The organism is Agrobacterium larrymoorei (assembly GCF_013322225.1).
GTDB classification, from domain to species: Bacteria; Pseudomonadota; Alphaproteobacteria; order Rhizobiales; family Rhizobiaceae; genus Agrobacterium; species Agrobacterium larrymoorei_A.
Window position 1 is genome coordinate 113,793 of record NZ_JAAMFB010000005.1, and the last position, 56,557, is coordinate 170,349.

Consider the following 56,557-nt stretch of genomic DNA (forward strand, 5'->3'; position numbering starts at 1 on the left):
TCGGGAGTGATACACTCGATGTCTTCGATGCCGCGTGCTTTCAGCCATTGCGCCGCTTCCCGCCAGGAAGAGCAGCCGCGTGTGGAGGAGACATCTACGGGTATCTTTTTTGCCATGTTTGCCGGTTTCTTCGGGCGGAGCATGGTTTTCTTGGGGGGCATAAATCACCGGGTCTGTGTTTCAATTGGCACTATCATAGTCAGACTTTGACAATTGGCGAGGGGGGAATGCGCATTGACAAGCAGCCTGACTTAGAAAAGAGGAAGTGGGCCAAACTTAGGGAAATTCCATGACGGAAAAATGCGACGTGGTGATTTTGGGTGCCGGTGCCGCTGGCATGATGTGCGCCATTCGTGCCGGTCAGCGCGGTCGCTCCGTTATCGTTCTGGACCACGCAAAGTCACCGGGCGAGAAAATCCGGATTTCCGGCGGTGGGCGCTGCAACTTCACCAACATCCATGCCGGGCCGAAGAATTACCTCTCGCAAAACCCGCATTTCGCCAAGTCCGCGCTTGCAAGATACACCCCACGCGATTTCATCGACCTTGTGGAAAAGCATAGGATTGCCTGGCACGAAAAGACGCTTGGCCAGCTTTTCTGCGATGACAGCGCCAAGGATATCATCCGCATGTTATTGGCGGAAATGCAGGCCGTTGGTGCGAGGCTCCGGCTTCAGACCGAGATATCGGCTGTCGAACCCGTAGCGACGGGCGGATACCGCGTCAGCACCTCTCAAGGCGTAATCGAAGCGACGAGCCTTGTTCTCGCAACAGGCGGCAAATCCATTCCCAAGATGGGCTCTACCGGCTTTTCCTATCGCATTGCCGAGCAATTCGGCCTGCCGTTGGTGGAGCCACGTCCGGGCCTCGTGCCGCTGACACTCGATCCAGCGCAATTGGAAAAGCTCTCCGCCCTTTCCGGCGTCGCGGTGCCTGCGGATGTCTCGCACGGCAAAACGAGTTTTCGCGAAGCGCTTCTCTTCACTCATCGAGGTCTAAGCGGCCCGTCGATCCTGCAAATCTCGTCCTACTGGCGGGAAGGGGAGGCGATCCGCCTCAAGCTGGAACCGGAGATGGATATTGCCGAAAAGCTGAAAATGGCGAAGAAGGCCAACGGGAAACAATCCGCCCAGACAGCGCTCGCAGACATTCTGCCGAAAAGGCTCGCGCAATATCTTGTCGAGCAATCCGGCATCTCCACGCACCTTGCGGACCTTTCCGACAAGGCGCTCACATCGCTTGCCGCCAGCGCCCAGGACTGGCAGATCAAGCCTTCCGGCTCGGAAGGCTATCGCACCGCCGAGGTGACATTGGGTGGTGTCGATACAACCTATCTGGATTCGAAAACCATGCAGGCGAAATCCGTCCCAGGCCTTTATTTCATAGGCGAATGCGTAGACGTGACGGGCTGGCTTGGCGGCTATAATTTCCAGTGGGCATGGGCATCGGGCGTTGCCGCCGGAGAATCTGTGTAGAACCGCGAGGTTTTAACACCTTGTTAAGAGCCGGGAGTCATGCTGACTTTTATGCCAGCACAGCATTTGCTGTACATGACGTCTCGCTGGACGCCGGAACCCGGCATTGAACGGTTATGTTTTTCGTTTGGAAGCCGCTCATGATCATGTCCAGAAATCGCGCCCGCGCCATCGCAGTTGCCCGCACCCGAGATGACAACCTCGTTTTCGCTTTCCGCCTGAGCCTGATCGCAGCTGGCGCGATTGCCACCTTGCTGACCGTCGCTCTCTAGGCTTTCATCTAGTCGTTCCTAAAATGAAACCGGACGGTTGCCCGTCCGGTATTGCGCATTACGCCGCAGCCTTACTCTGCGCCACGATCACCGGGATCATCAGATCGCCCCAGTTTCCGTCGCCGCCGTGGTGGCGGGCGGAGCGGACGAGTTCGACGGAGATGCCTGCTTCCACGGCGTTCATGACGGCCTGGTTGAGGCGGTGCAGATCGTTGGCCAGCATGCGAATGGCAGCTTGCTGGCTTTCAGTCATGGCAGAGGATTGTTCTTCTGCCCGTTCTCTAACTCTCGAAATCGATGCCATTGTCTTTTCCTCCGATTGACTGGTTACTCTGCGGCCGGGCGGAACTGGTCGTGCTCGGTCGATTCCTTCATGGCGGTGGTTGATGAGGCGCCTCCGGAGATTGCGACGGATACCGCGTCGAAATAGCCGGTGCCGACTTCCCTCTGATGCTTGGTTGCGGTGTAGCCATTGATTTCGGCTGCGAATTCCGCTTCCTGAAGCTCCGAATAGGCTGCCATCTGACGATCCTTGTAGTCGCGTGCCAGTTCGAACATGCCGTAATTCAACTGGTGGAAACCGGCAAGGGTGATGAACTGGAACTTGTAGCCCATGGCTCCCAGCTCGCGCTGGAACTTGGCAATCGTCGAATCGTCCAGATTTTTCTTCCAGTTGAAGGACGGTGAGCAATTATAGGCAAGCTTCTTGCCCGGATGCACCTTGTGCACGCCTTCTGCGAATTTGCGCGCCTGCTCCAGATCCGGCTTCGATGTCTCGCACCAGATAAGATCGCAATAAGGGGCGTAAGCATTGGCGCGGGCGATGCAGGGTTCGAGGCCGTTCTTGACCTGATAGAAACCTTCCACGGTGCGACCGGCATCATAATCGACAAAGGGGCGGTCACGCTCATCGATGTCCGAAGTCAGAAGCTTGGCCGCTTCCGCATCGGTACGGGCAATAACGAGCGTTGGCGTGCCCATGACGTCGGCTGCCAGCCGCGCTGCCGTCAGGTTGCGGATATGGGCCGCTGTCGGGATCAGAACCTTGCCGCCCAGATGGCCGCACTTCTTCTCCGATGCCAGCTGGTCCTCATAGTGAACGCCCGCCGCGCCTGCCTCAATAAAGGCTTTCATGATTTCGAAGGCGTTCAGCGGTCCACCAAAACCTGCTTCTGCATCGGCAACGATAGGCGCGAACCATGTCTCGACGGAAAGGCCCTTGCCTTCTGCTGTTTCGATCTGGTCTGCACGCTGAAGCGTCTTGTTGATACGCTTTGCCAGTTCCGGTGCGGCATTGGCCGGATAAAGCGACTGGTCTGGATACATGGCGGACGCCGTGTTGGCATCTGCCGCAACCTGCCAGCCAGAAAGATAGATGGCCTTCAATCCAGCACGAACCATCTGCATGGCCTGGTTGCCGGAAAGTGCGCCGAGCGCGTTGATGAAGCTTTCCTCGTTGATTAACTTCCAGAGACGATTGGCACCCATTTCGGCCAGCGAATGTCGGATTTCGATGGAGCCGCGAAGCTTCAGCACATCATCGGTGCTGTAGGTGCGTTCTATGCCATCGAAGCGGCCTTGAGGTGCAGCAGGAACCAGTTTGTAAAAATCAGTCACATCTCTCTCCCATGTTCATTTCTCTAAATCGTTTATCGCTACCCAATCCACGATTTGATGTGACTGAATTTACATTTATTGGCTGATAGTCGCTAGATAAAAAGGAAAATCAGTGACTTGAAATGGGTTATGCTGTATCGTCTTTGACAGGGTGGCTTTGTAAAAATGTCAATTTTGTAAATCCCACAGATTGTACGTGCTTTGTCAAAAAGAGAGGTGGCATGGCGGAAAACAAGATATTTGCGGGACCGAGGGTCCGTCGTGTGCGCAACAGTCTTGCCCTGACCCAGACGGCGATGGCGGAGGCGCTTGCCATATCTCCATCCTATCTCAACCTCATCGAGCGTAATCAGAGGCCGTTGACGGTTCAACTGCTCTTGAAGCTCGCTTCCGTCTACAAGGTTGATCTGGACGATCTGCAGGGAGAGAGCGGCGGCACGGCAAGCCAGCTCCGAGAAGTTTTCGCCGATCCGCTTCTGGCGGGCGAGATTCCGTCTGCGCAGGAACTGGTGGAGGTTGCGGAGGCCGCACCCAACGCTGCGGGCGGTGTCGTCAAGCTCTATCGCGCTTACCGCGAACAGGCCAAGCGGCTGAGCGATCTATCCGATCTTCTGGCGCGGGAAGGCCACCAGACCACGCTGTCCGATGCGCGACTGCCCATCGATGAAGTCCGGCAGGTCTTTGAAGCGAGACCCGCCCATTTCGCCGGTCTCGATTCCGCCGCGGAAATCTTCCATGCCTCGCTATCAGCGGGAGATGCCCTTGCCGGGACGCTGAAGTCCTGGCTGCAAAAGAACCACGGCATCGTCGTGCGAAGCCTGCCGGTTCATGCCATGCCGAACTTGCGGCGGCGATATGATCGTCACTCCATGCGGCTGTTCCTCTCCGAGCGTCTGTCCCCGCATGATCAGCTGCGCGAACTGGCGATGGAGGTTTCGCTTCTGGTTTTGACAGCGGAAGTCTCTGCCGAGCTTGAGGCTCTCGCTCTTTCGGGAGAGGAGGCGAAGCGCCTTGCCCGGTTCGAGCTTGCGCGATATGCCGCCCACGCGTTGATGATGCCGTATGGGGCCTTTCTCTCCGCCGCGCAGAGAGCGCGCTACGATATCGATGTGCTACGCGCCCGCTTCAACGTCTCCTACGAGCAGGCGGCAAACCGCCTCGTCACGCTGGCGAAGCCGGGTGGGATGGCGGTTCCCTTCTTCCTGATGGAAGCCGACAATGCCGGAAACCGGTTTCGTAAATCCGGTGCGCAAGGGTTTCCGCAGGCGCGCTTTGGTGGCCTCTGTCCGAAGCTGAACATTCACGCTGCCTTCGCCCAGCCGGGGCAGGTGCTGGTGGAAAGTGCCGAAATGCCCGATGGCGCGGCCTATCTGACCATATCGCGCACATTGGAAGGGCCGCAGGTGGCGTTTGGAGAGCGGGTGCGCCGCACCGCGCTGATGCTGGCCTGCGAAGCGCATTTCGCCAAGGATTTGGTTTATGGAGATGCCGTTGGGCCGAAGATCAATGCCGTTGCAATCGGCATTTCCTGCCGCCTTTGCGAAAGGCAGGGATGCCTCTCCCGCGCTGAGGCGCCTTTGACCCGGCCTTTGGGGCTGGACGAGATGGTAACCGGCCTCAGTGTGTTCGATTTCCAGTGAGTTGCCGAACACAATTGTTTGAAACTCCGCTGCAAAACATTTCCCGCTTGCGACAAGAAGTTTTCCTTCTTAGTCTCCTCATAAAACAAGGGGTTCGCGCAGATTTCCCACCCTGCGCTCAAATCAGGAGAGATCATGAGATATCGTTCGCTTCGTTTCAGCCTGGCATTTGCTGCGGCTGCACTGGCTGCCGGTACTGCGTTTGCGCAGGAAAAGGTCGTTCACGTCTATAACTGGTCCGATTATATCGACGAGTCCGTCCTTGCCGACTTTACCAAGGAAACCGGCATCAAAGTCGTCTACGACGTGTTCGACAGCAATGAAGTGGTGGAAACCAAGCTTCTTGCGGGTAACTCCGGCTATGACGTCGTGGTCCCGACGGCGCCGTTCCTCGCGCGCCAGATTCAGGCGGGCGTGTTCCAGAAGCTGGACAAGTCCAAGCTGCCGAACCTTAAGAACATGTGGCCGGAAGTCACCGAGCGTCTGGCCAAATACGATCCCGGCAATGAATATGCCGTCAACTACATGTGGGGCACCACCGGCATCGGTTACAACGTCGCCAAGGTCAAAGCTGCTCTGGGTGACGTGAAGATCGATAGCTGGGACATTCTCTTCAAACCGGAAAATGCCGAGAAGCTGAAGTCCTGCGGCATCAATATTCTCGACGCTTCGGACGAGACATTCGCGATCGCCATGAACTACATCGGCAAGAATCCTGACAGCAAGGAAACCGCCGATCTGGAAGCGGGCGGTGACGTCTACAAAGCCATTCGTCCTTCGGTAAAAACATTCAACTCGTCGGCCTACATCGATGAGCTTGCCAATGGCGACAGCTGCATCTCGATCGGCTGGTCGGGCGATATTCTTCAAGCCAAGACCCGTGCCGAAGAAGCCAAGAACGGCGTCGAGGTGAACTACGTCATCCCGAAGGAAGGCACCTATATGTGGTTCGACAACCTTGCGATCCCTGCGGACGCAAAGAATGTCGATGAAGCCCATGCTTTTATCAACTATCTGATGAAGCCGGACGTCATCGCCAAGGCGTCCGATTACGTTCAGTACGCCAACGGCAATCTCGCTTCACAGCCATTGATGGATGAGGCTGTTTCCAAGAACCCGGCGGTTTATCCGGACGAGGCGACGATGAAGAAGCTCTTCACCATTTCGCCTTACGGACCGAAGGAACAGCGTGTTTTGAACCGTGTCTGGACCCAGATAAAAACCGGTAGCTGACCGGTGTGAAACGAGGGGCAGGCGGTAACACCTGCCCCTTTTTCGTTCGGCATTCTTCGCAAGCAAACAGGGCAGGTCATGGCGAAATCACTGGGTCCGGTAAAACGTAAGTTCTCTCCTTGGACCGATCCCTCTGCGGTTCCCTTTATCCGCTTCGAAAATGTCACCAAGAAATTCGGCGATTTCACCGCTGTCGATAATCTGATGCTGGACATTTATGAGCGCGAGTTCTTCTCGCTGCTAGGTCCTTCCGGCTGCGGCAAAACGACCCTCATGCGCATGCTGGCCGGCTTCGAAGAGCCGACAGAAGGCCGCATTCTCCTGCAAGGCAAGGATATTTCAGGTGTACCGCCCTACAAACGGCCCACCAACATGATGTTTCAGTCCTACGCGCTGTTCCCGCATATGTCGGTGGAGAAAAACATCGCTTTCGGTCTCGAACAGGACAATCTTCCGAAAGCCGATATTGCCACCCGCGTCGAGGAAATGCTGCGTCTGGTGAAGCTTACCGAGTTTGCCAAGCGCAAGCCGAGCCAGCTTTCCGGCGGTCAGCGTCAACGCGTGGCGCTTGCCCGCTCGCTGGCGAAACGCCCCAAGGTTTTGCTGTTGGACGAACCGCTCGGCGCGCTGGACAAGAAGCTGCGCGAGGAAACCCAGTTCGAACTCATGGACCTTCAGCAGACGCTGGGCCTGACCTTCCTCATCGTCACCCACGATCAGGAGGAAGCAATGACGGTCTCTGATCGTATCGCGGTGATGGATAAGGGCATTGTGGTTCAGGTGGCGACGCCTGCGGAAATCTACGAAGCCCCGAACAGCCGCTACGTGGCGGATTTCATCGGCGACATCAACATATTCGAGGCAACCATCAAGGAAAAAACGCCAGCAGAGGGTAAGCCTGCAGGCATCGTGCTGGATTGCGGAGGGCTCACTGTTACGGTCGAGCAGGATTGCGCGGCAAGCGTTGGAAGCCAGGTCGCATTTGCGATCCGCCCGGAAAAAGTGCGTATCTCGCTCGATCCGCCCGCCGATCCATCGATGAATGTGGCTCATGGCGAGGTCTGGGATATCGGTTATCTTGGGGATTTCTCGGTCTTTATCGTCAAGCTGGATGATGGCCGCATCATGCGCGCAGCACAGGCAAACGTTTCGCGTCTCGTAGACCGCCCGATCACCTTCGGCGATATGGTTTGGTTGAACTGGAAAGCCGATTCCGGTCTGGTTCTGACCCGATAAGGAGAGTGACACATGGCGATCTCGTCTCCTGAAAACCGCCAGAGCCCGACCCGGTGGCTGGTCGTGGCAGTGCCCTATCTGTGGCTGCTGCTGTTTTTCGCTGCGCCCTTCTTCATCATCCTGAAAATTTCGCTGTCGGATACGGCCATCGCCATGCCGCCTTATGTGCCGGTGTTCGAGGGTTTCAGCCGTATCGGCGAATTCTTTTCGCAACTGGATTTCGAGAATTATCTCTTCCTGACGGAAGACCCGCTTTACATCGAAGCATACCTCTCGTCGCTGCGCATCGCCTTCATTTCGACAGTGCTGCTGCTTTTGATCGGCTACCCCATGGCGCTTGCCATGGCGCGGGCACCGAGCACCATTCGCCCGACGCTGGTGATGCTGGTTATTCTCCCGTTCTGGACCTCGTTCCTGATCCGCGTCTATGCCTGGATCGGCATCCTCAAGCCCGAAGGTCTGCTGACCGTGCTGTTCCAAACGATAGGTCTTCTCGGACCGGACCAGCAGGTGAATATCTTCCGCACAGAGGTCTCCGTCTTCATCGGCATGGTCTATTCCTACCTGCCCTTCATGGTGCTGCCGCTTTATGCCGCTTTGGAAAAGCTGGATAATACGCTTCTGGAAGCCGCTGCCGATCTCGGCTGCACGCCATGGAAAGCCTTCTGGAAAATCACATTCCCGCTGTCGCTTCCGGGCGTCATCGCGGGTTCGATGATCTGCTTCATTCCGATCACGGGTGAATTCGTCATTCCCGATTTGCTGGGCGGCGCGCAGACGTTGATGATTGGCAAGACCTTGTGGACGGAGTTCTTCGGCAACCGGGACTGGCCGCTGGCCTCTGCCGTCGCGGTACTATTGCTGCTGCTGCTTGTGGTGCCTATCGCCATCTTTCAGAACCAGCAGAAGAAGGTGGGGTGAGGCCATGAAACGCGGTAAATTCGACACCACCGTTCTGACGCTGGGCTTTGCCTTTCTCTACATTCCCATCATCATTCTGGTGGTCTACTCATTCAATGCGTCCAAGCTGGTAACGGTTTGGGGAGGTTTTTCCCTGCAATGGTACCAGTCGATGTGGTCCAATCAGGGACTAATGGATGCGGCATGGATCACGGTGCGCGTCGCGATCCTCAGTGCCACCATCGGTACCATCCTCGGCACGCTCGCCGCACTATCGCTGACCCGTTTCATGCGCTTTCCGGGCCGCATGCTGTTTTCCGGCATGATCTATGCGCCGCTCGTCATGCCGGAAGTCATCACGGGACTTTCCCTGCTGCTGCTGTTCGTTTCCATCGGTGTGGATCGCGGTTTCTGGACGGTGGTCATCGCACACACCACTTTCACCATGTGCTACGTCGCCATAGTCGTGCAGTCGCGGCTGCTCACCTTCGATCGCAGCCTGGAGGAGGCGGCGCTCGATCTCGGGTGCCCGCCGGTCAAGACCTTCTTCCGCATTACGTTACCGCTCATTCTGCCCGCAGTGGTCGCGGGTTGGATGCTAGCCTTTTCGCTGTCGCTGGACGATCTGGTCATTGCCAGCTTCACGACCGGACCGGGGGCCACGACCTTGCCGATCAAGATCTATTCGCAGGTGCGGCTCGGCGTGACACCCGAGATCAACGCCATCTGCACGATCCTGATTGCACTGGTGACGGTCGGCGTCATCTGCGCCTCCATCGCCTCGAAACGCACCGAGCTTCAGCGCATGCGCGACGAGCAGGCCGCCGCCAAGGGCTGAGCTGTTCATCGCAGGATGACGGTGGACCAGACTAGGATTTATTGCCCCTGAATGGTCGAACTGGGTGTTAACCTGTTGTTAAATCCAGTTCTTCAAATGTATTCCCAACGTGGGTTCATCCAATGAGAGGATGACTTGGGCCGGTGGCTCCAAAAAGACATGATGTATTTTAGTTCTTAACTCTCGTTGATAAGCACAATTTCAAAGGCAGCGTTAGCTGCCTTTTTTTTCGTGGTCGAGCGACCGGGATACGAGAACCACCGGAACAAGTCCGGCGGCGATGATGATCAGCGCGGGGAGTGCGGCATCCTGCACGCGCGAGCGTGATGCGCTTTCGTAAACCAACGTCGCCAGCGTGTTGAAGCTGAAGGGTCGCAGCATGATCGTGGCCGGTAGCTCTTTCAGCGACTCGATGAAGACGAGAAGCGATGCGGTGATCACGGCTGGACGAATGTTCGGCAGCAATACGCTGGTTAGGGTTTGAAAGCGTGTTCGCCCAAGCGTTCTCGAAGCCATATCCAGATGGGGCGAAAGCTTCTGGAAGGCTGCGTCGACGGAACCTTCCGCAAGGGTCATGAAGCGCACGCTGTGGGCATAGATGACGGCAATTGCCGTTCCGGTCAGCAGCAGCCCCGTCGAATAATTCAGATGTGCGCGGAAGAACCCGTCCAGCGCATTGTCGAAACCTGCAAGCGGTAACAGTACGCCGATTGCCAGCACCGTGCCGGGAATTCCGTATCCCAGCGAGGCGAGCCGGATCGCGGTGCGCATGGCCGGGGACGGGTTTGTGCGCTGCACGTATGCGAACAGAAATCCACCGAACAGGGTCAGCAGCGCAACGGTCAAGGAAATCTCGAGACTGTGACCGACCGCTTTCAGCAGTCTTGGGTCGGTAATCGCACCAAGGCGTTTGGCGGCGTAGGAACCGAGAACGAGAACGGGAATGGCAAAGCCTGACAGGACTGGCAGGCCGCAAAACCCTGTCGCCAGCAGTCCACGCCATCCGGGCAAGCGTGTTCTGGTAATACTCTGCGCCATAGACGTGGCTTTGGTAGAGCCGAAGCGCTGCTGGCTGCGCGCCTTGCGCTCCGTCATGATCAGGCAGGCGACGACGATGACGAGGATCGCCGCGATCTGTGTTGCACCGGCAAGATTGCCGCGATTGAGCCAGGTCTCGTAGATGGTGAAGGTCAGTGTGTGAACGCCAAGATATTCCACTGCACCGATATCGTTCAGCGTCTCCATCAGCACCAGCGCAAGTCCGATGATGATGGCAGGACGGGCCATGGGCAGTTGCACCGACGTAAAGATGCGCCATGGGCCTGCGCCAAGTGTCCTTGCCGCCTCCGCAGCGAAACGGCCTTGCAAGCCGAAAGCGGCACGTGCCGAAAGGTAGACATAAGGGTAGAGCACCGAGCCAAGCACCAGCACCGCTCCGCCCAGCGAGCGGATATCCGGGAACCAGTAATCGCGTATGCTCTGATATCCGAAGAGCGCGCGCAGACCACTTTGTACCGGCCCCGTGAAGTCAAGAAACTCACCGAAGGCATAAGCCGCGAGATAAGAGGGGATGGCAAGCGGCAGCACCAGCGCGAAAGAGAGCAGACGGCGGCCGGGAAACTCGAACGCGCTTACAAGCCATGCAGTAGCCACCCCGAAAAACACTGCCATCGCACCTGTCATCACAAGCAGCAAAAGCGTCTGCCCGCCGGAGCGTGGCAGGACGTTGACCAGCAGATGCTGCCAGCCGCTTGTCCCGCCCGTCGCTGCAATCACGAAGATAGCGATCAGCGGCATCGAAATCAGCGCGCAGAACAGGACCGCCACAAGGGAAAGCCGCGAAATGGTAGGCTTTCTCAGAACGGAGGCGGTAAGGGAATGGCTGGATGGCTGCACTGCGAGAATCCTCCGTGGCCCGCGCGGCAGGCCACGTTGGTATTGCTAATCCCGCAAGGGGTCAGTTCGCAAGGACGCGTTGCGACGGAAAGCTGATTTCCACCAATGTTCCTTCGTTCGGTGTGGAGGTGATGGCGAAGTTGGCACGGTTTGCGTCGACCATCGCCTTTGTCAGCGGCAGCCCAAGACCCGTGCCATCGCCGCGCACCCGGCTGCTGGACGCGGAAACCTGCCGGAACGGCTTCATCGCCTGCTCAAGCTCAGAGCGGGTCATGCCGATGCCTGTATCGCGGATGCGAAGCGTCACACTGCCGTTCGGTTCATAGGCCGTTGAAACCACGATCTGACCGCCAGACGGCGTGAACTTGATGGCGTTGGACAGGATGTTGAGCATGATCTGCTTGATCGAGCGAAGATCGGCAACGATCTGCGGTACGGATTGCGATAGCGCCGTACGGATGATGACGCGCTGATTGTTCGCCTGCGGCTGTACGATGGAGACGGCTTCCGCGATGGTTTCGTTCAAGGCGACCGCCTTGAAATCCACATCCATCTGCCCCGCTTCGATCTTGGAAATGTCGAGCAGGTCGTTGACGATATCCAGCACATGGCGACCGGAGCGCACGATATCGTTCGAATATTCGATATAGCGCGGGTTTCCGACCGGGCCGAAACGCTCGGTCGCCATCATGTCTGCAAAGCCGATGATTGCATTCAGCGGCGTGCGGATTTCGTGGCTGACGCGGGCGAGGAAATCCGTCTTGTGGGCATTCGCCGTTTCCGCCGCCCGCTTGGCATTGCGCAAGTCCTCTTCGGTACGCTTCCACTGGGTAATATCGCGTATGACGGCGCAATATCCATTGGTGGATTTCAGCCTGCCGATGGTCATGAACAGCGGCAGGAAGCCACCGGATGCCTCGCGACCGATCACCTCGCGACCATCGTTCAGCACACTGGCGACGCCGTTATTGGCAAGACCGGAGAGGTAGTCCAGCACGGCACGCTGGCTTTCATGCGCAAAAAGCGTGACGAACGGCTTGTTGGCGATTTCGCGATTGTCATAGTTGAACAGAGCGCTGGCAGAACGGTTCAGCGACCGGATCGTTCCATCCTCACCCAGCAGAACCACACCGTCTGTCGCGGTTTCGAGAATGGAATGCAGTTCTTCGATCTCGCCTCTCATCTGCGAAACACCAGCATCGTCTGTTGATGTCTCTACATCTTCGCTGGCAGCTATATTCGCTTCGGTCGGGATCAGTGACAGCATCAGCGCACTGGTGTCTTCCCAATGCACGGACTGAAGCTTTGCGCGCACAGGCACCAGATCGTTCTCGGCAGTCACGGCAATCATTCCGCCAGTGCGGTCCGTGGCAGCTTCCAGTTCGTCGCGTTGCAGCAGGGCGTCGAGCCCGCCCACCTCTTCCAGATCCTGTGTGCTGACATAGCCCGTCAGGCGAAGGAATTCCGGGTTGGCATGGATCAGCCTGTCGCCACTGTGGATCAGCAGCGCCACGGGCATCTGGTCGATGGTCTCAGCTGTCAGATTGGCGGAAAAACGCGCGCCGGGTGTTTTTAAGGTCGGACCATGCTCGGGGGTCGCTTCCTCAGCGCCATCATCCAGATCGCCGGTCTCGCGATTAGCGGCGGTCAGATGGGTGAAGGCTACCAGCTCATCGCCACGGGTATAGTCGGCAAAGGCGTCTTCATCGATGTCCCCCGTTGTATCGACGCTCAGCTCTGCCTCAGACACTGTCTCGGCTTCCAACTCCGTTGCGGTGGCGTTCGTAACAGGCTCTGCCGTCGCGCCAGAATTTTTCAAGAATGGCTCTACGGCAGTATCCGTCGTGTCTTCTGTAGCATCGTCTTCAACGAAGGGTTCTGTCGCTGCCTCGGTTTCTACAGGTGCTGTGATCCCATCCGTCACCTTCGTTTCGGAAGATGTTGCGCTCTCTTCAGCCGCCTTGGGCGTCTCCCCGGAGGTATCCGCAGGCTTCAGCGCGCGTCCGATTTCCTGAAACGCCGCCTGTTCGCTGGCGCTCAGCCCATCGCGATTTCGAGCGCGATGTTCATCGAACTGCACGACCTTGTCGGAGTATCGACGTCCGGGCGTTTCGGTAATCTTCAGAGCCGGAACCTCGTGCTCTGGCGGTTCATAGCTGCGCGTCGGCTCCTGCTTGCCTGGCTTGGCCTCATCCGGGGTGTGGATATCCGCGGCGTCTAGCAGCTCTTCCTGCGCGTGCGTGGTGAGTTGCTCTTCGTCGTCGGGCAGCGAAAACAGCATTGTTTCGTCTTCGGCACGCTGCACTTCGGAAAGCTCTTGAACCTCTTCCGAAATCTTTCCGCCGCCGCTCAAAGCCAGACCGACGGCGTTCGGGTCTTCCACGGCATCCGCAATCCGCACGATACCGAAACCACGAAAACCATCGAATTCACGGGTTCGGGTATAGGTCGGAAGGGCAGCAAGATCGATCGGCACCACCAGCGACGTGCCTTCGACCGGCCAGAAAATGGTCTTGCCCGACCACGTATCGCGACGATTCAGGAGCTCGGTGATCTTTCCGTCCGGATCGAGATTGAACAGAGCGGCCAGATCGGCAAAGCTCATGCCTTCGACCGCTGCCGCCTTGGGTCCGACCGCCCCGGCAAACTCATGGGAAATGGAACTGAAGTGTCCGGTCGAATCGATCTTCCAGACAAAACGGGAGGCACGACCGTTGGGGTTGAATACGAAGTCTATGGCTTCGACCGAAGACGTCTGGTCAGTCTCGGGTTCGGGCGGAGACTGGTCTGCCGCAGATGCAAAAGGCTGTGTCTCGAGCGGCAGTTCCGGCTCTTCATCCTCAGGTGCGTCTGCTTCCAATGCAGCGGCAGGTTCAGCTTCACCCGTAAACGGCGTTGCATCTTCTTCCACCGCAGCAGCAGCCTCGTCCTCTGGCTGAGATTCCTCTTCCATCTCTGCGATGGGTTGGCTCATTGCAGGTTGGATATGTGAGGTTTCCGTGCTCCCGGCAGTATCGAGCTCTGCATCGATCTCGTCCGGCTCCGCAACTTCCTCGATCTCGGCGACGGCATCGAGCACGCTGGCATATTTCTGTTCGGAAGAGGTCGAAGAAGGCTCGACGATCTCATCGGCTGGCGCAACAACTGCCTGCCGTTCCGCAACAGGCTCCGCGAAATCGTGAGATGGGTCGAGCGTGCCGAGCACGGTTTCGACCACGAAGAGGAGATTGAGCGCAGGATTTTGCGAGAGCTGCCCGGTTGCTGCCGGGAGATACCCTTTGCCCGCGGGAACGGGGCGCTTCACCAGTTTTCCGGGGTGCCGCGACGCCATAGAAACCAGCGTTCTCGTCGTTTGCGGGGTGATGCCGAGAACCGCAAAACCGTCCGAGGCGGCGATGATCTCGCTGTTTCCGTCCAGCACGGCCATGTGAATATCGGCGTCGTCGAAGCCTTCGATCATCCGCTGCGCGCGCGCCTTGAGCGACAAGGCGCTCTGGTCCAGCGCGGCGGAAAACAGAACGGCTGGCTGACCTGACTCCGCTTCGATCACTTCCGCTATGGCTGGCACGGCGATGCTTCTGAAGCCGGAAAGAACGCGAATAGTGAACGACTGGCGATCGCCGGGATGTTGCAGGCGTGATGCAGCACCGGCGAGCTGGCGGAAGGTAACGTCCTGACGCGAAGGGCCGCGCTCCAGAAAATCATAGATCAACGGTGTGCCGAACAACGCAGCTCCGCGCCCGTTCGCCCACAACGCCGCCGTCAGGTCCATGGAAAATAGCGCCATGGCTTCGCCGCCTGCGAACTTTTCCCGCACGCGCTCATGCACTGCAATGTCGATAAACGGATATTGAACGGCGGGCATGTCGGAACCTATTCTGGCACTTCCTGACCTTCGCTGCCGTAGGGCCTCCTCATGAGGCGCAACAGCCTGCATCGGCTTGACGTTAACAGAATCTTAAATAACTTCACAGGGCGTCCGCGTCCATATTCCCTCACCGGAATTGCCAAACACAGTTAACATGGAAACCCCACGCCCTGAGATGCAATCTTGACGGCGACCAGGACGTTTTGCAATTGCCGGGGCTGCTGTCGTCTGCGCCATCCACTGCTTTGATGGGGTCGTTCTTTCAAGCGGCTAAAACAGACTTGCTTTCCAGAGGTTTTTTGGCAAAAATTGCCGAAGGACTTGCAAAAGGGAAAAACTCCCCGTATGTGAGCCCCCGTGACGCCGAAACGTCGCTTGTGCGGTTGTAGCTCAGTTGGTTAGAGCGCAGGTTTGTGGCACCTGAGGTCGGTGGTTCGACCCCACTCAACCGTACCATTCTCTTCTCCCCGTAAGTCATATCAGTCACTAGACTGACGGGGAGAAGAGAAGCTTTGCTTCATTTCCAAGCCTTTCTGGATGACAAGACACTGCTTATGTCCGCTGGCATGCGCTGTGACCTCGATTTCCGTTACCCCAAAAATCGGTTGGCTAAAATGCGACGGACTGGTATGGTCTGCCCAACGTAACCTTTATGGACGCCAGCGGCATGCCTTCGGGCTTTTGCGCGGCGGAATGGATAAGACAGTGATCGACCCCGGCAGCGGCGCTAAGCCGCCGGAATCAGGGGCGTCGGCGGCAGAAAAAGGGAAAGCGAAGCGTTCCCGTCGTGGCAAGGGCAAACGAGGTGGCAGCAACCGCCCCGCTTCTGCTTCGCCACAGCTTCATGTCGCCGATTCCCAGGTGGATTCCAATCCCTCAGGCAATCTCGAGCCCGGCTCGGAGCAGCGCAAGCGAAAGCGCCGCAGGCGCTCGCGTGGTCAAGGTGGCGGGCAACAGCAGCCCGCAGTTGCGGCCGCCGCGGCTATTGTTGATAATCCGAAACAGGGTCCCGCTCCGCGACCGGACCATTTGCCTGCGGGCAAAAGGAAGGCGAGAAACCGCAAGCGCGGTGGCCATCGCGATCCTCAGGGTCGGCCGCTGGTTCCAAGCCATGCGCCGAGACCCGCCGCCAGGCAGAACGGTTCTTCGACATCCACATCCGTCGGTGGCGATCAGCAAAGCACATTTCAGGCAAAATATCCTTCGGCTCGAGACGCGTTCGATGGCAGTACGGATATGTACGCCGCGCTCGATCTTGGTACGAACAACTGCCGCCTGTTGATCGCGCAGCCGACACGGCCCGGTCAGTTCCGGGTGGTGGATGCTTTCTCGCGCATCGTGCGGTTGGGGGAGGGACTGGTATCGACCGGTCGCCTGTCCGACGACGCCATGGATCGTGCCATCGAGGCGCTCCGCATCTGCGCGTCGAAACTCTCGGGCCGCCCAATCCGTCGCATGCGTCTGATCGCAACCGAGGCCTGCCGTGCTGCTACCAATGGCGAGGAGTTTCTCGACCGTGTGACGCGCGAAACCGGACTCCAGCTGGAAATCATCAGCCGGGAAACGGAAGCGCGCCTTGCCGTATCGGGCTGCTCGTCGCTGGTCGGGCGGGAAACGCGTTCGGTGGTACTGTTCGATATCGGCGGCGGCTCCTCGGAGATCGCGGTCATTCGCGTTGGCGAAAACCGTTCGAACCGTTTGGCCAACCACATCACACACTGGACGTCCCTGCCGGTCGGCGTCGTCACGTTGTCGGAACGTCACGGCGGTAAAGACGTGACGCCGGAAATCTTCGCGGCCATGGTCGACGAGGTAGAGGGGCTGCTGAATGCGTTTCACTGCCCACCGATAAACGGCCATGTTCCCAATGAGGATTTTCACCTCATCGGAACATCCGGTACGGTCACGACGCTTGCAGGCGTGCATCTCGATTTGCCCCGCTATGATCGTCGCAAGGTCGACGGACTGTGGTTGTCGGATGCGGAAGTGACCGCAATGCAAAGCAAGCTGCTGGCCTGGGATTTCGCGGGTAGGGCGGCAAACGCCTGCATCGGGCCGGACCGTGCGGATCTTGTTCTGGCGGGTTGCGCCATTCTCGAAGCGATCCGCAGGCGCTGGCCCGCGCGACGCATGCGCGTGGCGGATAGGGGGCTTCGCGAGGGCCTGCTGACGGATATGATGGCTGACGATGGCGCATGGCGTCGCAACAAGATACGCCGTGCCCAGACGCATGGCAGGGTAGAGCGGAAGGGTTGATATGAGCAAGGCGCCCACAAGTACGAACCGTACAGGACGCAAGATCGGCCAGAAGGTGAAGAAGACGAAGCTGAAGGCTTCGTCGCGCCGCTGGCTGGAGCGTCATATCAACGATCCTTATGTGCAGCGCGCCAAGCTGGAAGGCTATCGTGCCCGGGCGGCATTTAAGCTTCTCGAAATCAACGACAAGCATCAGATCCTGAAGGATGCCCGCCGCATCATCGACCTTGGTGCAGCACCGGGCAGCTGGTCCCAGATCGCCGCCAAGGTTACGGATTCGACCGAAGACGATATCCGCGTCGCGGCTATCGATTTCCTCGAGCTTGATCCGATTCCCGGCGTTAAAATCCTGCAACTGGACTTTCTCGATCCGACAGCGCCTGACAAGCTGATGGAAGCGGTCGGCGGCACGCCGGATCTCGTGCTGTCCGATATGGCGGCGCCGACCACCGGCCACCAGAAGACCGACCATATTCGCACCATGCATCTGTGCGAAGTTGCGGCGGATTTCGCCGTGCAGGTTCTGGCGGAGGGCGGGCATTTCCTGGCCAAAACCTTCCAGGGCGGCACGGAAAAGACACTGCTGGATATGCTCAAGCAGAACTTCAAGCAGGTCATCCATATCAAGCCTGCTTCGTCACGTTCGGAATCGGTGGAGATGTTCCTGCTCGCCAAGCACTTCAAGGGTCGTAAAAAAGAGATCGCTGTCGAAGCAGAAGAATAGCTATCTCTACTCCGCCGCCTGGGACGCCTCGTCATCGGCGATCTTGCGTCGATGTCCCGACACGGCGGCGCCGGCGCTGCGATCCATGGCGATGAGTGGCAGAATTGCCAGCAGCGACACGCCCGCCACGATCATGAAGGCTGTATGGAAGTCCGAAAGCTGAAGATGCTCGCCCGAAAAGTAGCTGCTGACCTCAAGGATGGAGGCTGCAAATGCGACGCCGAGCGCAAGGCTGATCTGTTGTAGCACGGACGCCATCGAAGTTGCCTGGCTCGCCTGCCTGTCGTCTATGTCTGAATAGCTGAGCGCATTTGTTCCCGTGAAGAAGAATGAACGCGCAAACCCTGCCGTGACAAGAAAGATCATGATCACCGCATAGGGCGTATTCGGCGTGAAGAAGCCGTTGGCGAAGGTGGTGAATGCACCTACGATGCCCGCACCGATCAATATGCTTTTGAACCCGGTTGCGGCAAAGACGCGTCTGGCAAAAAATTTCGTGGTGATCGCACCTATCGCACCTGCAAAGGTGATCATGCCCGACTGAAAAGGGTTGAGCCCAAAGCCTATCTGCAACATCAGCGGCATGAGGAAGGGTATTGCGCCCGTCGAAATACGGAAGATCGTGCCGCCGATGGAGGCAGCCCTGAACGTCGCGTTTCGAAATATCCTGAAATCAAGTATGGGCGCTGGATGGAGCTTGGCGTGTCGAATGTAACAAAGGCCGCTGATAATGCCGAGGATCGTTGAGGTGATACCGACAACGGGCGGAAGGGCAGGCAAGCTGACGACGGAGAGACCGAAGACGACCCCTGAGGCTGCGACGCCTGAAAGCACGAAGCCGACCGTATCCAGCCGCGGCGGATTGGTCGTTTCGATCTCCGGCAGGTTGATGGTCGCAAGCCATATGCCGATCAAACCGATCGGCACGTTGATCAGGAAAATCCAGTGCCATGAGAAGTAGGTGGTGATGAAGCCGCCGATGGGCGGACCGGTCAGCGGGCCGACGAGCCCGGGGATCGTCAGCAGGGCCATGGCGGAAACGAGATCGCTGCGCTTCGTCGTCCGCAGCAGCACCAGACGCCCGACAGGCGTCATCATCGCGCCGCCCATTCCCTGAAAAAAGCGCGAGACCACGAACTCCACCACCGAAGCGGAAAAGGCGCAGCAGATGGAGCCGACGACGAAAATGGCGATGGCGAAACGGAAGATTTTCTTTGCGCCGAACTTGTCCGCCATCCAGCCGCTTATGGGAATGAAGATCGCCAGAGCCACCATGTAGGAGGTCAGCGCCAGTTTCAGCGTAATCGGCCCGACATTCAGATCTTTCGCGATTGCGGGCAAGGATGTGGCGATAACGGTGGAGTCCATCTGCTCCATGAAAAGGGCCACAGCCAGTATGAGCGGAATGATGCGGTTCATGAAAACTTTGCGGCTGCGCGCTTTTGCCGGAAGGGAACCTGTTTTACCTACGCCTGCCGGCACGGATTGCCAACTAAACTTTTGGCAATATTCTAAATTAGGTAGGCTCCCGAAGGAGCAGGTTAGATTCGGCCCGTGAGATCACGTCTGTGTGAGGCCGCTTTTCCAAGTCTTTCCAATGCTATGCTGATGATATTGATTTCAACATCGATCCATCAACGTTGGAGAGTTTCATGACCAGTTTCTTTCGCACCAACAGACGCGGCCTGTTTGCCACCGCAGGCATTGGCGCACTTGCCGCCCCCTTCGTATTGCGGGGAACGGCGTTCGCCCAACAGGCGCAACCGCAGACATCCATGGAGGTCGACCACGTCATGCCACCGGAAACCAACCGCTTCAAGCTCGGCAATTTCGAGGTCCTTGTCGTCAAGGATGGCGCAAGACCGTCGGGCAAGCCGCAGGAAACCTTCGGCACCAACCAGAGCGCCGAAGCTGTCGGCGAGCTTCTGGAGCAGAATTTCCTTCCGAAAGAGGAGTTCGTCAACAGCTTCTCGCCAGCTCTCATCAACACGGGAACGGACCTCGTGCTGTTCGATACGGGCTTTGGCGAAGGCGGTCGCGAAGCTGGCAACGGGCGACTTATCGAAGGGCTTGCTGCCGCAGGTTATACGCCGGACGACGTGACCGTGGTTGTGCTGACCCATATGCATGGCGACCATATTGGCGGCCTGATGGAGAAGGGCAAGCCAGCATTCTCCAAGGCGCGTTATGTCATGGGACAGGCGGAATACGACTTCTGGACGGATGAGAAGCGCGTCGGTACACCGGCAGAAAACGGCCACAAGGGCGTGCTGGCGAGTGTGAAGCCTTTGGCCGAGAAAACAACTTTCATCGGCGATGGCGCGGAAGTCGTTCCCGGCATCACCGCTATGGCCGCCTTTGGACACTCCCCCGGGCACATGATCTTCCGTGCTGAATCGGAAGGCAAGGAACTGGTTCTCACGGCCGATACGGCGAACCATTACGTCCTTTCGCTGCAAAGACCGGAATGGGAAGTGCGTTTCGACATGGACAAAGCCGCCGCCGCCGCAAGCCGCAAAAAGGTGTTCGACATGATCGCCACCGACCGCGTCGCTTTCCTCGGTTATCACATGCCGTTCCCGTCTGTTGGATATGCGGAGAAGCTCGATACCGGCTACCGCTTCGTGCCGAAGTCCTATCAATTCGATATCTGATACTGCTGTATCGCGACAACACATCAAAACCCGGAAGGCTTTTCCGGGTTTTTTCTATTCCCTTCCTGTCATAACCGTGTTACCAGCCCTCGCCAACTTCCAAGCAATCCTTTGCAGGGCCGCCGGGGTGAACTTTCGTTCCGGGTGGGCCATGCATTTTCAAATTAAAGGAATTTGGCCATGGCTCGCATCATTGAAACTCCCACCGGTCTCGACGCTCTGACGTTCGACGATGTGCTTCTCCAGCCAGGGCACTCCGAAGTCATGCCCGGCCAGACGAACATCGCAACACGCATTGCCCGCGATATCGAGCTGAACCTGCCAATTCTTTCGTCTGCCATGGACACTGTGACCGAAGGCCGCCTGGCGATTGCCATGGCGCAGGCTGGTGGCATCGGCGTCATTCACCGCAACCTCACGCCCATCGAGCAGGCTGAGGAAGTTCGCCAGGTCAAGAAATTCGAAAGCGGCATGGTCGTCAACCCTGTGACAATCGGCCCCGACGCAACGCTTGCAGAAGCACAGGCGCTGATGAAGGCGCATGGTATTTCCGGCATTCCGGTCGTTGAAAACGGCGGCGCTGGTGGTCACAAGTCGGGCCGTCTGGTGGGCATTCTCACCAACCGCGACGTTCGCTTCGCTTCCGATCCGGCCCAGAAGATTTACGAGCTGATGACGCGCGAAAACCTCATCACCGTCAAGGAAAGCAGCGTCGATCAGCAGGAAGCACGCCGCCTTCTGCACAAGCATCGCATCGAAAAGCTGCTCGTCGTCGATGGCAAGGGCAATTGCGTCGGCCTCATCACCGTCAAGGACATGGAAAAGTCGCAGCTCAACCCGAATGCCACGAAGGATGCACAGGGCCGCCTTCGCGCCGCTGCCGCAATCAGCGTTGGCGCCGACGCCATCGAGCGTGCCGAGCGCCTGATCGAAGCCGGCGTCGATCTTTTGGTGGTCGATACGGCGCATGGTCATTCACAGCGTGTTCTCGATGCCGTAACGCACGTCAAGAAGATGTCGAACTCGGTTCGCATCATAGCCGGTAACGTGGCGACCGCTGATGGCACCAAGGCACTGATCGATGCGGGCGCGGATGGCGTCAAGGTCGGTATCGGCCCGGGTTCGATCTGCACCACGCGTATCGTCGCAGGTGTGGGCGTTCCGCAGCTGGCAGCCATCATGTCAGCCGTACAAGCAGCGCAGGAAGCCGATATTCCGGTTATCGCCGATGGCGGTATCAAGTTCTCCGGCGATTTGGCGAAGGCGATTGCTGCTGGTGCATCCGCCGTCATGATCGGCTCGCTGCTGGCCGGTACGGATGAAAGCCCCGGCGAAGTGTTCCTCTATCAGGGCCGTTCCTTCAAGGCGTATCGCGGCATGGGTTCCGTCGGGGCCATGGCACGCGGCTCGGCAGACCGTTACTTCCAGGCGGAAGTGCGCGATACGCTGAAGCTGGTGCCGGAAGGCATCGAGGGTCAGGTTCCCTACAAGGGTCCGGTATCCGGCGTCCTCCACCAGCTCGCAGGCGGCCTGAAGGCTGCGATGGGCTATGTTGGCGGCGCGACCATCAAGGATTTCCAGGAGCGTGCGACGTTCGTGCGCATTTCCGGCGCGGGCCTGCGTGAAAGCCACGCTCATGACGTGACGATCACACGCGAAAGCCCGAATTACCCCGGCGCGGTTTGATCTTTCGCTTCGGGTCGATAAGGTAATGACGATTTCACGCTCTCCGAACCCCCGTTCGGGGAGCGTCTTGTTTGTTGAATAAGGAGAATGCCATGTCACCGACGACCGCCATGTTCTGGCCCATGATTGCCCACGCTTTTTTGGTCTTCGGTCTCTATGTCCTGCTTTTTCTACGTCGCAAGAAATTCACCTTCAGCAACGCGGACACTTTCAAACAGTTTCGCGATTCGGGTGAGGAGGCCGTTCAGAGCCAGCTGGTGAACAAGAACATTGCCAACCAGTTTGAAATTCCGGTTCTGTTTCATGCGGCCTGCCTGCTGCTGTACATCACCGATGCGGACAACATCGTCACGATCATCCTCGGTTGGATATTCGTGTTCTCCCGCTTTCTGCAATCCTATGCACACGTTACCAGCAAGAGCCTGCGCTATCGCGCCCCGGCATTTGCCGCAGGATTCGCGGCTCTGGTTTTGATGTGGGCATGGCTGGCCATCTGGCTGGCGCTGGAATAATCGCGTCTACCCTTCACGTAAAAGTGTGCCAGTTGGCAGTTTCCTGCGCAGCCATTTGTCGTCTTCAGCCGTTACGTCTTGTTTTTATCTCTGGAGGAGGAAAGCAATGGCGGACAAAACGGAAATCACGCAGGCCATGATCGATGCGTATGACGAGTATACGCACTTGAGCCTCGATAGACGGAAATTCATGGAAAAGCTGACGCTGCTGGCAGGTTCGGGTGCTGCAGCGGCTGCCATTGCGCCGCTTTTGGCGGCAAACGGCGCGCAGGCGGCAATGGTGCCTGCAACGGATGAGCGCCTGTCAACGCAAGACGTGACCTATCCCGGTGGCAGCGGCGACATGAAGGGCTATCTGGCCGTGCCGAAAAACGCATCGGCCTCGCTCGGATCCGTCATCGTCATTCACGAAAACAGAGGCCTCAACGACCATATCAAGGATGTGGCCCGCCGCGTTGCGCTGGAGGGTTTTGTCGCGCTCGCTCCTGATTTCCTATCGCCGCAGGGCGGAACGCCTTCGGACGAAGACAAGGCGCGGGAAATGTTTACCGGCATGGACATGGCGGCCACGGTTGCCAATGCGGAAGCAAGCCGGATCTGGCTGAGCAAGCGCGATGGTGCGAATGGCAAGGTCGGTGCGGTCGGCTTCTGCTGGGGCGGCGGCCTCGTCAACCGGCTGGCAACCAGGTCGGAAGGCTTGAACGCAGGCGTCGCCTACTACGGCGCACAGCCACCAGCCGCCGATGTCGCAGCAATAAAGGCGCCTTTGCTTCTCCACTATGCTGGGCTCGATGAGCGGATCAATGCGGGCATCGCGGATTATCGCAAGGCACTGGAAGCAGACGGCAAGACGTTTGAGATTTTCGTCTATGACGGTGTGAACCACGCCTTCAACAACGATACTTCCAGCGCGCGTTACGATAAAGCAGCTGCCGATCTTGCATGGGGCCGGACGATCGATTTCTTCCGCAAATATCTCGCGTAGCTAGCGCCGTTTGGCGCAATTGGCGATGGCTTGCGCCAGCGCCTCGATATCGGCTTTGCGGGCGCTCGATTTGCGCCAAACGAGGCCGATCTCGCGGGCAGGAGCCGGGTCCGCAAAGGGAACGATGCGCAGGTTGTTGCGGGTCGTTTCTGTCGAGATGGCAATTTCCGGGATAAGCGTCATGCCCATGTCGTGCGAAACCATCTGCAGCAACGTCGTCATGGACGTTGCGCCGTAGTTCACAAGACTGCGCTTGCCTGCCGTGCCGCAAACGGCAAGTGCCTGATCGCGCAGGCAATGGCCTTCCTCCAGCAACAACAAACGGTCCATATCGACCTGGCCCTCGTCGACTGGCGAGATGAGAATGTCATCATCATTTCTGGCTGTGGCCATAAAAAAACGGTCGGTGAAGAGGTGGCAGGCTTCAAGTCCCTCGCCATCCACCGGAATGGCGGCGATGACGGCATCGAGTTTCCGCGCGATGAGATCGGAGACGAGGCGATCCGTAACCGCCTCCTTGAGTTCTATTTCGATCAGGGGATGTTGGGAACGCAGGTGCGGCACCAGCTGCGGAACGAGATAGGGCGCGATTGTGGGGATTATGCCTATGCGCACCAGACCTTCCAGCGCACGTCCGCTTTTGCGCGCTGTCTCCTCCAGCCGTTCCACTTCAAGCAGAATGGCTCTCGCATGGCGCAGCACCTCTTCGCCCTTCGGCGTGATGGTGATACCGCCACGACCGCGTTCCACCAACTTCACGTTCAGATGCTCTTCCATCTCCATGATCTGTACGGAAAGCGCAGGCTGGCTGATATTCGCCTCCGCCGCCGCCCTGCCGAAGTGCTGGGTGCGGGCCAAGGCATCGAAGTATCGCATTTGCCGGAGAGTGATCATGATAGGATTTTCCTATCAATCATCCCCCAAATAGCAAGCGGAATTTATCACCAGCCGGGTGCCATATAGCCGGTCTTTGTGCGTGGCATGTTTGCGAAGACCTTGATCTGCGCATCGAGCTCATCCGGCGGGGAAGCGAGCGAAATATTGTCCAGACATGCGGTGATGTGGTCGGTGATCGCGTTCATCAGGGAGGGAGAAAGGCCCGGACGCTTCATGAGGCCGATCTGAACGGGGGGCAGGGGCGGAAATCCGTCTGCGCCGGTCAGGACCCGCATGCCGGTGCGCAGGGTCGATTCCGGCAAGACCGAAACCGCCATGCCCGCCAGCACGGCGGCGGCGATGACGGTGGAAGACCAGCTCGTGAACAGCACCTGATATTCGCGGCCATCGGCATCCAGCGCGGAGGCAGCCTGCTGCCGCCACTGGCAATCCCTTCGTCCGACGGCAAGCGGCACGGGCACGTCGTCGCGCAGTGGATGATTGGCCGATGCCACCCAGCAAAGAGGTTCCGTTCGCACGATATCGGAGGCGCGCGCGCGCGGGTTGTGGGTTACCAGCGCAATGTCCAGCTCTCCGCGCGTCAATTTTTCCGCAAGGCTGACGGAAGGCTCGCAGACGATATAGAGCTCGACATTCGGGTGGGTCTTGGCGAAACGCCCGATGATTTCCGGCATGTAGCGGTCGGCATAGTCGTCCGGCGTCCCGATCCGCAATGTCCCTTCCAGGCGGTTGTCATCGAAGGCGGCCACGGCCTCACTGTTGAGGCGGATGATGCGGCGGGCATAATGCATCAGCTTTTCACCTTCCGCAGTCAGCCTGTTGCCACGGCCATCCTTGGCGAAGAGCTGCTTTCCAAGACGTTCCTCCAGCCTGCGCATCTGCATGGAAACGGCCGATTGCGTCTTGAAAACCCGGTCGGCAGCCTTGGTAAAGCTGCCCGTGTCGACGATGGCGATGAAGGTATGAAGCTGATCGATGTCGAGTGGTGCGGTCATGGCACGTCATCCATAAGAGCTATTGATAACTCACATTAGAAACATTCGTTGGACTGATCAATCCTGTTGCGACATTTTGACGCTCGAAACAACCGATCAACCACGATTTTCCGCTAAGCGCCGGATGGCAGGACGCGGTTGTCACAAACGTCATCGGGTCTTTGTGTAAAATGCAAAGGCCAACTCTTCTCGTGCCTTATCGAAGGGATAGTGTCATGCGCACGGCAGAACGGAAAATGGAATTGCAGTTGACAGCGCCGGGTGCAGCGACGTGGAAACGCGTATCCGCATCGGGTATCGAGCTTCTTGCCGGATTGCTGCGAAATGTCCGCCACCGTATCGCTGCGAACAAACTTGACGAGATGGATGACTGGCAACTGGCGGATATCGGCCTGTTGCGAACCGATGTGACGGATGCCTTCGAGACGAGCCTTCTTGAAGACCCGACGCTCCATCTGGCGCGCTCCGCGCAGATGCGGGCTCGCAGCCGGTTCATCGGTTTACGAAAGAACTGATTGCAGGCTTAGCTACGTACTTTTTGAAATACCCAGTTTCCCCGCAGGGTGATTGCCAATAACCCTGCCCTTTGCCCGGTGAACGGCCCCAAGCCGCACCGGGCTTTTTTATGGGCTCTTAATACTGATATTCTTCGAAGACCGGCAGAACCGACTGGTTCCAGCGACCGTGATAGAGAGACAGCATATCCTCCGCCAAGGTAGACTTTTTCGCCAGAACCTCTTGGAGCGGGGAGAGGAACACGCTTTCGTCCTGACCATCACCATTGAGGCGTGCACGGCGCTGCAAACCGGTGCGCGAAATGGCGACGACTTCACGGGCGATGTCGAGCAGAGGCTGGCCAGCAACGGAGGCCTTGAGGCCCTGTACCGGTACAGCATCGCGCAGCGCAAGAACGTCTTCGAACGTCCAGCCCGAGGTCATGGCGTCTGCCGCCGTCAGTGCTTCGTCATCGTAAAGCAGGCCGACCCAGAATGCGGGAAGCGCACAGATGCGACGCCATGGACCGCCGTCCGCGCCACGCATCTCCAGAAAACGCTTGAGCCGGACATCGGGGAAGAGCGTAGAAAGATGGTTCGTCCAGTCGCCGAGGTTCGGCTGCCAGTCGGCGATCTCGCCCTTCAACGCGCCGCCCATGAACTGGCGGAAGGTGATGTTGGTACAGTCTCGGTATTTGCCGTCGCGTACGATGAAGTACATTGGCACATCCAGCGCCCACTCGACATAATCCTTGAAACCGAAATCGGCATCGAAGGTGAACGGCAGGACGCCGGAGCGATTGTTATCGGTATCGCGCCAGATATCGCCACGCCAGGAAAGCAGCCCATTCGGCTTGCCTTCGGTAAAGGGCGAGGAGGCGAACAGAGCTGTTACCAGCGATTGCAGCTTCATCGACACGCGCATCTTGCGGCGCATATCCGCTTCCGAAGAGAAGTCGAGATTCACCTGGATCGTGCAGGTGCGATACATCATGTCCAGACCTTGGGTGCCGACCTTGGGCATGTAGTTGGTCATGATGGCGTATCGGGACTTCGGCATCTTCGGTGTTTCATCGAGGCGCCAGAGCGGGCTTCCGCCGACGCCGAGGAAGCGGATGCCCATCGGCTCCGCGATCTCACGCAACACCGCCAAGTGCTGGTTCGATTCCTTGCAGGTTTCGTGCAGGTTTTCGAGAGGTGCGCCGGAAAGCTCGAACTGGCCACCTGGTTCGATCGAAATCGCTCCCATGCCGGAAGGTTCGCCAAGGCCGATGATGTTGTCGCCGTCCATGATCGGCTCCCAGCCCAGCTTCTGCTGCATCCCGGTCAACAGCGCGGAGATGCTGGCCTCGCCGAAATAGGGAACCGGCGAATTGTCCTTGCGGAAAAACGCGAATTTTTCATGCTCGGTGCCGATGCGGAATTTCTCCGCCGGTCTGCAGCCACCCGCCAGATAATCTGTCAGTTCCTCAACGGAAGAGATCGGTGTCTGGTCGGTCGTATCGCGGGCCATGAAAAGTACCTTGTCGTAATATGCCGTGCGCGGCGTAGATGAAATCGCTGATAGGGCCGAGCAGCGCTACAAGCAAATGAATTTCTTTTAAGCATAGTTGAGCGCAGCGGATTTGCGCACTGGCGACATAAAACCGCTGCCTATTTCCAATCGCCGAGAGTGGACTGAATGACCGTAAGAGCCGCCACCGCCGCCGTATCTGCCCTCAAGATGCGGGGGCCAAGCGGAATAGGGGTCACGAAGCTGCATTGGCGCAAAATCTGCCGCTCCTCTTCTGAAAATCCGCCTTCGGGACCGACGAGCAGCGCAAGTTGCTTTTCACTGATCTTTCCAAGAATGGGCAGGGGATTTTGCCCCTCATCGCCTTCGTCGCAATAGACGATACGGCGGTTGGCAGGCCATGTTTCCAGCAAATCTCTCAGCTTCACCGGCTCGCGAACCTCCGGTACGCAGAGAATGCCGCACTGTTCGGCGGCTTCGATAACATTGGCGCGAAGTTTGTCCATATTGGTGATCTTGCCCTGCACGTGCTGGGTCATCACCGGCTGAAGAACGCCAGCGCCCATCTCGACGGCTTTCTGCACCAGATAGTCCAGCCGCCCCACTTTCAGCGGCGCAAACAGATAATGCAGGTCGGAGACATTCGGCTGCGGGCGTGTCTGTTCGGCGGGGACGAGAAGGATTTTCTTGCGGCTGGGAAAGGTAAGCTGCGCTTTCCATTCGCCGTCGCGTCCGTTGAAAAGCAATATTTCCGAGCCATCGGTCAGGCGCAACACGTTGGCGAGATAGTTGAACTGATCGCCATCGGCCTCGACTGCCTCTGCTTGGCGAAGAGGCTGATCGATGAACAGTCTCTGCATTCGGAAATTGGCGCGCATGGTACTACTTCAATCTGAAATCCGGTGGCGTTCGGTGAAGTTACACGAACAGGGCATACATAATCGTATAAATGGTCGCCGCAAGCGCTGCACTCGAGGGAACGGTAATCGCCCATGCGGCGATGATCGTCATGAAATGCGACCGGCGCACCAGATAGCGGCGACGGACCTCCGAAGAGTTTTCTTCATACTCATCCGATGAAGCAGTGCTGCTCGTCACCGGTCCCTCGCCAGCGTGGATCGCCTCCTGTCGCTTGCGGGCATTCTGGGTGTACCACTCACGGAAAAAACCGACGCCGAAGACCGCGCCGATAGCCGTGTGCGTGGTGCTGACAGGCATTCCGAAAGTCGACGCCACCAGCACCGTCAGGGCGGTTGAAACAGAAACGCAAAAGGCCCGTATGGGATTGAGCTTGGTGATCTGCTCACCCACCAACCGGATAAGGCGCGGGCCGAATAGCAGAATGCCGCAGGAAAGGCCGAATGCGCCGATCAGCATCACCCACTGCGGCGCGCGCGCTGCCTCACCGATGATATCGAACTGCGTTGCTCGAACGATGGCCACCACCGGACCGATAGCATTGGAAACATCGTTGGCTCCATGCGCAAAAGACATGAGTGCTGCGGCAAGGATCAGCGGCCATTGGAAGAGCTGGCGCAATGACTGGTTCCGGTTCTCCAGACCCTGAGACTGCCTGCGGATCAGCGGGACGCACAAACGCCAGCTTATGATGCCGACTGTCAGGCCGGTCAGGCACGCAGTGCCAAGCGATATGACGACGATGCGGTGCAGGCCAAACCGGATCAGATAGGCCGTGAAGACCCCGCTCATGACGCCGATCAGCACCGGCACCCATATCTGCGCGGCCTTGATCTTGTCATCCCGGTAGATGATGAATTCCTTGATGAAGGCAAGGAAGATGATGGCGAACATGGCGCTGATAAATGGCGTGGCGACCCATGTGAGTGCGATCCCCGTCAGCGATCCCCAATCGACCGCACGAAAACCGTAAGCTGCCGTGCCCGCGCCGGCCACTCCGCCGACGATGGTATGTGTCGTTGAGATTGGCGCTTTCAGAAGACTGGAGAGGTTGACGAGCAGGCCCGCCGCCAGCAAGGCGGACATCATCGCCCATGAAAAGATCGTCGGATCGGGAATGGTTTGAGTGCTGATGATCCCACGCGAAATCGTCTCAACGACATTTCCGCCGGTGATGACCGCACCGAGAACCTCGAAAGTCGCCGCGATGACGAGCGCCACGCCAATCGGCATGGCTTTCGCTCCCACGGCGGGACCGACATTGTTGGCCACGTCCTTTGCACCGATATTCATCGCCATATATGCGCCGATGATCGATGCAGCGAGGACTTTCGCTGCCCCCGGCGCGTTTCCGGCATAGGCAAGGGCGACAAGGGCCGCAGTGACAAGAAACAGCAGGGCAGCGCCCGGAGCAACCAGACGGCGCGTCAGATGGTTCGTGGCTTCCTCGACACGCGTAAGCTTATCCAGATCCTTGTCCAGAGTGGGCTTCATGCGATGTATCGGTGTCTGCGCCATCTTGAACTTTCAAGTGCGACTGTTGCCGCGTTTTGCAGGCGCATGCACGGCGACAGAAGGATTAGGAATTAACGGCCTTTTGTAACGGCGGCTGTTTCGGTTGCGCCGTTTTCTTGTCAAAGGCGAGGAAGAGGTTCCTCAACTCCGGTTCATTGACGCGTGTTGAAGCCTCTTGCGGCGACACCCATTCCAGTCTCCGGCTTTCCCGCTCGGGAAAGTTTTTCACCATGTCCATCACTTCGAGCAGGTGAACCTCGACCAGACACACGACCTTGATGCCGTTTTTCAGTTTTTTGTCATAGCTAAAGAAGCCAAAGGGCTCTTTCTCCGCGGTGCCGCGCACTCCGGCCTCTTCAAAGGCTTCGCGTTCGGCAACGGCATGGGCCTTCTTGCCTTCCATCGGCCACCCCTTGGGAATGACCCAACGGCCGGTATCGCGACTGGTCAGCAGCAGAACTTCGGTCTCACCCGTCTTTTTCTTCCGGCGATAGCAAAGCGCAGCGTATTGCTGCCGCGGCGGCCGCCGCAACATCAATCCCACATCATTTGCCAGCCGGGTGAAAAAGTTCAACACAAGTCACTTTCTGTTTTTGATATATCTAATATAGCGTATTGGACGCGTAGTATCATAGCGAATAGTCGCTATTAAGGATGATTCGTCCAATTTTCACGGGACACCTGACATTGGTCAATATGGCTAGGCTGATCAGGGTGAGCATTTTTGATTTTGCCCACACATCTCGCGTGATCTGCACGCATCAAGTGTCAGTCGAAAGCCAATGTTTCAGCCCTGATATAACCCCATCTGCCTCTGCTTCAAGGGCAGCATAGATATTGGTGCGGTTTCGTCCCAATGCCTGAAGTTCCTCAAGCGCGTTGGAAACGACAATGCCGCGAACATCCGGCAGTTCGAACATGGCTTTGTCATTGCCGGTGTCGCCCGCCACGACCGCTTCATCCAGCCCCAATTGCAGATGATCGCAGAGCCAGGTCAGGGCCGCGCCCTTATCCGCCGCCCGCGGAAGAATGTCGAGATCGCGGTTGCTGGAATAGACGATGCGCGCATCGATACCCTCGTCCGATAGCCGCGCTTCGATTTCCGACAAAAATGTTTCGTCGGCATCGTGCAGATACCAGCTCGATTTCAGGCCGTGTTGATAGCGCTCCGGCTGAATGCTGATACCGGGAATATCCGACATCAGCGCAGAGATTTTTGCCGTATCGAAAGCCTGTCCGAGCGACGACGTATAGGCCTGTCGCAGAGACGGTTGATCGCGGCACGACAGCATGGTTCCAACGCCACCAATGACGTAATCGGGCTTCGGCAGCGGTACGCTTTCCATCAGTTCGAATTGGTCATCCAGCAGACGCCCGCTGTTGAAGACCAGCAGCGGACGCGTTTCCTCCGGCATGGATTGCCAGAAATCGCGAAAACGGGCCGTCGCTTCGTTGTTGCCAACGACGGTCCCGTCAAGATCGGTCGAGAAAATGCGAACCGGTTTCAATCGCCATCATTCCATGGTTCAGCCCAGTCGGACTCTTCCAGAACGGGCATCATCGTACGACCCTCGACAACCGCCAACAATTGCTGAGCAATGCCGGTCCATGTGAAGAGGCTACGGGCCTTGTGAGCGCCCATGCGCGACAGACGTCCATAGAGCCGTTCGTGCTTGAAAGGCTTCATCATTGTTATGCCGAGATCTTCCTTGTCGAAGGGATCGGCAAACAGCGCATGACGACCGTAACTGACGGCACGGAACAGGCCACCATGGATGGTAACGACAGTCGGGGTGCCGCTCGCCATGGCTTCGATTGCCGTCATGCCGAAGGGCTCGTAACGGCTGGATAGAACGAAAAGGTCTGCGGCACGGTAGATATCCGGCAAATCCTCGTCCGAAACATAGCCGGAAAACACCACCTTATCCTCAAGTCCCAGCGTCGCAACGCGCTCTTTCAACTGGTTGAGGATCGTCGTTTCCTGCGCGTCCATGTTCTCGCCGCCAACGGCAAGGTGCAGGCGCGCCTCTGGCTCGCGTTCGGCCAGAACGGAAAAGCCGTCGATCAGCAGATCGTAGCCCTTGTTGGTGGCCAGCCGTCCAAGTGCAAGAACGGTCTTTCCTTCGAAGCCAAAACGCTGGCGCAGCATCTTCCGCGATGCTTCCGAGACGGGGAAGAAGCGGTTATCGTCATAACCCGGCGGGATCATGTGAATATGGTTGCGCTTCAACCCGTAGTCTTCCAGCAGCACGTCCAATTGCACCGGCGTCGTTGCTATCACGGTATCGCAGCTGCGGTAGATGATCAGTTCGTGCTGGATGCGTTCCTTGAAGTTGAACTCAAGCTCGAACGTATCGGCCTTTTCCGGGTAATCCGTCTCCATCTGCCGCTTTTTCCAGACGCCGAGCGAATGGGGTGTGTGCAGATGGGGGATTTTCAGGGCTTCGGAGAGGCGCTGTCCCGCCACACCGGCATCCCAGTAATGGCTGTTGATGAAGGAATAGGTGAGGTCGTTCTTCTTGATGAAGCGTAGCGCGTTTTCGCACCATTCCATCAGGTGCCGGTGCAGATATTCCTTTGGGATGAAATCCTTGCCCCCGCATGGAATGCGCACGACACGAACACGCTCATCCACCTCATCGAATTCCGGCTGGTCTTCGAAGCGGCGGGTATAGAGGTCTACGGTGTAGCCTAGCTGTCCGAGTTTCTTTGCGAGTTCGAGGACATAAACGACCTGTCCTCCGGTGTCTGCTGCGCCAAGCGGCGGGTGAGCGGCTACGTAGCCATGCGTCGATATGAGTGCTATCCGCGGATAGCGTTCAGTTTCGCTCGTGGTGGTCATCGCGTCCCATCTTGGTAGAAATTTCTAACAACCCGTCAAGAACGTCTGAAGTTTGAAAATGTTCCGCGTCGAATGAGATAAAACGGCATTCGATTTCCAAGTTGCTGAAAAATCAGCTTTTATCCCAGTAAGGTTCAGGCCCGTATAGCCCCGACAGATAGTCGATGAACAGCCGCACCTTGGCAGGCAAAAAGCGGCGGCTGGGATAGACTGCCGACAGCGCAACGTTTTTCGAACCTTCATAATCAGGCAGCACCTGCACCAGTTTTCCGCTCTCTAGTTCCGGGCCGATGTCCCAGGTGGAGCGCAATGCGATGCCAAGGCCGGAGAGCACGGCTTCACGGATGACCTCACTGGAATTGGTGATGAGCATTCCTTCCGGACGCAGGTTAATCGCGCCAGCCGGGCCCTCAAGACGCCAGAGGTCATGGTTATGTGCTGGCAGGCACCGATGCTTCTTGAGGTCATCCATCGTCTTCGGAACGCCGTGCTGTGCAATATAATCGCGAGATGCACATAGAACGCGCCGAACCGGTGCCAACCGTTTTGCCACGAGGCTTGAATCCGAGAGATCGGCGATACGAATGGCCAGATCGTAACCGCCCGCGACGATGTCGATAAATTCGTCGCTCAGTACCAGATTGATGGAGAGCGATGGATGCCGCTCCATGAAGGCTTTGAGATGCGGCGCGACATGCATCCGTCCGAACGATGTGGAGGCTGAAACCTTCAAAGTTCCGGTCAACGTGTTGGAACGTCCCGATACGAAATCCTCCGCTTCCTCCAGCCCTTCCAGCACCGCGAGAATGCGCTGATGAAATCCCTGACCCGCCTCGGTCAGGGAGATTTGCCGCGTCGTGCGCTGGAAAAGTCGTGCGCCGAGCTTTTCCTCCAGCCGCTTGATACGTTTGGAAATGACGGCAGGTGAATATCCAAGCTCCTTTGCGGCAACCGACATGCTGCCGGAAGCGGCAACGCTGGCAAAGGCTTCGAGATCACCCAGATTTGTCATCGATCCAGACCAATTCTTTCCATAATGGAAACAATCTCTAGCATTTGCACGGGTTGCGTCCAAGGCATAAACCCCGCATAGATTCGTCGTGAGGGAGGCACTCCGCAGAGCCATGTCGCAGCCGATACAATTTCTCGAGCCCCGCGCTAACGTACTGTCTAAGCGTGATCGCATCATTTCGGATCTTGCCGATCTCCTGCCGCCCGACTGTCTGGTGCATGAACCGCGTGAGCTTGTGCCTTTTGAAACCGATGCCTTCGTCTCTTACAGAAGAGTACCGCTGGCCGTGGCGCTGCCGAAAACGACTGCGCACGTCGCTGCATTGCTGAAATACTGTCATCGATACGGCATTCCCGTCGTGCCGCGAGGCGCTGGCACATCGCTTTCCGGCGGTGCTATCCCGCAGGAAGATGCGGTGGTGATCGGTCTTTCGAAGATGTCCTCCATCATCGAACTGGATTTTTTCAACCGCACTGCCACCGTTCAGGCAGGCGTCACCAATCTTTCCATTTCCGATGCTGCCGGTGCCGAAGGCTTTTTCTACGCACCCGACCCGAGTTCGCAGCTTGCCTGCACCATCGGCGGCAATATCGGCATGAATTCCGGCGGGGCGCACTGCCTGAAATATGGCGTCACCACCAACAATCTGCTTGGCGTGAAGATGGTGCTGGTGGATGGCACCGTGCTGGAACTGGGCGGCAAGCATCTGGATGCAGGCGGCTATGATCTGCTCGGTCTCGTCTGCGGCTCGGAAGGCCAACTCGGCATCGTCACGGAAGCAACGGTGCGGCTGATTGCCAAGCCGGAGGGTGCGCGCCCCGTACTCTTCGGCTTCGAGACCTCGGAAGAGGCCGGTTCCTGCGTGGCGGATATCATCGGCTCCGGCATCATTCCCGTCGCCATCGAATTTATGGACAAACCGGCCATCGAGATTTGCGAGGCCTTCGCCAAGGCGGGCTATCCGCTGGATGTCGGCGCGCTTTTGATCGTGGAGGTCGAAGGCTCGGAAGAGGAAATGGACGCGATGCTGGCGGATATCGTCACCATCGCCCGCAAACATGCGGTCAAGACGGTGCGCGAGTGCCAGTCCGCCATGGAAGCAGCCGCCATCTGGAAAGGCCGCAAATCCGCCTTCGGTGCAACGGGCCGCATCGCGGATTACATCTGCATGGACGGCACTGTGCCGCTCAGCCAACTCTCCTACGTGTTGAAAAAGACGAGCGAAATCACCGACAGTCTCGGCCTGCGCGTTGCGAACGTCTTCCATGCGGGCGATGGCAACATGCACCCGCTGATCCTGTTCAACGCCAATGATCCCGACGATGCCGCTCGCGCCGAAGAGGCGGGCAACCAAATCCTCAAGCTCTGTGTGGATGCGGGCGGCTGTCTCACCGGCGAACACGGCGTCGGCATCGAGAAGCGCGACCTGATGCGGCATCAATATTCGGATGCGGACCTTGCCCAGCAGATGGCGGTGCGTGCCGCCTTCGATGAGGACTGGATACTCAATCCGTCAAAGGTCTTTCCGCTGGAGGGACGCCCTGCATCATGACGGATGTTCTTTTGCCCTCAACGGAAACAGAAGCGGCCAATATCATTCGCGACTATGCGCAGGCGGCTCGCCCACTCGCCATCGTTGGCGGCAACACACGCTTCGGCAATAGGGTTCAGGCGGATGCAACGCTGTCTTCACGAGCTCTCAGCGGCATTGTCGCCTATAATCCTGCTGAAATGGTGATGACCGTCAAGGCCGGAACGCCCGTCGCCGAAGTGCTGGCCGCCCTTGCCGAAGCCCGGCAGATGATGGCGTTCGAGCCGATGGATCACCGCGCCATCATGGGCACCTCGGGCGAGCCGACGATCGGCGGCATCTTCGCCGCCAATGTTTCCGGTCCGCGCCGCTATGTGGCGGGAGCAGCACGCGACAGCCTGCTCGGCATCCGTTTCATCAATGGCAGAGGCGAAGCGATCAAGGCTGGTGGCCGGGTGATGAAAAACGTCACCGGGCTCGATCTGGTGAAACTGCTGGCCGGTTCCCACGGGACTCTGGGTTTCCTCACGGAAGTCACCTTTCGCGTGCTGCCCGTTCCACCGGCGCAGACGACGATGGTCATTTCCGGACTGGAAGATGCAAGCGCCAGCAACGCCATGGCCGCTGCCATGGCGACCAGCGTGGAAGTTTCGGGTGCGGCCCATTTGCCCGAAAGCGTAAAATCCCGTTTCATCGGTGGCGCGCTGCCGGAAGGTGCCGCGACGGTGCTGCGACTGGAAGGTCTGGCCGCTTCCGTCGAGGCACGGTCACAAAAACTGCAAGCCATCCTGTCTGCAATCGGACCAACTACATTTCTGGCGCAGGACGAAAGCCGCGTGCTCTGGCAGGAAATTCGCGATGTGAAGCCTTACGAGGGAAATTCGGCCAAGCCAGTATGGCGTGTTTCAGTGGCACCATCGCACGGCCATATGTTGGTCGCTGCTTTACGGATGCATGCGGCTATCCATGCTTTCTATGATTGGCAGGGCGGGTTGATCTGGATGCAGATGGATGCTGACCCGGAAGCAGAGCGTCTTAGTCAGGTGACTAGAGTGCTTGGAAACGGACATGCAACGTTGATACGCGCATTGCCCATCACCCGCCATACGGTCGCATCATTCGAGCCACTTAAAACAGTTGAACACGAATTGTCGAAGCGCATTAAGGAAAAGCTCGATCCGGCAGGCATATTCAATCCGGGGAAGATGGGAATCTAGCCATGCAAACCTCCTTCACCGCCGAACAGCTTGCCGACCCGCATGTGGCAGAATCGGAAAAAATCCTGCGCAAATGCGTGCATTGCGGGTTCTGCACCGCCACCTGTCCCACCTATGTGACGCTGGGCAATGAGCTGGATAGCCCGCGCGGGCGCATCTATCTCATCAAGGATATGCTGGAAAACGGGCGGCCAGCAGACGCGCAGGTGGTGACGCATATCGACCGCTGTCTGTCCTGCCTTGCCTGCACCACCACCTGTCCCTCCGGCGTGGATTACATGCACCTTGTAGACCATGCCCGCGTCCATATCGAAAAGACCTATCGCCGTCCCTTCATGGACAGGATGATCCGCAATATGCTGGCGCTGATTCTGCCTCACCCATCGCGGTTTCGTCTCGCGCTAAAACTTGCGCCGATCGGCCAGCCTTTCGCAAAGCTGCTGCGCAAGAGCAAAACCTTGACTCCACTGGGTTCGATGCTGGAGTTGGCCCCGAAATCCATCGCGGCCGTATCCGCGTCCTCCAAGCCGGGCAGCTACGCAGCCGAGGCAGAAAAGCGCGGCCGCGTCGCAATTCTTAACGGCTGCGCACAACCCGTTCTCAATCCGGCGATCAACGAAGCCACCATCAGCCTTCTGACACGTCTTGGGGTTGAGGTTGTCGTGCCGCAGGGCGAGGGGTGCTGCGGTGCTCTCGTCCATCACATGGGGCGTGAGGAGCAGGCGCTTGCCTTTGCCCGCCGCAATGTCGATGTCTGGTTGCGCGAGGTAGAGCAGGGCGGGCTGGATGCCATCATCATCACCGCGTCGGGCTGTGGTACGACCATCAAGGATTACGGCCACATGCTGCGGCTCGATCCCGCCTATGCCGAAAAGGCGGCAAAGGTTTCTGCGCTGGCCAGGGATATCACGGAATATCTTGCTACGCTGGAATTGCCCCAGCTTGAACGCAACGGCCTGACGGTTGCTTATCATTCCGCCTGTTCCATGCAGCATGGCCAGAAGATTACCATGGCACCCAAGCTGCTGTTGAAGGGCGCGGGTTTCGTTGTGCGAGATCCGGCGGAAGGGCATCTGTGTTGTGGCTCGGCAGGTACCTATAACATCATGCAGCCGGAAATTTCAGGCCAACTGAAGGCGCGAAAGCTCAAGAACATCGAAGCGACGAAGGCAGACATCATCGCGGCGGGAAACATCGGCTGCATCACGCAGATCGCATCGGGCACAGCGATGCCCATCCTCCACACGGTCCAACTGCTGGATTGGGCCTATGGCGGCGGCAGGCCTGAAAAACTGAAAGCCTTGAAATAAAAAACGAGCGGTTTGCGCCGCTCGTTTTTATCGGTATGCCGCAAATAGCGCTCCCGGTCCCCCTGGCGTCCCCCGCCAAGCTTGTGGCCGCAATCTAGCGCTTTGGTTATCGGACGCAAGTATAGTCTTTCGAAATCCTTGCAGCTGACAGGCAACTTATACTTAAGCGTTGCTATCAGATCACAATAACCCTCGTGCCGACCTTCGTGCGCTCGTAAAGATCGGTCACATCTTCATTGCGCATGCGAATGCAGCCGGAGGAATTGTTGCTGCCGATGGTCCATGGCTGGTTGGTGCCGTGGATGCGATAAAGCGTGGAACCCAGATACATGGCGCGTGCGCCCATGGGGTTGGCCGGTCCGCCTTCCATGAAGGCTGGCAGGTAATGGCCCTTGGCGGCTTCACGGGTGATCATTTCCTTTGGCGGTGTCCAGCTTGGCCATTCGGCCTTGCGTGTTACCTTATGCGTACCCGCCCATTCGAAGCCCGGCTTTCCGACGCCGACGCCGTAGCGGCGGGCCTTTCCATCGCCCATGACGAGATAGAGGAAGCGGTTGGGCGTATCGATGACGATGGTGCCGGGAGCTTCCTGCGTGTCGTAGCGGACCATTTGCGGCAGAAACTGCGGATCTATCCGCGCGCGCGGATCATTCGGTCGCGCAGCGATGGCCTGGGCGCGTGGCTGCTGCACGGGCTGACGCTGCCAGAAGGGTCGTGATGCGGGCCGCTGCGGGTAGACGACCGGGCGAACCTGCGCCCCGCCAAGCTGCATGACCCACGGGGCCGTCAGATCAGGGCTGACGACGACGGGCGGGCGTTCGCGATAACGATCATTGGCAAGCGCGGGCTGAACTGCCGCAGTGAACACGCTCAGCGCAATAAGGATTGGTTTCATCGACATCGGGTGGACTCTTTCACATGACACCGGAAAATGATCGTCACGTTCGCATGCCGGTGCGCGCGAATTGGTAAAGAGCGTTCATTAAACGCCGCGATCTTGCTGAAACTTTTCAATAAGGTTAGCGCGCGGTTTTAAAACAGGGTGAATCAATGGTAATAACCGTGACAGTGGCTGAGAGACGTGGTGAGCAATGACTGAGACCGGACTTTTGACAGGCGAAGATGGCATTGTCCGCTGTTTCTGGCAGCAGGGTCTTGAAGACTATCGCCGCTACCACGACGAAGAGTGGGGCCATCCCGTTACCGACGACAGGCGGCTTTTCGAGAAAATTTGCCTCGAAGGTTTTCAGTCCGGCCTTTCCTGGCTGACGATCCTGCGCAAGCGCGAGGCCTTCCGCGCTGCCTTCAGCGGCTTCGATTTCGAAAAGGTCGCCGCCTTTGACGACGCCGACATAGAACGTTGCCTTGCCGACAAGGGCATCGTGCGCCATCGCGGCAAGATCGTATCGACCATCAACAACGCCTGCCGTGCTGTGGCGCTTCGCGGCGAGTTCGGCTCGCTCGCCCGCTATTTCTGGAGCTTCGAGCCAAAGGGAGACGAGCGTCCGTCTGTTTTCGATTACCAGACTTTGCGCGCCAATCCCACGACGCCAGCATCCGTGCGACTTTCGAAAGACCTGAAGAAGCGCGGCTGGAGCTTCGTCGGGCCGACCACCGTCTACGCTTTCATGCAGGCAATGGGCATGGTCAACGATCATATCGAAGGTTGTCACTGCCGTCCGCGCATCGAAGCCATGCGACAGGAGTTTCCCCGACCGTGACGAAGTTGCTCAGAGGCCTTTTCGCTTTCCTGCTGCTGGGTTCAGTCGCCTCCCAATCCTTTGCCGAGCAGCGGGTGGTGGACGGTATGTGGCTGGATGAGGGCGAACATCTTATAAAGGAGGCGATGCCGCAATCCGGCCCGCTTTCGCTTAAAGGTTGGACGCGGCAGGGCAGGGGTGATGTCTATCGGCTTAAGGTGAGGGGTGGCGAAAAGCTGAAGATCAGCCTTTCCAGCAGCAGCGAATTCGTGGTGATGGCCATCTTCGACTTTGCCAAGCCTGAAGATGACGCAATCTTTTTCAGCGATATTGGCAGCAATATCGCGGAGTTGACCCCTAAGGCGGATACGGAATGGCTGATCCGGCCGATCCTCGTGCTCAGTTCGTCCCGTCGCGGGCTGGGTGCCAATTATACGATCACGGTGGAAAGGCAGCCGTAAGTAAGAGCGGCTGCCCTGTTTCAGTATCCGATGATCCAGATCAGGCCGACTGAAAGAAAGCAGAGGAAAAGCAGCGACAGTGTTGCCGCGCTGATGACCTTGCCGCCAGCATGGCGAAGGGTGCGAATGTCGACGGACAGGCCAAGCGCCGCCATGGACATGATGGTCAGCGTATTGGAGACACTGGCGATCGGCTTCAACGCCATCTCGGGAATGAGGCCGAGGGAACGCGCCATGATCATCAACACGAAGCCGAGAATGAACCACGGCACCATTTTCTGAAGGCTCAGGCGTCCCTCGCCACCGCGGCCATGAATGATCGATAGCGTTGTCACGACCGGACCCAGCATCAGCACGCGGATGAGCTTCACAACGGTACCCGTCTGCACGGCGAGCGCGCCGAAAGGCGTTGTTGCGGCCAGTACCTGTGGTACGGCGTAGACTGTCATCCCGGCGAAAACCCCGTAATGCATCGCATCGAGTGACATCGCGCCCGCGATAAGAGGCATGAGCATGACGGCGACGACGCCAAGCACGGCGGTGAAGGCAATCGATGCAGCCACATCATCCGCCTTCGCGCCGATGGCGGGTGCAGCGGCGGCAATGGCAGAGTTTCCGCAGATGGAGTTTCCGCAGGCGACGAGGATGGCGAGCTTCGGTGAAAGACCGATGAGGCGGCTGATGCCGTAACTGCCGAGAAGAGAGAGCGCGACGACGCCTGCAATGCCGATGATCAAAAGACCGCCCGCTCCCTTCAGGATGGAAAGGCTGAGCGATGCGCCAAGCAGAACGACGGCCACTTCCAGAAGGGTCTTTGCGCTGAACTTGATGCCGGCGGCAGCCGCTTGCGGAAGGGGAGCGAAGCTGCGCAACACGACGCCAACAAGAATCGCGATAACCAGATCGCCCAGCCATGCATGGCCGAATGCCTGCGCCTGCGCGCGTTCAGCCAAAATCGCAGCGGCGCTGACGGCGGCGCACAGGAGAATGCCGGGCGTCATCGACCAGAGAGGACGAAGCGGAAGCGTGTGTGACAATTTGGAAGCCGGGTTATGTGCCATGCCAAGAATAATCGCTCGACAATCCATTTCATTCCATCAAATAATGTGGCATGTTTCATTCGGTAAAATCGAATGATTAGAGATGACCTTTGAACAGCTGAGAATATTCGTAGCAGTCGCCGAGCGACAACATCTGACACGCGCAGCGGAAGCGCTCAGCCTGACGCCTTCTGCCGTCAGTTCCGCCATCAAGGCGCTGGAGGCCTATTATAATGTCGGCCTGTTTCACCGCGTCGGCAGAGGTATCGAGCTGACGGAAAGCGGGCGCGTGTTTCTCGAGGAGGCGCGTGCCACCCTCAATCGGGTTCGCGGCGCCGAACTTGCGCTGTCCGAAATGGGCGGCCTGACCCGTGGAGAGATCAACGTCTTCGCCAGCCAGACGATCGCCAGCTACTGGCTTCCGCCGATCCTGATGCAGTTCAAGCAGCTTTACCCCGGCGTTGCGGTAAAGCTGGAGGTCGGCAATACCAGAATGGTGACGGAGGCAGTGCTGAAGGGCTTCGCCGAAATCGGCTTCATCGAGGGTGATATCGATGAACCGGCGCTCTCGGTAAGGCCGGTGGTGGCGGATAAGCTGCTGGTCGTCGTCGGTCCGGTGCATCCTTTTGCCGATGGACGCTATCTCGTTCCGGAAGATATCAGGTCAACGAACTGGGTGCTTCGCGAACAGGGTTCCGGCACCCGCTCCGCCTTCGAGGCGGCGTTGCGCGCCATGGGAATATCGCTCAGCGACCTGAATGTGACGCTGGAATTGCCGTCGAATGAGGCGGTGGTCGCTGCGGCGCGCGCAGGGGGTGCCGCTGCCGTCGTCTCCGCATCGGTCGCTGCTCTCATGCTGCGGCAGGGCTTGCTTGTGCGCGCCGGCATCGATCTGCCCGCCAGAAGCTTTGCGCTTCTGACGCATAAGGAACGACGCAGCAGCCGTGCATCGGTGGAGTTGGAGCGGCTGAGTCGGGAATCGTCGGAGCGGTACAAAACCGGCCTTGCAGGTCTCTAAGCACCCCCCCGAAAGGAAAGAAGCGCCACGAATGGCGCTTCGGTGATCTCTCAATAGCCTTTGGACTTCAGCCATTCCTTCATCATGGCAATCTCGGCTTCCTGGGCCTTGATCACCTCTTCGGCCAGCTTGCGGATTTCCGGGTCTTTCCCGTATTCCAACTGGACCTTTGCCATATCGATGGCGCCCTGGTGATGCGGGATCATGCCACGCACGAAGTCCACATCGGCGTTGCCGGTATAGTCTACCGCCATATCGCCGTGCATCCTCTTCGCGACCGCCTCGAACGCCTTGGTCGAGGCGCTTTCACTGCTTGTCGTGGTTTTGGACATGTCGTGGCCAGCATGGCCGTTTGTTTCCTGAGCCGATGCTGGTACGGACAAGGCAACCGCCATTGCTGCTGCAAGGACGAGCGTTTTGATAGACATGGATTTTCCTTCCTGTGTCTGAATATTTCGATGATTCGACTGATGAAAACGAATTCAGGCGCGGGGAGGAGGTAACGGCGGGGACGACAGATTGCCGATGAAGGCGCGTTGCAGATGGGGCATCGGTGCTGCGTGCGGTGCCTGACCCTTTTCGGTAAATGTCAGTTCCGGCAGCAAGACGAGGCAGGCCGCGCAAAAGGGCGCATGTGTCATGGTGTCTTTATGCGGGCAGGGGTCTTGCTGACCGGAAGCTTCGCCTCCCGCCGCATCCATGGCGTGTTCGCCATGGTGGCCCGTCTGCTTCTCAAGCGGTGTGGAACCATGCATCTCAGATGGCAGCGCAAACACGTTCGCCGTCGCCATGCCGGGCATATAGCCGTACATGAGGCAGGCAAGAAACATCAATGTCCGAACAACAATGCGCATGACGGTGAGCTTATCTCGCCGATCTTGATAAGAAAATGGCGCTCAGAGCATTTCCAGCGAAAGTGCGAAGCGGTTTTGCGTAGAGACTAGCGTACTTCGCTGGCAACCACCCTGTGGATGATCTGATAGTCCCGGCTTTCCTCTCCGAATGGCGCAACCGGCCAGTCCCACCGATGCGCGATCTTCGGCACCTCCACACCATGCAGCAAATCTTGGTGCTGGTGCAGTTTTCCGTTTTTGTCGATGATGTCGAAGGCAGTATCGGTAACGAGGCAGACCTTGCAGGGCAGGCCCGCGAGCCCATCGACATGCGCCTTGATCAGCCTTGGCTGCGTATCCCCCGGCACCAAGCCTGCCGGTTCCTTTTCCATGCGATGCCGCGCCCCGGTGCCGATTTGCGAAAGCAGGTTGGCCGAAACGACGAGATCGAGGTAGGGCACCATTCGCAGAAAGCTCAAAGGCTCCAACTCGCCGCCCGCCTTTAGCTCATCATATCCGGAAAGATCGCGGCTGTTCAGGACGACGTTGCGGTATTTACGTGCATAAAGCTTGGTACGAACGCTGGCCAGATGCACGAGATCGACCAGAACCACGGTATCGAAAGCTGCGGCAAGCTGTTGCCACGGCACATCGCGCAACAGCCCGGAGCCCAACACCACCGCCGTCCGCCTCTGCTTCAGCTTGCCAGCGGTGGAAAGAATGAAACGCTTGCTGTTCTGCTCATGCTCCGCCCACGTCTTGCCGCAACGGTTGGCCCGAGCCCAGAGATTGACCGAATATTTGATGTAAGGACGAAATTCCGGCTGCGTCTTTCGGTAGGTCGCAGCATAATTCAAGGCTTCGAGGATCATGGATTAGCGATAGACTTCCCGGCGGTGGCCGATTTCGATGACGACAATGAAAAGTTTTTGATCCTGAATGTCACATATGATGCGATAGTCACCGACGCGATAACGCCAGAAATTGCCGAGTTCGGAGCCTTGAAGGGCTTGACCGGTTCGTCTTGGATTGTTGTCTGCGGCTATTCGATCAGTTAAGAACGCGATGATCCGCGTTGCGTCCTGTCTGCCGAGCTTTTTCAGTTGCTTGCGCGCGGATTCCCGAAATTCAATTTCCCAGATCAAGATCGCGCATCACTTCTTCAAGAGTGTAGGTGCGCTCACCATTTGCGATGTGCTGTCGCGTCGCCTCCTCCGACAGATACAAATCCTCCATATCCTCGATATGCTTTTCGATGGCTTCGCGGATATAAAAGGCGGAGGTGCGCCCCGTGCGTTCGGAAAGCGCCTTCAAGCGTTCGAAGGTTTCGTCCGGTAGTCGGATGGCGGTCTGTTTGCTCATGGTTTTGCCCTCATCGAGGTAAAGTGGGATACGTGTATCCCGTTTAACACGTTCTTCACGTCAATGCCAGCAAATCCCGGCGCTTGGCCTTGCCGCACAGGGCGTCATCCTCTAATAGACCGGCTTGATTTCAAGAGAAAATTGGACCGGCATCATGAGCGAAAAAGCAAAAAAGCCTCAGAAACTGAAAGCCCGCCTGCCGCGCGGCTTCGTGGACCGCTCGGCTGCCGATATCCATGCCACCAATGAGATGATCGAGAAAATCCGCAAGGTCTACGAGCTGTACGGCTTCGACCCCATCGAGACACCACTGTTCGAGTATACCGATGCGCTCGGCAAGTTCCTGCCAGATAGCGACCGTCCCAACGAAGGCGTGTTTTCGCTCCAGGACGATGACGACCAGTGGATGAGCCTGCGCTATGACCTCACAGCTCCACTCGCCCGCCACGTCGCGGAAAACTTCAACGAAATCCAGCTGCCTTACCGCACCTATCGCGCCGGTTACGTTTTCCGTAACGAGAAGCCCGGCCCCGGCCGCTTCCGCCAGTTCATGCAGTTCGACGCCGATAGCGTCGGCGCACCGGGCGTACAGGCCGATGCCGAAATGTGCATGATGATGGCCGATACGCTGGAAGCGCTCGGCATCAAGCGCGGCGATTACGTCATCCGCGTCAATAACCGCAAGGTTATCGATGGTGTAATGGAAGCCGCTGACCTTGGTGGAGATGAAAACAGTGGACGGCGTCTTGGCGTTCTTCGTGCAATTGATAAGCTAGACAAGTTCGGCTTTGATGGCGTCAAGTTGTTGCTTGGGCCAGGCCGGAAAGATGAATCTGGTGATTTCACCAAAGGCGCAGGCCTTTCGGATCAACAGATAAACTTCATCATCAGCTACCTCCAAGACGAAGAATTTTATCCGAAAAGCGATTTATACGCTCAGGGTTACGGCGAATTGTTCACGATCGAGGAACTGGTAAGAGCTGCTGGTTACGGCGCTGACCGTATCAAGATTGATCCTTCAGTGATCCGAGGCCTCGAATACTACACCGGCCCCGTCTACGAAGCCGAACTCACCTTCGACGTCACCAACGAAAAAGGCGAAAAGGTCGTCTTCGGTTCTGTCGGGGGTGGCGGTCGTTATGATGGCCTTGTGTCGCGTTTCATGGGTCAGCCCGTTCCCGCAACCGGCTTCTCCATCGGCGTCTCACGCCTGATGACGGCGCTGAAAAACCTTGGCAAGCTCGGTCAGGCAAAACCGCTCGCGCCGGTTCTAGTCACCGTCATGGATGGCGATGTCGAGAGCATGGGTCGCTACCAGCGTTTCACGCAGGCTCTGCGCGCTGAGGGTATTCGCGCTGAGATGTATCAGGGTAACTGGAAGAAATTCGGCAACCAGCTGAAATATGCCGACCGGATGGGTGCGCCCGTTGCCATCATTCAGGGTGGTGACGAGCGCGAACAGGGCGTCGTACAGATCAAGGACTTGATCGAAGGCAAGCGGCTTTCCGGCGAGATCGAGGATAATGCGGCATGGCGCGAAGCGCGTGTTGCACAGGAGGTCGTGCCGGAAGCCGAACTGGTCGCCAAGGTGAAGGAAATTCTGGCTGCGCAGGCCGAAGACCGGCGTCGGGCGGGCTGAGCTATGCCCTTGATCGACATGCCGGAATTTTCCGGGGAGCTGCTGGAAGAGTTTGCTGCACGCAGGACGACGCGGGTCAATACCCCGGTCATCCAGCCCGCCGCTCCGTTTCTGGATATGGCGGGCGAGGATTTGCGCCGCCGCATCTTTCTAACGGAAAATGAAACTGGCGAAAGCCTGTGCCTGCGGCCCGAATTCACCATTCCCGTCTGCCTTCGCCACATCGAAACGGCCACGGGCACACCGAAGCGCTATTCCTATCTCGGCGAGGTCTTCCGCCAGCGCCGTGAGGGCTCCAGCGAGTTCTATCAGGCAGGCATCGAGGATCTGGGCGATACGGATATCGCCGCAGCCGATGCCCGCGCAATCAGCGATGCGACCGCTGTCCTGAAGCGATTGCTGCCGGGCCGTGCGCTGTCCACCAAACTTGGCGATCAGCAAGTGTTCGAAGCCGTCATCGCCGCACTCGGCCTACCACTCGGCTGGCAGAAGCGGATGGTGCAGGCCTTTGGCGATACCGCTCAGCTGGATGCGCTTCTCGAAAGTCTCGTCAGCCCGAAGCCGATGACCGGTCTCGATGCGCGGGTGGCGGGTCTTTTGGCCACGGGCGAGGAAACGGTGCTGGTCGATTACATCGATAACGTCATGCAGGAAACCGGCTACTCCACCAATGCCAGCCGCCCGCCACAGGAAATCGCCCGCCGTCTGCGTGAAAAGTTGGCGCTTGCCGCTACGCGCCTGCCAGACGAAAGCTTCCAGTTGCTGAAGCAGTTTCTGGCTTTGCAGGCACCGCTGTCGCAAGCCTCGCAAACGCTGTCCGATTTTGCCGGGAAGGCGAAACTGAAGCTCGACGGTGCGCTGTCTGCCTTCGATAAACGTGTCGCAGCGCTTGCCAATGGCGGTGCCGATCTGGATGCCATGACCTATGGCGCAGCCTTCGGGCGTCCGCTGGATTATTATACCGGCCTCGTCTTCGAGGTCAGCGTTCAGGGTGACGCATCGGTTCTGGCAGGCGGTGGACGCTTTGATCGGCTGATGACGCTCTTGGGCGCAACAGACAAAATCCCTGCCGTGGGATTCTCGCTCTGGCTGGATCGTATCGGAGCCGAAAGGGCAAAGCCGTGACCATTACCATCGCTCTGCCCTCCAAGGGGCGTATGAAGGAAGATTCCTCCGCGATCCTCGAACGTGCCGGTATGAAGATTACCGCCATCGGCAATGACCGCTCCTATCGCGCTCGCGTCGAAGGTCGCGACGATATCGAGATTGCTTATCTCTCGGCCTCCGAAATCGCGCGTGAGATCGGCAACGGTACGGTGGATTTCGGTGTCACCGGCGAAGACCTCGTACGCGAAGACCTGAGCGACGTTGATCGCCGCGTCGAATTTTGCGCCCGCCTTGGCTTCGGCCACGCCGATGTCGTCGTCGCCGTGCCGGAAATCTGGCTGGATGTGGACAGCATGGCTGATCTCGGCGATGTTGCCTCCGAATTCCGCGCCCGCCATGGCCGCCGTCTGGCCATTGCCACCAAATACTGGCGGCTGACGCAGCAGTTCTTCTCCCGCCAGCACGGCATCCAGCTTTACCGCATCGTGGAAAGCCTTGGCGCGACAGAAGGTGCACCGGCGGCAGGGCAGGCGGATATCATCGTCGATATCACATCTACCGGCTCGACACTGAAGGCGAATTACCTGAAGATTTTGACCGATGGCATCATCCTGAAATCGGAAGCCTGCTTCGTGCGTGCGCGAAAGCCCGAGCATGAGGGCAATGCGGTCATATCGGAAATCGTCTCGCGCATTCAGGCAACGCTCTAAGACAGTCCTTGGATTGTCGTGGTTCTACGTTATCCTCTCCCTATCAAGAGGAGTGGAAAATGCAGCTCACCGGCCAGTGCCATTGCGGTAATGTGAAATTCGAGGCGAATGCAAACCCGGAGCAGGTGGTTATCTGCCACTGCACCGATTGTCAGCGACTGACCGGCTCGCCCTTTCGCGTCACACTTCGGGTCAAGCGCTCTGATTTGCATCTGAGCGGCACTGAACCGAAGATTTATCGTAAGCTTGTCCATAACGGGAACATTCGCAGGCAATATTTCTGTGGCGACTGTGGCACACCGTTGCTCAGCGGCGCCGATAATGATGGCGTTGAGGAGCTTGGCATTCGCTGGGGCGCGATAAATGAACGCGCCGCCCTAAAGCCCGCCGTCCAGATATGGGCCCGCTCGAAGGTGGATTGGCTGGACGATATCGAAGCGCTGCCTGCCTATTCGAAAGACTTTCGAAAATAAAATAAGCCGCCGGATCGCTCCGGCGGCCTGTCTTCATTCCCGCCTGAAGGGTCAGGCAAACTTCGTTGCCAAGCCACGCTTTGCATCGATGGAATATGCACCGGCACCAAATGCGCCGAGCAGAATGTAAGCGCCAGCCAGCGTGATGTTCTTCATCAGCATGATGCCGTTCAGGGCGTTGATCCAGCCGAGCGCAGGAGCAGGCCAGCCGTCGACGGAAACCGTACCGCTATGGAAAACGAGGCCGGTGAACACGCAGAATGCTGCTAGTGCGAAAGCAGCAACTTTGGTCTGGAAGCCAACGACGACGGCAAGCCCTGCAACGAATTCAAACAGGCCTGCGAGATAGGCAAGCGCCGTCGCGGCAGGCAGACCAGCGCCAGTGATCATGCCAGCCGTGCCAGCAGGATCGGCCAGCTTGCCGAAGCCGGAATAGATAAAGATGAAGGAGAGAAGAATACGTGCGACGAGCACGAGTGCATTCTGGCTGCTGGACATTGGTGTCTCCGTTTGCGGACCGGGTAGCCCGTGATGAATTTCTGGAGACGGTTGTGCCGGATTTATTGGATTACTGAAAGATAAACGAGCGAAGACTGTTTGTCTTCATTTTGTGAACAATAAGCACGGCAATGCGCGGATTTTGGTTGCATCTCCACCCTGCTTTTCTCGAAATTGGCGAAATAGTTCTTGATCCTCTAGCGACTAGAGATTTTATGACTGAGGCATCCAAAATGATGGGATGTACATATAGAGATAGAAAAACGATACTTGCGGCAAACGCATTTGCTGGATTTCGGCTCGACGGAGATTTCTGGTCTTGTAGCCGACCGTGGCTGGAAAGCATTGGAGCCCTTTGAGCAGATTGGCCTAGCTTATACATTCGTTCGTGACGAAATAGCCTTTGGCTACAACAGAGCCGACGACATGCCCGCGTCCAAAATTTTTAAAGACGGATATGGTCAATGCAACACCAAGGCGACATTGTTGATGGCGCTGCTGCGCGCACTGAATATTTCCTGCCGCCTGCATGGATTTACCATTCACAAGGGCTTGCAGCGTGGGGTGGTGCCGGAACTGGTCTATGGTCTCGCCCCCGAAGACATTCTGCACAGCTGGGTTGAGATCGAATATGATGGCCGTTGGATCAATCTGGAAGGTTTCATTCTGGACCGGCCATTTTTGAAGGCGCTGCAGACAGAGTTCTCCGGTCAGGCCAACAGCCTGTGCGGCTATGAGGCAGGGACCGATTGCCTGTCGTCGCCGCCTGTCGACTGGGTTGGCAGCGACACCTATATCCAGCGTAGCGGGATCAACGCCGATCTGGGGTTGTTTGATAGTCCTGACGACTTCTATGCCAGGCACAGACAGAGTTTCGGACCCATCAGGGGGTGGTTGTATCGAAACATCGTGCGGCACTGGATGAATGCGCGTGTCCGGGGTATCCGGCAAGGTAACATACCGAAATTTCTGAAAGACTCACACGCTCATCAATATCAGCAGGTGTAGCGCTCTGTCGAGCGGCTAGCCGGTAAACGGCGGATACCTGAACACGGATTAAGCGGCCAACGCAAAAAGGGCGGCCCGAAGACCGCCCTTTCGTATTCCAATCGGAATGGACTGATTAGAAGTCCATGCCGCCCATGCCGCCCATGCCGCCGGCGCCTGGCATTGCAGGAGCGTCTTTCTTCGGCAGCTCGGCAATCATGGCTTCGGTGGTGATCAGCAGGGAAGCAACCGAAGCTGCGTTCTGCAGAGCCGTACGAACAACCTTGACCGGGTCGACGATGCCGAGAGCGATAAGGTCGCCATACTCGCCCGTCTGAGCGTTGTAGCCGTAGTTGTCTTCGTTCTTTTCGAGGATCTTGCCGACAACGATGGAGGCTTCGTCACCTGCGTTGTCTGCGATCTGGCGAACCAGAGCCTGAAGCGCGCGGCGAACGATGTTCACGCCAGCTTCCTGATCGTCGTTTTCACCCTTGACGGAGATCTTCGTGGAGGAACGCAACAGGGCAACGCCGCCGCCCGGTACGATACCTTCCTGAACAGCAGCGCGCGTCGCGTTGAGAGCGTCGTCGATGCGGTCCTTCTTTTCCTTCACTTCGACTTCCGTCGAACCGCCAACGCGGATAACGGCAACGCCGCCAGCGAGCTTTGCAAGACGTTCCTGCAGCTTTTCGCGGTCGTAGTCGGAAGAGGTTTCTTCGATCTGAGCCTTGATCTGCGCAACGCGGCCTTCGATGTCGGACTTCTGGCCCGAACCGTCAACGATCGTCGTGTTTTCCTTGGAGATCGAAACCTTCTTCGCCTTGCCGAGCATGTCGAGCGTGACGTTTTCGAGCTTGATGCCGAGGTCTTCGGAGATAACCGTACCGCCGGTCAGGATCGCGATGTCTTCAAGCATGGCCTTGCGGCGGTCGCCGAAGCCAGGAGCCTTGACGGCAGCAATCTTAAGGCCGCCACGCAGCTTGTTGACGACGAGCGTTGCAAGAGCTTCGCCTTCTACGTCTTCAGCGATGATGACGAGTGGCTTGCCGGTCTGCACGACAGCTTCGAGAACAGGCAGCATGGCCTGGAGGTTCGAAAGCTTCTTCTCGTGGAGAAGGATGTATGCGTCTTCGAGGTCCGCAATCATCTTTTCAGGGTTGGTGACGAAGTAAGGCGACAGGTAACCGCGGTCGAACTGCATGCCTTCAACGACTTCGAGTTCGGTTTCAGCGGTCTTGGCTTCTTCGACGGTGATGACGCCTTCGTTGCCAACCTTCTGCATGGCTTCAGCAATATCGAGACCGATCTGCTTTTCGCCGTTTGCAGAGATCGTGCCGACCTGTGCAACTTCTTCAGACGTGTTGATCTTCTTGGCCTTGGCCTGGAGATCCTTGACGACTTCAGCAACAGCCAGGTCGATACCGCGCTTCAGGTCCATCGGGTTCATGCCAGCGGCAACAGCCTTGGCACCTTCGCGAACGATAGCCTGGGCCAGAACGGTAGCAGTCGTGGTGCCGTCGCCAGCGATGTCGTTGGTCTTGGAGGCAACTTCGCGAACGAGCTGTGCGCCCATGTTCTCGAACTTGTCTTCCAGTTCGATTTCCTTGGCAACGGAAACGCCGTCCTTGGTGATGCGCGGTGCGCCGAAGGACTTGTCGATAACGACGTTACGACCCTTTGGGCCGAGCGTTACCTTCACTGCGTCTGCGAGAACGTCGACGCCCTTGAGCATCTTTTCGCGAGCGCCGCGGCCGAATTTTACTTCTTTAGCTGCCATTTTTCAAAACTCCTGGTTTCGAATGGCCGGAACGGGGTCCGGCTTGAAATTGAAAGGAAACGACGGGTTCAGCCGAAAATCAGCCGATGATACCCATGATGTCGGATTCCTTCATGATCAGAAGGTCTTCGCCGTCGAGCTTGACTTCCGTGCCGGACCACTTGCCGAACAGAACGCGGTCGCCAGCCTTTACGTCGAGAGCGACGATCTTGCCGGACTCGTCACGAGCGCCAGTGCCAACAGCGACGATTTCGCCTTCCTGCGGCTTTTCCTTGGCGGTGTCTGGAATGATGATGCCGCCCTTGGTCTTTGCTTCGGACTCAACGCGACGAACAACGACGCGGTCATGAAGTGGGCGGAAAGTTGTGCTTGCCATTGTCTAATCCCTCGATCAAATGACATTCGCGGATCGAAACGATCCGCCTGGATTGATGTTAGCACTCTCATTTTCCGAGTGCTAGCGAGACGGAGATAAGCAGGCCCTGCGACGGAGTCAAGAACGGCCTGTCGGAAAAATTTCATGTAAAATGGTTACTGCGATTGCATGACAGATTTTTTGCGCTCCGGAACTTCATCCACCCACCCCACGCTTTCAGAGCTGACGCTCGTCTTCGCCCGTATCGGCTTGTTGAGCTTCGGCGGCCCTGCCGGGCAGATCGGGATGATGCACCGTGTCATCGTCGATGAAAAACGCTGGCTTTCCGAAGAGCGGTTCCTGCATGCGCTAAATTACTGCATGCTTTTGCCTGGGCCTGAGGCGCAGCAACTCGCGACCTATGCGGGCTGGCTGCTGCATGGCAGGCGCGGCGGCATCATTGCAGGCACGCTTTTCATCCTGCCCGGCTTCCTTGTCATCGTCGCGCTTGCTTCCGCTTATGCGCTTTATCAGGATACGCACTGGCTGCCTGCGCTGCTGTTCGGTCTGAAAGCGGGTGTGCTGGCCATCGTCATAGAGGCTTTACTGCGCGTGGCAAAACGAGCTTTGACCAGCCGCTTTCTTGTCAGTATTGCAGCCGCAGCCTTCGTCGCGCTTTTCTTTTTCGGCGTGCCGTTTCCGCTGGTTATTCTGGTTGCGGGTTTCGCTGGTTTCTTAAGGGCCAGAGGCGCGGTGTCGCAACGACAGTCGGACAATGAACCGCCGAAAATGCTGTCGTTAAAAAGAAGGCTGGGCGGGGCGTTGGTCGGCGTTGCCATCTGGCAGATACCCTTGGTGCTGGCCTGGTTGCTCGCCGCGCCGCAAACGCTTCTCGATTTGCAAGGCTTTTTCTCCAAGCTCGCAGTCGTCACCTTCGGCGGCGCTTACGCGGTGCTGGCCTACGTCGCGCAGGTTGCCGTACAAACCCACGGCTGGATGACGGCAACCGAAATGCTGGATGGACTGGCGCTGGCCGAAGCGACACCGGGGCCTCTGGTGCTCGTTTTGTCCTATATCGGCTTTCTCGCGGCCTTTCGAAATCCCGGTGGACTGGAGCCGATGCTGGCAGGTGTGCTGGGCGCAAGCATTGCCGCATGGGCGACCTTTGTGCCGAGCTTCATCTTCATTTTTCTTGGTGCGCCCTATGTGGAGCGGTTAAGAAACAATGCGGCTTTATCCGGTGCTCTTTCGGCGATCACCGGCGCGGTGGTCGGCGTTATTCTCAATCTCTCGGTCTGGTTCGGACTGCATGTGCTGTTCGGCAAGGTGGATCGCATCGATCTGCTGCCCGCCATCAATCTTGGCATTTCGCTGCCGCAATGGCAGACACTCGATCTTGCCTCGCTTGGCCTTTTCATCGTTTCCGCCATCATGCTGTTTCGGCTTAAACTCGGCATGGTGCCTGTGCTGGGGCTGTGCATCGCGGCGGGTCTGGTACGGCTCTGGCTGGCTTGAGCCGAACGCAATCATTTGTCTTTTTCACTTGCCATCGCCATCTCCCTTTGCGATGTCACGATCTGTATTCTTCGAAATAGCTGGAAGCTTTAAATGGCCCATCGCATTGCCACTCTTGGCGAAATTACCCAACAGTTTGACGTTGTTCTCTCCGATGTGTGGGGCGTTTTGCACAATGGTGTCTCGGCTTTCCCGGCTGCGGGCGTTGCCCTGGCAGAGGCGCGCAAGGCTGGAAAGACGGTGGTTCTCATCACCAATTCCCCGCGCCCATCGGATGGCGTCATTCCGCAACTGCGTGCGCTCGGCGTGCCGGATGAAGCCTATGACCGCATCGTCACCTCTGGCGATGTGACCCGTGAACTGATTGCGCAGGGACCAAAAAAGGTTTTCCTGCTTGGGCCTGAACGCGACCTGCCTCTGTTCGACGGGCTGGATGTCGAGGTGGTTTCCGAGGCGGAAGCCGACGCCGTGGTCTGCACCGGCTTTTTCGATGACGAGACTGAGACCCCTGAAGACTATACCAGCATGCTGAAGGACTTCATTAACCGATCCGTGCCGATGATCTGCGCCAACCCGGATCTGGTGGTAGAGCGTGGCGAGCGCATCATTCCCTGCGCGGGTGCCATGGCCGCCTATTTTGAGCAGCTCGGCGGCGAAATTCGTATTGCTGGCAAACCGCACGCGCCGATCTATGAAGCCTGCTTTGCAGCGGCAAGAGAAGTACGCGGCGATCTTCAGAAGGATCGCGTTCTTGCCATCGGTGATGGCATGCCGACCGATGTGAAAGGCGCGATTAACGCTGGCCTTAATCTGCTTTATATTAGCGGCGGTATCCATGCTGCGGAATATACGCTGAATGGCGAGACGGATGAGGCGCTGCTCAACAGCTATCTGAAAAGCCAGAATGCTGCTCCCGGCTGGTGGATGCCACGTTTGGCTTAGAGGCTATCATGACCGTTTTTCACCGCAACGAGATGAAAGAACCGCTGCCCGAAAGCCTCAAGGGCGGCGTGATCGCCATCGGCAATTTCGATGGCGTCCATCGCGGCCACCGCGCCGTGTTGGATCGTGCACTGGAACTGGCGAAATCACGGGGCGTACCGGCGCTGGTGCTGACCTTCGAGCCGCACCCGCGCACCGTGTTCAAGTCCGATACGCCGGTTTTCCGCCTGACGCCGGCTCCGATCAAGGCGCGGCTTCTGGAAGCGGAAGGCTTTCAGTCCGTGATCGAATACCCGTTCGACAAGGAATTCTCGCAGCGCTCTGCGGAAGATTTCGTCAAGGCGGTGCTGGTGGACTGGCTGGGCGCAAGCGCTGTCGTAACCGGCTTCGATTTCCACTTCGGCAAGGGGCGAGAAGGTGGACCGGCTTATCTTATGGAGGCGGGTAAAAGACATGGTTTCGACGTGATGCTGGTGGATGCGTTTCGCGATGAGGGTGCGGAGGTGATTTCCTCAAGCCGTATCCGGGAATTGCTGGCTGACGGCGATGTTGCCGGTGCCGCCGGTCTGCTTGGCTATCGCTACACGGTTGCTGCCGAAGTCATTGGCGGGCAGAAGCTTGGTCGCACACTCGGCTATCCGACCGCCAACATGGCGCTGCCGCCAGAAACGGAACTAAAGCCGGGCATCTATGCCGTGCGCTTCCGCAGAGCAGACGGAACGCTTCACGATGGCGTGGCGAGTTTCGGTTATCGCCCGACCGTGACGGAAAATGGCGCAGCCCTCCTCGAGACCTATGTTTTCGATTTCAGCGGCGATCTCTACGGCGAAGTCTGCTCGGTGTCCTTCTTCGGCCACCTGCGCGATGAACTGAAATTCGACGGGCTGGAGCCGCTTGTCGCACAGATCAAACGCGATGACGAAGAGGCGAGGGCGCTTCTTTCCGGTGTGAAGCCCTTGAGCGAAGTGGACGCCAAGATCGCTTTTTGATGTCTGTTCTGTCGGTTTTGCCGGCAGACGGTGGCCCACAAAAAATCCTTCCTTTTTGGCGGGAAAACACATAAACAACCTGCATGAACCAATTTCGGTCGACGTTCATATCCCGAATTATTGGCCCGGCCTTCCGCCCGCTCTGAAAGCCGGAAGGTCCGGGATTTTGGCGTTTGCTCAAGCATTTCCAGCAAAAGTGCGCAGCGGTTTTGCGTCCGGACAATGCGATATAGAGACACTGAACGCTCTCCGCTTTTGCCATCTTGCACTCAAGACGGCGCGACCTTTTCAGGGCGCCGCATAACGGTATGATCATGAACGACACTGCAGAAAAAATCGATTACTCCTCAACGCTTTACCTGCCGCAGACGGACTTTCCCATGCGCGCCGGTCTGCCGCAGAAAGAGCCGGAAACCGTCAAGCGCTGGCAGGAAATGGGGCTTTACAAGAAGCTTCGCGCCTCTGCTGCTGGCCGCGAAAAATTCGTGCTGCATGATGGCCCTCCCTATGCCAACGGCAACATCCATATCGGCCACGCGTTGAACAAGATCCTGAAGGACGTCATCACGCGCTCTTTCCAGATGCGCGGGTTCGACTCCAACTACGTTCCCGGCTGGGACTGCCACGGGCTGCCCATCGAATGGAAGATCGAGGAAGCCTATCGCGCCAAGGGCAAGAACAAGGACGAGGTTCCGATCAACGAATTCCGCAAGGAATGCCGTGAGTTCGCCGCTGGCTGGATCAAGATCCAGGCGGAGGAATTCAAGCGCCTCGGCATCGAGGGTGATTTCGACAATCCCTACACGACCATGAACTTCCACGCGGAAGCCCGCATCGCTGGCGAACTGCTAAAGATCGCCAAGAGCGGCCAGCTCTATCGCGGCTCCAAGCCGGTCATGTGGTCGGTGGTCGAGCGCACGGCTTTGGCTGAGGCTGAGGTTGAGTATCACGACGTTGAAAGCGATACGATCTGGACGAAGTTCCCGATCGTGACGGGATCGGCTGAGCTTGATGGCGCATCAGTCGTCATCTGGACCACCACGCCATGGACGATCCCCGGTAACCGCGCCATCTCCTTCTCGTCGCGGATCGCCTACGGTCTGTATGAAGTCACTG

The 56,557-nt window shown here is 57.8% G+C and carries 54 protein-coding genes and 1 tRNA gene (2 of these 55 only partly in view); 30 read left to right on the top strand and 25 right to left on the bottom strand.

Going from position 1 to position 56,557, the window contains the following annotated elements:
* A protein-coding gene (locus G6L28_RS02175) for a glutamine synthetase family protein (protein WP_174062140.1) crosses the window boundary here: on the bottom strand, positions 1-161 show its start. Its footprint begins 1,276 nt before the window's first position; the window shows 161 of its 1,437 coding nt (coding positions 1-161); its start codon is at positions 159-161; its stop codon lies off the left edge, out of view.
* Between the two features lie 128 nt (positions 162-289).
* Between G6L28_RS02175 and G6L28_RS02180 the strand changes: the two genes are divergently transcribed.
* A complete protein-coding gene (locus G6L28_RS02180; RefSeq protein ID WP_174062141.1) occupies positions 290-1,474 on the top strand; it encodes an NAD(P)/FAD-dependent oxidoreductase in 1,185 nt (394 codons plus the stop codon).
* A gap of 140 nt (positions 1,475-1,614) precedes the next feature.
* Positions 1,615-1,746: a hypothetical protein gene (locus tag G6L28_RS23030; protein ID WP_272955833.1), complete on the top strand. Its 132-nt coding sequence runs from the start codon at positions 1,615-1,617 to the stop codon at positions 1,744-1,746.
* Positions 1,747-1,804: 58 nt separating this feature from the next.
* Here G6L28_RS23030 and G6L28_RS02185 read toward each other — a convergent pair whose 3' ends face one another.
* Positions 1,805-2,050 (bottom strand): hypothetical protein, encoded by a 246-nt coding sequence (locus G6L28_RS02185; protein ID WP_174062142.1) that lies wholly within the window; start codon positions 2,048-2,050, stop codon positions 1,805-1,807.
* A gap of 23 nt (positions 2,051-2,073) precedes the next feature.
* Positions 2,074-3,363: an isocitrate lyase gene (gene aceA, locus G6L28_RS02190; protein ID WP_174062143.1), complete on the bottom strand. Its 1,290-nt coding sequence runs from the start codon at positions 3,361-3,363 to the stop codon at positions 2,074-2,076.
* Between the two features lie 221 nt (positions 3,364-3,584).
* On the opposite strand from aceA, the gene G6L28_RS02195 reads away from it, so the two are divergent.
* From G6L28_RS02195 to G6L28_RS02215, 5 genes are all read left to right on the top strand, one after another.
* On the top strand, positions 3,585-5,003 hold the full coding sequence (locus G6L28_RS02195; RefSeq protein ID WP_174062144.1) for a helix-turn-helix domain-containing protein: 1,419 nt from the start codon (positions 3,585-3,587) through the stop codon (positions 5,001-5,003).
* Between the two features lie 135 nt (positions 5,004-5,138).
* Positions 5,139-6,236 carry a polyamine ABC transporter substrate-binding protein gene (locus G6L28_RS02200; protein WP_174062145.1) on the top strand — a complete coding sequence of 366 codons (1,098 nt, stop codon included), beginning with the start codon at positions 5,139-5,141 and terminating at the stop codon, positions 6,234-6,236.
* A gap of 78 nt (positions 6,237-6,314) precedes the next feature.
* Positions 6,315-7,472, top strand: a complete 1,158-nt coding sequence (locus G6L28_RS02205) for an ABC transporter ATP-binding protein (RefSeq protein WP_174062146.1) — start codon at positions 6,315-6,317, stop codon at positions 7,470-7,472.
* 12 nt (positions 7,473-7,484) lie between these two features.
* Complete coding sequence (locus G6L28_RS02210; protein WP_174062147.1) at positions 7,485-8,393, top strand: ABC transporter permease subunit; 909 nt, start codon at positions 7,485-7,487, stop codon at positions 8,391-8,393.
* Positions 8,394-8,397: 4 nt separating this feature from the next.
* Positions 8,398-9,210, top strand: a complete 813-nt coding sequence (locus tag G6L28_RS02215) for an ABC transporter permease (RefSeq protein ID WP_174062148.1) — start codon at positions 8,398-8,400, stop codon at positions 9,208-9,210.
* 213 nt (positions 9,211-9,423) lie between these two features.
* Here G6L28_RS02215 and G6L28_RS02220 read toward each other — a convergent pair whose 3' ends face one another.
* On the bottom strand, positions 9,424-11,007 hold the full coding sequence (locus tag G6L28_RS02220; protein WP_174062214.1) for an ABC transporter permease: 1,584 nt from the start codon (positions 11,005-11,007) through the stop codon (positions 9,424-9,426).
* Positions 11,008-11,167: 160 nt separating this feature from the next.
* Positions 11,168-14,971: a PAS domain-containing sensor histidine kinase gene (locus G6L28_RS02225; RefSeq protein ID WP_174062149.1), complete on the bottom strand. Its 3,804-nt coding sequence runs from the start codon at positions 14,969-14,971 to the stop codon at positions 11,168-11,170.
* Between the two features lie 382 nt (positions 14,972-15,353).
* Between G6L28_RS02225 and G6L28_RS02230 the strand changes: the two genes are divergently transcribed.
* From G6L28_RS02230 to G6L28_RS02240, 3 genes are all read left to right on the top strand, one after another.
* A tRNA-His gene (locus G6L28_RS02230) sits at positions 15,354-15,430 on the top strand.
* Between the two features lie 237 nt (positions 15,431-15,667).
* Positions 15,668-17,230 (top strand): Ppx/GppA phosphatase family protein, encoded by a 1,563-nt coding sequence (locus G6L28_RS02235; protein WP_234902439.1) that lies wholly within the window; start codon positions 15,668-15,670, stop codon positions 17,228-17,230.
* A gap of 1 nt (position 17,231) precedes the next feature.
* Positions 17,232-17,954, top strand: a complete 723-nt coding sequence (locus G6L28_RS02240; protein WP_174062151.1) for an RlmE family RNA methyltransferase — start codon at positions 17,232-17,234, stop codon at positions 17,952-17,954.
* Positions 17,955-17,960: 6 nt separating this feature from the next.
* On the opposite strand, the gene G6L28_RS02245 is transcribed toward G6L28_RS02240, so the two are convergent.
* Complete coding sequence (locus G6L28_RS02245) at positions 17,961-19,373, bottom strand: MDR family MFS transporter (protein WP_174062152.1); 1,413 nt, start codon at positions 19,371-19,373, stop codon at positions 17,961-17,963.
* Positions 19,374-19,606: 233 nt separating this feature from the next.
* Here G6L28_RS02245 and G6L28_RS02250 point away from each other — a divergent pair, with 233 nt between their 5' ends.
* From G6L28_RS02250 to G6L28_RS02265, 4 genes are all read left to right on the top strand, one after another.
* Complete coding sequence (locus tag G6L28_RS02250) at positions 19,607-20,608, top strand: MBL fold metallo-hydrolase (RefSeq protein ID WP_174062153.1); 1,002 nt, start codon at positions 19,607-19,609, stop codon at positions 20,606-20,608.
* A 180-nt stretch (positions 20,609-20,788) separates the two neighbouring features.
* Complete coding sequence (gene guaB, locus G6L28_RS02255) at positions 20,789-22,294, top strand: IMP dehydrogenase (RefSeq protein WP_174062154.1); 1,506 nt, start codon at positions 20,789-20,791, stop codon at positions 22,292-22,294.
* Positions 22,295-22,386: 92 nt separating this feature from the next.
* Positions 22,387-22,806 (top strand): MAPEG family protein, encoded by a 420-nt coding sequence (locus G6L28_RS02260; RefSeq protein WP_234902440.1) that lies wholly within the window; start codon positions 22,387-22,389, stop codon positions 22,804-22,806.
* A gap of 106 nt (positions 22,807-22,912) precedes the next feature.
* Positions 22,913-23,791: a dienelactone hydrolase family protein gene (locus G6L28_RS02265; protein ID WP_174062155.1), complete on the top strand. Its 879-nt coding sequence runs from the start codon at positions 22,913-22,915 to the stop codon at positions 23,789-23,791.
* On the opposite strand, the gene G6L28_RS02270 is transcribed toward G6L28_RS02265, so the two are convergent.
* Positions 23,792-24,685 carry a hydrogen peroxide-inducible genes activator gene (locus G6L28_RS02270; protein ID WP_174062156.1) on the bottom strand — a complete coding sequence of 298 codons (894 nt, stop codon included), beginning with the start codon at positions 24,683-24,685 and terminating at the stop codon, positions 23,792-23,794.
* 47 nt (positions 24,686-24,732) lie between these two features.
* On the bottom strand, positions 24,733-25,683 hold the full coding sequence (locus G6L28_RS02275; RefSeq protein ID WP_174062157.1) for a LysR substrate-binding domain-containing protein: 951 nt from the start codon (positions 25,681-25,683) through the stop codon (positions 24,733-24,735).
* 215 nt (positions 25,684-25,898) lie between these two features.
* On the opposite strand from G6L28_RS02275, the gene G6L28_RS02280 reads away from it, so the two are divergent.
* Complete coding sequence (locus tag G6L28_RS02280) at positions 25,899-26,198, top strand: DUF1127 domain-containing protein (RefSeq protein WP_174062158.1); 300 nt, start codon at positions 25,899-25,901, stop codon at positions 26,196-26,198.
* Between the two features lie 118 nt (positions 26,199-26,316).
* On the opposite strand, the gene G6L28_RS02285 is transcribed toward G6L28_RS02280, so the two are convergent.
* The 7 genes from G6L28_RS02285 to G6L28_RS02315 form a co-directional block, all read right to left on the bottom strand.
* Entirely contained in the window at positions 26,317-27,690 is a 1,374-nt protein-coding gene (locus G6L28_RS02285; RefSeq protein WP_174062159.1) for a glutamate--cysteine ligase, read from the bottom strand.
* 140 nt (positions 27,691-27,830) lie between these two features.
* The gene (locus G6L28_RS02290) at positions 27,831-28,568 is read right to left on the bottom strand and encodes a 16S rRNA (uracil(1498)-N(3))-methyltransferase (protein ID WP_174062160.1); all 738 of its coding nucleotides are present in this window, start codon (positions 28,566-28,568) and stop codon (positions 27,831-27,833) included.
* A 40-nt stretch (positions 28,569-28,608) separates the two neighbouring features.
* Entirely contained in the window at positions 28,609-30,126 is a 1,518-nt protein-coding gene (locus G6L28_RS02295) for an inorganic phosphate transporter (protein WP_174062161.1), read from the bottom strand.
* Positions 30,127-30,187: 61 nt separating this feature from the next.
* The gene (locus tag G6L28_RS02300; RefSeq protein ID WP_174062216.1) at positions 30,188-30,658 is read right to left on the bottom strand and encodes an NUDIX hydrolase; all 471 of its coding nucleotides are present in this window, start codon (positions 30,656-30,658) and stop codon (positions 30,188-30,190) included.
* Between the two features lie 226 nt (positions 30,659-30,884).
* A complete protein-coding gene (locus G6L28_RS02305; protein WP_174062162.1) occupies positions 30,885-31,631 on the bottom strand; it encodes an HAD-IIB family hydrolase in 747 nt (248 codons plus the stop codon).
* A complete protein-coding gene (locus G6L28_RS02310) occupies positions 31,628-32,965 on the bottom strand; it encodes a glycosyltransferase family 4 protein (protein WP_174062163.1) in 1,338 nt (445 codons plus the stop codon). The genes G6L28_RS02305 and G6L28_RS02310 overlap by 4 nt, the downstream gene beginning before the upstream one ends.
* 112 nt (positions 32,966-33,077) lie before the next feature.
* Positions 33,078-33,977 (bottom strand): LysR family transcriptional regulator, encoded by a 900-nt coding sequence (locus G6L28_RS02315; protein WP_174062164.1) that lies wholly within the window; start codon positions 33,975-33,977, stop codon positions 33,078-33,080.
* Positions 33,978-34,089: 112 nt separating this feature from the next.
* Here G6L28_RS02315 and G6L28_RS02320 point away from each other — a divergent pair, with 112 nt between their 5' ends.
* Genes G6L28_RS02320 through glcF form a run of 3 tightly spaced genes read left to right on the top strand, consistent with a single transcriptional unit; the run spans position 34,090 to position 38,035 of the window.
* The gene (locus G6L28_RS02320) at positions 34,090-35,529 is read left to right on the top strand and encodes an FAD-binding oxidoreductase (RefSeq protein WP_174062165.1); all 1,440 of its coding nucleotides are present in this window, start codon (positions 34,090-34,092) and stop codon (positions 35,527-35,529) included.
* Complete coding sequence (locus G6L28_RS02325) at positions 35,526-36,725, top strand: FAD-binding protein (RefSeq protein ID WP_174062166.1); 1,200 nt, start codon at positions 35,526-35,528, stop codon at positions 36,723-36,725. Before G6L28_RS02320 ends, G6L28_RS02325 begins: the two co-directional genes overlap by 4 nt.
* A gap of 2 nt (positions 36,726-36,727) precedes the next feature.
* Positions 36,728-38,035: a glycolate oxidase subunit GlcF gene (glcF, locus tag G6L28_RS02330; RefSeq protein ID WP_174062167.1), complete on the top strand. Its 1,308-nt coding sequence runs from the start codon at positions 36,728-36,730 to the stop codon at positions 38,033-38,035.
* A gap of 175 nt (positions 38,036-38,210) precedes the next feature.
* Here the strand turns inward: glcF and G6L28_RS02335 are convergent, their stop codons facing one another.
* Positions 38,211-38,936, bottom strand: coding sequence for a L,D-transpeptidase (locus tag G6L28_RS02335; protein ID WP_174062168.1), 726 nt, complete (start codon positions 38,934-38,936; stop codon positions 38,211-38,213).
* A gap of 190 nt (positions 38,937-39,126) precedes the next feature.
* Here G6L28_RS02335 and G6L28_RS02340 point away from each other — a divergent pair, with 190 nt between their 5' ends.
* A complete protein-coding gene (locus tag G6L28_RS02340; RefSeq protein WP_174062169.1) occupies positions 39,127-39,756 on the top strand; it encodes a DNA-3-methyladenine glycosylase I in 630 nt (209 codons plus the stop codon).
* Entirely contained in the window at positions 39,753-40,196 is a 444-nt protein-coding gene (locus tag G6L28_RS02345) for a hypothetical protein (protein WP_174062170.1), read from the top strand. The genes G6L28_RS02340 and G6L28_RS02345 overlap by 4 nt, the downstream gene beginning before the upstream one ends.
* 20 nt (positions 40,197-40,216) lie before the next feature.
* Here G6L28_RS02345 and G6L28_RS02350 read toward each other — a convergent pair whose 3' ends face one another.
* Positions 40,217-41,197 carry a YeiH family protein gene (locus G6L28_RS02350; RefSeq protein ID WP_234902446.1) on the bottom strand — a complete coding sequence of 327 codons (981 nt, stop codon included), beginning with the start codon at positions 41,195-41,197 and terminating at the stop codon, positions 40,217-40,219.
* A 142-nt stretch (positions 41,198-41,339) separates the two neighbouring features.
* On the opposite strand from G6L28_RS02350, the gene G6L28_RS02355 reads away from it, so the two are divergent.
* Positions 41,340-42,254: a LysR family transcriptional regulator gene (locus G6L28_RS02355; RefSeq protein ID WP_174062172.1), complete on the top strand. Its 915-nt coding sequence runs from the start codon at positions 41,340-41,342 to the stop codon at positions 42,252-42,254.
* A 50-nt stretch (positions 42,255-42,304) separates the two neighbouring features.
* Here the strand turns inward: G6L28_RS02355 and copM are convergent, their stop codons facing one another.
* The 5 genes from copM to relB form a co-directional block, all read right to left on the bottom strand.
* Positions 42,305-42,682: a CopM family metallochaperone gene (gene copM / locus G6L28_RS02360; protein ID WP_174062173.1), complete on the bottom strand. Its 378-nt coding sequence runs from the start codon at positions 42,680-42,682 to the stop codon at positions 42,305-42,307.
* Positions 42,683-42,736: 54 nt separating this feature from the next.
* On the bottom strand, positions 42,737-43,108 hold the full coding sequence (locus G6L28_RS02365) for a hypothetical protein (protein ID WP_174062174.1): 372 nt from the start codon (positions 43,106-43,108) through the stop codon (positions 42,737-42,739).
* Between the two features lie 86 nt (positions 43,109-43,194).
* The gene (locus G6L28_RS02370) at positions 43,195-43,959 is read right to left on the bottom strand and encodes a hypothetical protein (protein ID WP_174062175.1); all 765 of its coding nucleotides are present in this window, start codon (positions 43,957-43,959) and stop codon (positions 43,195-43,197) included.
* 3 nt (positions 43,960-43,962) lie between these two features.
* Positions 43,963-44,232, bottom strand: coding sequence for a type II toxin-antitoxin system RelE family toxin (locus G6L28_RS02375; RefSeq protein WP_174062176.1), 270 nt, complete (start codon positions 44,230-44,232; stop codon positions 43,963-43,965).
* Complete coding sequence (gene relB / locus G6L28_RS02380; protein WP_174062177.1) at positions 44,216-44,449, bottom strand: type II toxin-antitoxin system RelB family antitoxin; 234 nt, start codon at positions 44,447-44,449, stop codon at positions 44,216-44,218. The genes G6L28_RS02375 and relB overlap by 17 nt, the downstream gene beginning before the upstream one ends.
* A 154-nt stretch (positions 44,450-44,603) precedes the next feature.
* Here relB and hisS point away from each other — a divergent pair, with 154 nt between their 5' ends.
* From hisS to G6L28_RS02400, 4 genes are read left to right on the top strand one after another with little or no spacing between them, the layout of a single operon-like run.
* On the top strand, positions 44,604-46,088 hold the full coding sequence (gene hisS / locus G6L28_RS02385) for a histidine--tRNA ligase (RefSeq protein WP_174062178.1): 1,485 nt from the start codon (positions 44,604-44,606) through the stop codon (positions 46,086-46,088).
* 3 nt (positions 46,089-46,091) lie between these two features.
* On the top strand, positions 46,092-47,213 hold the full coding sequence (locus tag G6L28_RS02390; RefSeq protein WP_174062179.1) for an ATP phosphoribosyltransferase regulatory subunit: 1,122 nt from the start codon (positions 46,092-46,094) through the stop codon (positions 47,211-47,213).
* On the top strand, positions 47,210-47,905 hold the full coding sequence (gene hisG, locus G6L28_RS02395) for an ATP phosphoribosyltransferase (protein ID WP_174062180.1): 696 nt from the start codon (positions 47,210-47,212) through the stop codon (positions 47,903-47,905). Before G6L28_RS02390 ends, hisG begins: the two co-directional genes overlap by 4 nt.
* A gap of 59 nt (positions 47,906-47,964) precedes the next feature.
* Positions 47,965-48,378 carry a GFA family protein gene (locus G6L28_RS02400; protein WP_174062181.1) on the top strand — a complete coding sequence of 138 codons (414 nt, stop codon included), beginning with the start codon at positions 47,965-47,967 and terminating at the stop codon, positions 48,376-48,378.
* A gap of 51 nt (positions 48,379-48,429) precedes the next feature.
* Here the strand turns inward: G6L28_RS02400 and G6L28_RS02405 are convergent, their stop codons facing one another.
* Positions 48,430-48,876 carry a DoxX family protein gene (locus G6L28_RS02405; protein WP_174062182.1) on the bottom strand — a complete coding sequence of 149 codons (447 nt, stop codon included), beginning with the start codon at positions 48,874-48,876 and terminating at the stop codon, positions 48,430-48,432.
* A 285-nt stretch (positions 48,877-49,161) separates the two neighbouring features.
* Here G6L28_RS02405 and G6L28_RS02410 point away from each other — a divergent pair, with 285 nt between their 5' ends.
* The gene (locus G6L28_RS02410) at positions 49,162-49,884 is read left to right on the top strand and encodes a transglutaminase-like domain-containing protein (protein WP_234902441.1); all 723 of its coding nucleotides are present in this window, start codon (positions 49,162-49,164) and stop codon (positions 49,882-49,884) included.
* A gap of 115 nt (positions 49,885-49,999) precedes the next feature.
* On the opposite strand, the gene groL is transcribed toward G6L28_RS02410, so the two are convergent.
* Positions 50,000-51,640, bottom strand: coding sequence for a chaperonin GroEL (groL, locus tag G6L28_RS02415; protein ID WP_174062183.1), 1,641 nt, complete (start codon positions 51,638-51,640; stop codon positions 50,000-50,002).
* A gap of 79 nt (positions 51,641-51,719) precedes the next feature.
* Positions 51,720-52,016: a co-chaperone GroES gene (gene groES, locus G6L28_RS02420; RefSeq protein WP_174062184.1), complete on the bottom strand. Its 297-nt coding sequence runs from the start codon at positions 52,014-52,016 to the stop codon at positions 51,720-51,722.
* A gap of 168 nt (positions 52,017-52,184) precedes the next feature.
* Between groES and chrA the strand changes: the two genes are divergently transcribed.
* The 4 genes from chrA to ileS form a co-directional block, all read left to right on the top strand.
* Complete coding sequence (gene chrA / locus G6L28_RS02425; RefSeq protein ID WP_174062185.1) at positions 52,185-53,510, top strand: chromate efflux transporter; 1,326 nt, start codon at positions 52,185-52,187, stop codon at positions 53,508-53,510.
* Between the two features lie 93 nt (positions 53,511-53,603).
* Positions 53,604-54,452, top strand: a complete 849-nt coding sequence (locus G6L28_RS02430; RefSeq protein ID WP_174062186.1) for a TIGR01459 family HAD-type hydrolase — start codon at positions 53,604-53,606, stop codon at positions 54,450-54,452.
* An 8-nt stretch (positions 54,453-54,460) separates the two neighbouring features.
* The gene (locus G6L28_RS02435; RefSeq protein WP_174062187.1) at positions 54,461-55,441 is read left to right on the top strand and encodes a bifunctional riboflavin kinase/FAD synthetase; all 981 of its coding nucleotides are present in this window, start codon (positions 54,461-54,463) and stop codon (positions 55,439-55,441) included.
* 314 nt (positions 55,442-55,755) lie between these two features.
* Positions 55,756-56,557: the 5' portion of an isoleucine--tRNA ligase gene (gene ileS / locus G6L28_RS02440; protein ID WP_174062188.1), read on the top strand. 2,099 nt of this gene lie beyond the right edge of the window; 802 of the gene's 2,901 nt are visible here — the first part of the coding sequence; its start codon is at positions 55,756-55,758; its stop codon lies beyond the right edge, outside the window.

What these genes read in the sequence shown, in the direction of transcription:
- G6L28_RS02180 (WP_174062141.1), top strand. Translation starts at nt 290, where the DNA reads ATGACGGAAAAATGCGACGTGGTGATTTTGGGTGCCGGTGCCGCTGGC.
- G6L28_RS23030 (WP_272955833.1), top strand. Translation starts at nt 1,615, where the DNA reads ATGATCATGTCCAGAAATCGCGCCCGCGCCATCGCAGTTGCCCGCACC.
- G6L28_RS02185 (WP_174062142.1), bottom strand. Translation starts at nt 2,050, where the DNA reads ATGGCATCGATTTCGAGAGTTAGAGAACGGGCAGAAGAACAATCCTCT.
- G6L28_RS02195 (WP_174062144.1), top strand. Translation starts at nt 3,585, where the DNA reads ATGGCGGAAAACAAGATATTTGCGGGACCGAGGGTCCGTCGTGTGCGC.
- G6L28_RS02200 (WP_174062145.1), top strand. Translation starts at nt 5,139, where the DNA reads ATGAGATATCGTTCGCTTCGTTTCAGCCTGGCATTTGCTGCGGCTGCA.
- G6L28_RS02205 (WP_174062146.1), top strand. Translation starts at nt 6,315, where the DNA reads ATGGCGAAATCACTGGGTCCGGTAAAACGTAAGTTCTCTCCTTGGACC.
- G6L28_RS02210 (WP_174062147.1), top strand. Translation starts at nt 7,485, where the DNA reads ATGGCGATCTCGTCTCCTGAAAACCGCCAGAGCCCGACCCGGTGGCTG.
- G6L28_RS02215 (WP_174062148.1), top strand. Translation starts at nt 8,398, where the DNA reads ATGAAACGCGGTAAATTCGACACCACCGTTCTGACGCTGGGCTTTGCC.
- G6L28_RS02220 (WP_174062214.1), bottom strand. Translation starts at nt 11,007, where the DNA reads ATGCCGCTGATCGCTATCTTCGTGATTGCAGCGACGGGCGGGACAAGC.
- G6L28_RS02225 (WP_174062149.1), bottom strand. Translation starts at nt 14,971, where the DNA reads ATGCCCGCCGTTCAATATCCGTTTATCGACATTGCAGTGCATGAGCGC.
- G6L28_RS02235 (WP_234902439.1), top strand. Translation starts at nt 15,668, where the DNA reads ATGGATAAGACAGTGATCGACCCCGGCAGCGGCGCTAAGCCGCCGGAA.
- G6L28_RS02240 (WP_174062151.1), top strand. Translation starts at nt 17,232, where the DNA reads ATGAGCAAGGCGCCCACAAGTACGAACCGTACAGGACGCAAGATCGGC.
- G6L28_RS02245 (WP_174062152.1), bottom strand. Translation starts at nt 19,373, where the DNA reads ATGAACCGCATCATTCCGCTCATACTGGCTGTGGCCCTTTTCATGGAG.
- G6L28_RS02250 (WP_174062153.1), top strand. Translation starts at nt 19,607, where the DNA reads ATGACCAGTTTCTTTCGCACCAACAGACGCGGCCTGTTTGCCACCGCA.
- guaB (WP_174062154.1), top strand. Translation starts at nt 20,789, where the DNA reads ATGGCTCGCATCATTGAAACTCCCACCGGTCTCGACGCTCTGACGTTC.
- G6L28_RS02260 (WP_234902440.1), top strand. Translation starts at nt 22,387, where the DNA reads ATGTCACCGACGACCGCCATGTTCTGGCCCATGATTGCCCACGCTTTT.
- G6L28_RS02265 (WP_174062155.1), top strand. Translation starts at nt 22,913, where the DNA reads ATGGCGGACAAAACGGAAATCACGCAGGCCATGATCGATGCGTATGAC.
- G6L28_RS02270 (WP_174062156.1), bottom strand. Translation starts at nt 24,685, where the DNA reads ATGATCACTCTCCGGCAAATGCGATACTTCGATGCCTTGGCCCGCACC.
- G6L28_RS02275 (WP_174062157.1), bottom strand. Translation starts at nt 25,683, where the DNA reads ATGACCGCACCACTCGACATCGATCAGCTTCATACCTTCATCGCCATC.
- G6L28_RS02280 (WP_174062158.1), top strand. Translation starts at nt 25,899, where the DNA reads ATGCGCACGGCAGAACGGAAAATGGAATTGCAGTTGACAGCGCCGGGT.
- G6L28_RS02285 (WP_174062159.1), bottom strand. Translation starts at nt 27,690, where the DNA reads ATGGCCCGCGATACGACCGACCAGACACCGATCTCTTCCGTTGAGGAA.
- G6L28_RS02290 (WP_174062160.1), bottom strand. Translation starts at nt 28,568, where the DNA reads ATGCGCGCCAATTTCCGAATGCAGAGACTGTTCATCGATCAGCCTCTT.
- G6L28_RS02295 (WP_174062161.1), bottom strand. Translation starts at nt 30,126, where the DNA reads ATGGCGCAGACACCGATACATCGCATGAAGCCCACTCTGGACAAGGAT.
- G6L28_RS02300 (WP_174062216.1), bottom strand. Translation starts at nt 30,658, where the DNA reads ATGTTGCGGCGGCCGCCGCGGCAGCAATACGCTGCGCTTTGCTATCGC.
- G6L28_RS02310 (WP_174062163.1), bottom strand. Translation starts at nt 32,965, where the DNA reads ATGACCACCACGAGCGAAACTGAACGCTATCCGCGGATAGCACTCATA.
- G6L28_RS02315 (WP_174062164.1), bottom strand. Translation starts at nt 33,977, where the DNA reads ATGACAAATCTGGGTGATCTCGAAGCCTTTGCCAGCGTTGCCGCTTCC.
- G6L28_RS02320 (WP_174062165.1), top strand. Translation starts at nt 34,090, where the DNA reads ATGTCGCAGCCGATACAATTTCTCGAGCCCCGCGCTAACGTACTGTCT.
- G6L28_RS02325 (WP_174062166.1), top strand. Translation starts at nt 35,526, where the DNA reads ATGACGGATGTTCTTTTGCCCTCAACGGAAACAGAAGCGGCCAATATC.
- glcF (WP_174062167.1), top strand. Translation starts at nt 36,728, where the DNA reads ATGCAAACCTCCTTCACCGCCGAACAGCTTGCCGACCCGCATGTGGCA.
- G6L28_RS02335 (WP_174062168.1), bottom strand. Translation starts at nt 38,936, where the DNA reads ATGTCGATGAAACCAATCCTTATTGCGCTGAGCGTGTTCACTGCGGCA.
- G6L28_RS02340 (WP_174062169.1), top strand. Translation starts at nt 39,127, where the DNA reads ATGACTGAGACCGGACTTTTGACAGGCGAAGATGGCATTGTCCGCTGT.
- G6L28_RS02350 (WP_234902446.1), bottom strand. Translation starts at nt 41,197, where the DNA reads ATGACGCCCGGCATTCTCCTGTGCGCCGCCGTCAGCGCCGCTGCGATT.
- G6L28_RS02355 (WP_174062172.1), top strand. Translation starts at nt 41,340, where the DNA reads ATGACCTTTGAACAGCTGAGAATATTCGTAGCAGTCGCCGAGCGACAA.
- copM (WP_174062173.1), bottom strand. Translation starts at nt 42,682, where the DNA reads ATGTCTATCAAAACGCTCGTCCTTGCAGCAGCAATGGCGGTTGCCTTG.
- G6L28_RS02365 (WP_174062174.1), bottom strand. Translation starts at nt 43,108, where the DNA reads ATGCGCATTGTTGTTCGGACATTGATGTTTCTTGCCTGCCTCATGTAC.
- G6L28_RS02370 (WP_174062175.1), bottom strand. Translation starts at nt 43,959, where the DNA reads ATGATCCTCGAAGCCTTGAATTATGCTGCGACCTACCGAAAGACGCAG.
- relB (WP_174062177.1), bottom strand. Translation starts at nt 44,449, where the DNA reads ATGAGCAAACAGACCGCCATCCGACTACCGGACGAAACCTTCGAACGC.
- hisS (WP_174062178.1), top strand. Translation starts at nt 44,604, where the DNA reads ATGAGCGAAAAAGCAAAAAAGCCTCAGAAACTGAAAGCCCGCCTGCCG.
- G6L28_RS02390 (WP_174062179.1), top strand. Translation starts at nt 46,092, where the DNA reads ATGCCCTTGATCGACATGCCGGAATTTTCCGGGGAGCTGCTGGAAGAG.
- G6L28_RS02400 (WP_174062181.1), top strand. Translation starts at nt 47,965, where the DNA reads ATGCAGCTCACCGGCCAGTGCCATTGCGGTAATGTGAAATTCGAGGCG.
- G6L28_RS02405 (WP_174062182.1), bottom strand. Translation starts at nt 48,876, where the DNA reads ATGTCCAGCAGCCAGAATGCACTCGTGCTCGTCGCACGTATTCTTCTC.
- groL (WP_174062183.1), bottom strand. Translation starts at nt 51,640, where the DNA reads ATGGCAGCTAAAGAAGTAAAATTCGGCCGCGGCGCTCGCGAAAAGATG.
- groES (WP_174062184.1), bottom strand. Translation starts at nt 52,016, where the DNA reads ATGGCAAGCACAACTTTCCGCCCACTTCATGACCGCGTCGTTGTTCGT.
- chrA (WP_174062185.1), top strand. Translation starts at nt 52,185, where the DNA reads ATGACAGATTTTTTGCGCTCCGGAACTTCATCCACCCACCCCACGCTT.
- G6L28_RS02430 (WP_174062186.1), top strand. Translation starts at nt 53,604, where the DNA reads ATGGCCCATCGCATTGCCACTCTTGGCGAAATTACCCAACAGTTTGAC.
- G6L28_RS02435 (WP_174062187.1), top strand. Translation starts at nt 54,461, where the DNA reads ATGACCGTTTTTCACCGCAACGAGATGAAAGAACCGCTGCCCGAAAGC.